This window comes from Pseudodonghicola xiamenensis DSM 18339 (assembly GCF_000429365.1).
Taxonomy (GTDB): Bacteria; Pseudomonadota; Alphaproteobacteria; order Rhodobacterales; family Rhodobacteraceae; genus Pseudodonghicola; species Pseudodonghicola xiamenensis.
The window spans coordinates 1-56,102 of the sequence record NZ_AUBS01000007.1; the positions used below are offsets into that span (position 1 = coordinate 1).

Here is a 56,102-nt window from a genome sequence, read left to right on the forward strand (position 1 = left end):
CCAGAAAAGATTGCTCACCACACCCTCCTATAGTTGGAGAGCGTGAATCACGCCGCCAGTGGCGCCGCAAGCCGATTAATGGGTCCTGAGCCTAAGGCGCGTGCCGCCGCCTTGTCGCAGAACAACGGCATCGCCGCGCGGATTATCGAGACTTGGACGGGCGCACTTGTCGGCAAGGGCTGGCAAGCGCAGGCACAGCACCCCGACCGGCAGATTGCCCGCGCTCTCAATGCCGAGCTTGAAAGCCTTGTTGGCCCTCTTCTGCCGCTGATCGCCCGCGCGGTGGTGCGGGACGGCGAGTGCTTCGTGCGGCTGATAGGCGGCGCGCAAGGCTTCCGCCTCTCCGTGCTGCCCGCCGATCAAGTTGACCCGGCCATGACCCGCGATTTGGGAAATGGTGGCCGCGTCGTCGCGGGCGTCGAATTCGACGCGTCGGAACAGATTGTTGCCTATCACGTCCTACCCGATGCGCCCGGCACCGCCTTTGCCTACTACAGCGAACCGCTGCGCATTCCCGCCGCCGAAATCCTCCACATCTTTGACCCGATTTTTCCCGGCCAGGTGCGCGGGGTGACATGGCTCGCACCGGTCCTCTTGAAGCTGGCCGACTATGACGCTGCGTCCGACGCGATGCTGATGAATCTCAAGACCCAAAGCCTGTTCGCGGGTTTCGTCACCGATCTTGAGGGCGGTGCAGCGGGCTTTGACGGGGACCAGGGCGGCGGCACGGTCAACGTGAGCTTGGAGCCCGGCGCAATGCGCATCTTGCCGCCAGGCAGTGACGTGAAGTTTGCCCAACCCGGCGGCGGCTTGACGGAACAGGTTGGCTTTCTCAAGGCGCAGCTGCGGGAAATCGCGGTGGGCACCGGCCTCATGTATGAGCAACTGAGTGGCGATCTGTCCGAAGCGAACTATTCCAGCGCGCGTTTCGGCCTCTTGGAATTCCGCCGCTTGGCCGAACAGCGCCAGCGCAGCCTTATCGAATGCCAGCTTCTTCGTCCGCTCTGGCGGCAGTGGATTAACTGGAAGGCGCTGGCCGGGGAAATCGCCGCCGATGACGCGGAAAGCCCCGACTATCGCGCCGTTCGCTTCGTCGCGCCGGGTTGGCAGTGGGTAGACCCCCAGAAAGAGGTCAATGCCGAGGTGCGCGCCATCGAAGCTGGGTTGAAATCCCGAGCCGAAGTCGTGGCGAGCCGAGGCCGCGACATTGATGAACTGGACGACGAGATTGCAGCCGACCGCCGCGCGGCCCGGCAGGAAGGTGACGCATGACCATTCATCTGCGCAGCGTGACGCCGCGCCCCTCGACCCTCGACACCGCGTCCCGAACCGTTGAAGCCATCGTTTCCACCGGGGCCGATACCCCCCGCGCAGGCTACGTCGAACGGCTCGACCTGTCCGGCGCTGATCTGTCGCGATTGGTGGGCGGCCCTGTTCTGGACGGGCACCGCTCGGAAACGACCCGCGACCAACTGGGGATCATCGAAGCCGCCGAGGTGCGGCCCGAGGGGCTTTGGGTCCGCATCAAATTCCGCAGCAATGAAGCCGCCAAAGCGGTGCTGTCCGACATTGCCGACGGTACGTTGCGCGGCCTGAGTGTCGGTTACACGGTCCAGCAATGGGCCGAAGCGCGCGAAAGCAATCGGCGGGTGCGCACCGCCGCCAAATGGACGCCGCTTGAAGTCAGCGTTGTCCCGATCCCTGCCGATCCTTCGGCGCACTTCCGCAATGGAGCAACCCAAATGGAAAACGAGACCATCGAAACCGCCTCCACGGCGGCAACCGCGACCCGTGCCGACATGAACCGGGAAATCCGGTCCATCGGTCAACTGGCGAACCTGTCTGCCGACTGGGTGGACTCGCAGATCGACGCCGAAGCCACCCCCGAGGCCGCACGCGCCGCCGCCTTCGCCGAAATGGCGCAGCGTCAGGAACAGACCCGCACCCGGTCTGCGCGCATCGAAATCACGGCAGATCATACCGACCCGCAGGTGATCGCGGAACGGGCCGGCGAAGCGCTCTTTGCACGATCGAACCCCGCTCATGACCTTTCGGCACCGGCCCGGCAGTATGCAGGCCTTACCATCCCCGAAGTCGCCCGCCAGTGCCTCACTCGGTCTGGCATCTCGACCACGGGGGCGGCGACGGAAAGCCTTGTCACGCGGGCGCTGCACTCCACGTCCGACTTTCCGCTGATCCTGGGCGATGCCGTCAACCGGGAACTGCGCCGCGCCTATCAGGCGGCACCGTCCGGCATTCGCCAGATCGCCCGCTAAACCACGGCCCGCGACTTCCGGGCAAAGCGTGCCGTCATGCTGGGCGAAGCGCCGGAACTGGAAAAGGTGCTGGAAGGTGGAGAATACACCTACGGCACGATTGCGGAAGGTGCGGAATCCTACCGCGTCGAAACCTTCGGAAAAATCTTCGCGATCACCCGGCAGGCGCTCATCAACGACGATCTGGGCGCATTCACCCGCGTCCCGGCCATGATGGGGCAGGCTGCTGCCGCGTTCGAGGCCAAGACGTTGGCCGGTCTGATCGACGGCAACCCCGTCATGTCGGACGGTGTGGCAGTGTTCCACGCCGATCATGCGAACCTCGACACGGCGTCGGTCATCGACACCGCCGGGCTTTCATCGTCCCGCCTGATGTTGCGCTCACAGACCGGCCTTGGCGGCGGCAAGATCAACTCCACGCCGCGCTTCCTGCTGGTATCGCCCGACCGCGAAACCGAAGCAGAACAGGCGCTGGCGGCGATTACCGCGACCAGGACTGATGATGCGAACCCGTTCAGCGGCCTGTCTCTGATCGTGGATGGATACCTGACCGATGCGTCGGCTTGGTACATGGCCGCTGACCCCGCCGCCTTGGACGGCATCGAATATGCGTACCTTGAGGGCGCACCGGGGCCGCAGATCGAAACGAAAGCGGGCTTCGAGGTGGACGGCATGTCCATCAAGGTCCGCCTCGATTTCGGCGCGGGCTGGGTGGACCATCGGTCGATGGTCAAGAACCCCGGCGCACCGGTGACGTAATGGCTATCGAGGTCAGCGAACTGGAAGGACTGCGGGACGAGCTCATTCGAGCTCGCGCCCGTGGCGTCCGCGTGACGGCCTATGAGGGCAAGCGGCTGGAATATGGCAGTGATGCCGAAATGGCCGCAGCAATCGCAGACCTCGACCGCCGCATTTCTCGCGCCAGCCGAACCCCTATCCGCACGGTGCGGGCTATATCTTCGAAAGGTGTCTAGCCATGCCGAAGCCGCAAGCCACTGTCCGCCGCACAATCGCGGAAATTCTTGATGCAGCGCGGCGCGCAGGATGGGCGTGGGCAAAGGTTGAATGGAAGCCTGATGGAAGCGTGACGGTGGACGCCGGTATGACCGAGGCCGACACCGACGATGACTTTCTATCCAGTGATCTGCGGATGGGGAAATGACCAGAAAACAGCTTCCAAAGTACGTGTATGAAGATCGCGGATATGTCCGTTTTATCCGACGCGCGCGCGGTCAGTCTGTCATGATGAAGGAAGAACCGGGCACGCCTGAGTTCTATGAGCACTACAACCGCCTTCTGAAGGGGCGCGGGCCGGTTTCATCCAAGCGCAACTTCGAAGCACTCATTCTGAGCTACTACGAAAGTGATGCGTACAAGAAACTGAAGCCCCGAACCAGGGCTGACTATCGCAAGTACATCGAGCACATTCGGACCATTTGGGGGAAGAAAGACCCGGCTAAGGTTGAAGCACATCACGTCTACGAATTGCACAGGGCCAATGCCGACCGCTGGCGTCAGGCAAACTACCTCGTGCAGGTGCTTGTGGTTCTGATGAATCATGCCCGTCTCACTGGCTTCCTGAAGAAGGAGCACGGCAATCCGGCAAAAGGCATCCCGCTTTTCAAGCAGCAAAGCGAAGGCTGGGAGCCTTGGCCTGACGATGTGCGCGCCGAATTCGAGCGTATCGCTACACCCCGCGCACGGCTTGTCTATGAGCTTTGCATCGGCACGGGGCAGCGCATCGGTGACGTGCTCAAGATCCGCTGGGGCCACTTGAAGGATGGAGCCTATGACTTCACCCAGGGCAAAACAGATAAAGAGCTTTGGATACCGCTGACGGAACGCCTCAAGGCCTATCTGGCGACAGTGGACAAGAAAGGCTTAACCGTTGTCACGGATGCGGCGGGGCGCCCCGTGCGATACCGGACAGTTGCGGATGAGATGCGCAAGGTAAAAGCCAACATGCAGCATCCCGACGCCGCGAAGTACGTCACGCATGGCCTGCGCAAGAACGCGACAATCGAGCTCTATCACGCCGGATGCAGTGATGAGATGGTCAAGGCCGTCACGGGCCATTCAAGCGTAGAGATGCTGAGAAGATATGGCGGCAAGGTGCGCCAACGTGAATTGGCAAGCCGTGCTCAAGAGGCGCGAAATCGCATGGAACAGAACAAGCCCGGAACGTGAATGTTTCAACGGCTATTTCAAACTTCAAACGAGAGGACACACAGGGTGACGCAAGTGCTTGAAAATATTGGAGGCGAGTACCGGAATCGAACCGGTGTACACGGATTTGCAATCCGCTGCGTCACCACTCCGCCAACTCGCCGCCGGTGGCAAAAATGCCATGTGGTTTGGGGCGATATAGCGGTCGCTTCGGGTGGCCGCAAGTATGATTTTCAGTGTTGCCACACAGCTTGCCAATCATTTGCATCTGTTCCTGCTCGCTTCTGCCGTGGGGCATGTGCTCTGAGGTAACGGAGAACATGCTGCGGAATGTCTTACGTCTCTGCGCTCGGCGGTGTCGACGCAAGCCGGCGGCTCCGTGGGCGTGGGGGCACTGTCGGACGGGATTGTCTGCTGCTGTGACGAGGATGCTGGTGGGCACCGTCCGGTGCTCGGGTTCAAGGTCGGAGGGGCGGGGCATCGCGTGGCAGGGTGGGAATGCCACGCGATCCGGGCAATCTCGTTGGTCTATCGCGAAGGTCTTGCCCTCCGGGCCGGTCCGGTTGGTGTTTCTCCGGCTGCCGGTGGCTCTGCCGATCCTGTCGGCAAGCGGGCGGCAGCGGCGCAGATCAGCCCCGCCGAGGTCGAAGAGGGGGATTCAGCAATCCACAGCCTGATGCCTTCCCGGTCTTTCAATGCCTTCCCGGCCTTGCTTGAATCCTCAGGGGGGCAAGGGGCGGTCTCGGAGCGAATTCGCTCCGTCTTGCGACGCGGTGAGCGTCAGGGCCGCAGGCTTATATCTGGTCATGTTTTCGTGCCTGTGGCGATCCGTGACATCGAGGTGACGCATAGGGGCAGGGGAGCTGATGGCCATACGGTTTCGAGGGGGCGAACCGCGTTCCGGTGCCGCCGTCGGGAGCCTACACTATATACACATGCAGAACGTGGGGGCGGAGGCGGAGCTGGGGCCTCTGCGGTGCGCAGGATGTGCGCTGATGGGCAGGCCGCGCCTCCGGTGATGCCGCAGCCGCAGGAAAACCGCTGTTTTCGCGCTCTGCCGGAGTGCTGTCGGGGGCTGTCGGGCGGGAAATTTCACGGTCACCGTTGCCGGGGCCGAAGGGATGTGGCAAAAGCCATGGCAGGGACTGAACAAAAGAGTTTAGCTATGACAGACTTCGCTGCCCGCCGTCGCATGATGGTCGATACCCAGGTCCGGCCCTCCGATGTGACGAAATATCCGATCATCGACGCGTTGCTGACGGTGCCGCGTGAAATCTTCGCCCCCGATGCGCTGCGTGATGTCGCTTATACCGGGGAAGACCTGGCATTCTCGCCCAATCGGGTAATGCTGGAGCCGCGGACCCTGGCCAAGATGCTCGACACGCTGGATATCCGTCAGGACGAGCTGGTGATGGATGTGGGCTGTGCCTCCGGCTATTCCGCTGCAGTGATCGCCACGCTGGCACAGGCCGTCGTGGCTGTCGAAGAGGATGAGACGCTGGCCGGAGAGGCTCCGGAGCTTCTGGCCGAGGCGGGGGCGGACAGCGCGATCCTTCATCAGGGGCCGTTGGCTGCCGGAGCGGCCGAGCATGGTCCCTATGACGTGATCATCGTCGAAGGCGGGGTCGAGGAGCTGCCGCAGGCTCTGATCGATCAGCTCAAGGAGGGTGGCCGGATGATCTGCATCTTTATCGAAGGTGCTCTGGGCGAGGTCCGGATCGGCTTTAAACGTGGCGGTCGCATGTCTTGGCGCTATGTATTCAATGCCGCTGCCCCGGTGCTGCCGGGGTTCGAAAAGCAAAGGGCGTTTTCGCTCTGAAGGCAAGAGAGGGCGCGATCGGACAAGATGGCGCCCTTCGACAATCTGGACCCCGAAGACGGGCAATCGGAGACGAGGATATGGGCAAGGCAGCAGGGATCAAGCGGCTTCTCAGGTCGGCGGTGATGGCCGGCGGGCTGGCCGCCGCGGTGATGGCGCCGCAACGGGCGAGCGCCGAGAATATCGTGGACGCGATGATCGGGGCGTATAACACCAGCGGTCTGCTGGAACAGCAGCGCGCGCTTCTGCGGGCGGCTGATGAAGATGTCGCAATTGCCTTGTCGGCCCTGCGTCCGGTGATCAACTGGACCACCCAATTGACCCGCACTTTGGCAAAGACTGAGAATAGCGGTGTCAAGATCAACAATTATCAGAGCGATTTCTTCACCGGTCTGACGTTGGAGCAACTGCTTTATGACGGTGGCGCCTCGCAGCTCAACCGACAGGCGGCACAGGAAACCGTTCTGGCCACGCGTCAGGCCTTGCTGAATATCGAACAGCAAATCCTGTTCCGCGCCGCATCGGCCTATCTGAACGTGGTGCTCTACAGCGAAAACGTTCGGCTGCGCGAAAACAACGTGCGTCTTCTGCAGGAAGAATTGCGCGCGGCCCAGGACCGTTTCGATGTGGGGGAGGTGACCCGGACCGATGTGGCCCTGGCCGAAGCACAGCTGGCCGCGGCCCGCTCCGGCCTGGCGTCGGCGCGCGGCACGCTGGTCAGTGCCCAGGCCGAATATTATAACGCAACCGGGCACCAGCCGGGGCCGCTGGCTGGTGAGCCACGCCTGCCCAAGGCTGCCGCATCGAAACAGGCGGCGACCGATATTGCCGTGCGCAATCACCCCAGCATCCTGTCGGCGCAGCATCAGGTCCGGGCGGCAGAGCTTGGTGCTCAGGCGGTTTCCAAGGCAATGGGCCCGACTGCTGGGCTGTCGGCCAGCTTGGGGTGGACCGAGGAAACCACCGGGTCGGATTACACCCACAGCGCCACCATCGGCGCGTCGGTGTCGCAACCGATCTATCAGGGCGGTGCCTTGTCCGCCCGCTACCGGTCGGCCCTGGCCAGCCGGGATGCCGCCAAGTCGGCGCTGCTGACGGCGCAGAATAATGTGGTGCAGGATGTGGCGGATGCCTATGTCCGGCTTCAGGTCTCGAAAGCCAACCTGATCTCCACCGCCGAACAGGTGCGTGCGGCGCAGGTGGCCTTTGACGGTATCCGCGAAGAGGCCAAGCTGGGCGCCCGTACCACGCTGGACGTGCTGTCGGCGGAACAGGATCTGCTGGACGCTCAGACCAACCGGATTTCGGCGCGCTCGGAAGAGGGGATCGCGACTTATCAGTTGCTGGTGGCCCAAGGGCTGCTGACGGCCGAAAGGTTGGGCCTGGCGGTTCAGATCTATGATCCGACCCTCTATTACAACCTGGTCAAGAATGCGCCGGCCAAGGTCAGCAAGCGCAGCCGTGATCTCGACCGTGTGCTCAAGGCTCTGGGGAAAGAGTGACAATCAGGGCGTGATTCGGCGATTTTCGCTTTCGGTTGTGTGAAGCCCGGCGAGGGTCTACACTGGCTAGCAAGGTGAGAGTGGAACCAACATATGCCCAACCCCGTCACGAATGCGCAGATCGAGGATGTCTTGTCCTCGATCCGTCGCTTGGTCAGCGAAGACTCCCAAAGCAGCCCCGGGCCTGACGCTGGGCGAAATGCCGCTGCGGTATCGCAGCCGCGGGGCGATGCACAGGCAGAGGCGTTGGCCTCCGGCGTGGATCGGCTGGTGTTGACGCCATCGTTGCGGATCGACGAGAAAGCTTCGGCTCCGGTTGCGCCCGTGTCCGGGACGATGGCCGAAGAGACGATGGCCGGAAGCGGGCAGCCCGAAGTAAGCCCCATAGAAAGCTATGAATTCGAGGCGGAGCCCCGCGCGTTCGACGCGGTTGAAGATAGCGACGATGCCATGCTTCAGGCCTCTGGTCATGAGTGGATGGAGCCGATCGAAGAGGCGACGACGGGCGACCTGACCGCCGCGCTAGGGCGAGTCGGCGCCCATCAGCCCGATGTTGCGATGTCTGCCGATCCGGAGGAAGAGGAGGCGCCCTTTGTCGAGCCCTCTTTCCAGTCGTCCCGATCCGACAGCCTGAGTTCCAAGATTGCCGCGCTTGAGGCCGCGATCGGGCGGACCCGCGATCAGTGGGAACCGGACGGCGATAGCGCCGATGCCTATGCGGGAACGCGCGGCGAGGCGATTAGCTGGCAGGATCATGTCGAGGGGCCGCGCCAGCAGGCCGGCGCCTCTGCCCCACAGAGCGAGGCCCCGACCGCCGAGGACGAAGCGGTGATGGATGAAGACGCCCTGCGCGAGCTGGTGGCCGAAATCGTCCGTCAGGAGCTTCAGGGCGCCCTGGGCGAACGGATCACCCGAAATGTGCGCAAGCTGGTGCGTCGCGAAATTCACCGGGCGATGGTGTCGCAAGACCTGGAATAGGCGGGCTCCGGGTTACGGTAACGTGCGGGAGCGGGCGACCTTCAGGATGCCGTCAATATCCATGTGGCGTTCCAGATGGTCTGCCAGCGCATCAAGCGTGGCCTCGACACCATCTTCATAACCTGTCTGAGAGCCATGGCCGAGCCCGGCCAGAAAGGCCGCTCTGAACGCGTCCGAGCTGAACATGCCGTGCAGATAGCTGCCGCGCACCCGTCCATCGGGGCTGGCGGCGCCTTCCGGATGGTCGTCGATCTCCAGCCAGCCGCGCTGGCAGTCGGGGCCCTCGGTCCGGCCAAGGTGAATTTCGTATCCTGTGATCGCCTCGCCGCCGGGCAGGGCGCGGCCGCGACGCTGGAGCACCGTCTTATTGCCGCTCATCACCGTTTCGACATCAAGCAGGCCGAGGCCCGGATCGGTGCCTGGCGCGCCCTCCAGCCCCTCTGGGTCGGCGATTGAGCGCCCCAACATCTGATAGCCGCCGCAGAGCCCCAGCACATGGCCACCGCGGCGCAGATGGGCCTGGATGTCGATGTCCCAGCCCTGGGCGCGCAGGAAGACCAGATCCGCACGGGTGGACTTGCTGCCGGGGATCAGCACCAGATCGGCATCGCCGGGCAGGGCGCGTCCGGGGGCCACGATCTCGACGGTGACCGCAGGCTCGGCGGCGAGGGGATCGAGATCGTCGAAATTCGCCATGCGCGGGAATTGCGGAACCACCACCTTGCAGCCCCCCCCCTTGTGAGAGGCGATATCCATCATGTCCTCGGCCGGCAGTCGCCAGGCCTCGGTGAACCAGGGGATCACGCCGAAGCTGGGCCAGCCGGTGCGGTCGGCGATATCGTCGCGCCCCTTGTCGAACAGCCTGAGATCGCCGCGAAAGCGGTTGATGGCAAAGCCCGCGATCCGGGCGCGGTCGGCATCGTCCAGAACAGCCTGAGTGCCGACAATCTGGGCGATGACGCCGCCCCGGTCGATATCCCCGACCAGGACCACCGGCATCCCGGTGGCCTGGGCAAAGCCCATGTTGGCGATGTCATTGGCGCGCAGATTGGTCTCTGCCGGGCTGCCAGCGCCCTCGACGATGACGATATCCGCCGTCTCTGCCAGCCGCTCGAAGCTTTCCAGCACCGCCTGCAGCAGTGCCCCCTTGTTGCGCTGGAAAAAGCCGGCCTCCTGGGTGCTGCGGCGACGGCCCTGCACCACAAGCTGGGCGCCGGTGTCGCTTTCGGGCTTCAGCAGTACCGGGTTCATGTCGCTAAGCGGGGCGCGGCGGCAGGCCCGCGCCTGCAGCGCCTGAGCGCGACCGATCTCGCCACCGTCGTCGGTAACGGCGGCATTGTTGGACATGTTCTGAGGCTTGAACGGGGCTACCGTCAGCCCCCGGCGCAGCAACGCGCGGCACAGGCCGGCGACGATCAGCGATTTGCCGACGTTCGATCCGGTGCCCTGTATCATCACGGCCGGGGTCATGCGGTGCGATCCTTTGGCTGTTCGGGCGCAAAAAAACGCGCCCTTTCAGGCGCGCTTTTTAGTGACGGGATAGGCGGAGATCAGGCCGCTTCGGCCTGCTCTGCGGCGTGGCGCCGCTCGCTTTCTTCGCGCGAGAGTGCGACCGAGGTCCGCACACCCTTGGAGACAAACTCCATCAGGCCCGACACAACGCGTTCGTTGGGGTCGATCCCGGCACAGCTCAGAACTTCACGGCCATCGCGCGACCGCGCCCAGCGGGCGATCTGCTCCGGACCGTTGCCATATTTCTTGTCATCGGCGATTGCATCGTCGAGGGCGGCCAGCACAACGGCCGCGAACAGTTTACGCGCACGATTGCCTTGCTCATTATTGAAGGCGGTGCCGTCAACGAAATCTTTCATCCCGTTTCCCTTGTTTTTCTTGCTCTTGCAATTTTCGGCGTGCTGCTGCTTATGACGGATTGCGCACGATTCGGGCACCCCGTTTCTGCATGGCAGCATTGCTTTTGGTGCATATCTGTTTGCGCGCGTGGTACTATATCTCGTCGGCTTGCCAGGCAACGCACTGCCAGATATAGGGGCGCAAAGCCATGCATCAACCTTGCGTACAAGGATTTACTCATGCCCAAGATCAACGGTAACGAAATCCGCCCCGGTAACGTGCTTGAACATAACGGCGGTTTGTGGGCGGCCGTCAAAGTCGATCACGTCAAGCCCGGCAAGGGCGGCGCCTTCGCTCAGGTGGAGCTGCGCAACCTGCGCAACGGTTCCAAGCTGAACGAACGTTTCCGCAGCGCCGACAAGGTCGAGCGCGTCCGTCTGGAACAGAAGGACATGCAATTTCTCTATGAAACCGATGGGATGCTGGTTTTCATGGATACCGAGACCTATGACCAGGTCGAGCTGCCGGCCGAGATCCTCGGTGATCGGCGCCCCTTCCTGCAGGATGGCATGACCATCCTGGTGGAGTTCTACGACGCCGAGGCCCTGAACGCGACGCTGCCGCAGAAGGTCACCTGCAAGATCACCGAGACCGAGCCGGTGGTGAAGGGGCAGACCGCGGCCAACAGCTTCAAGCCGGCGATTCTCGAAAATGGCGTGAAGGTCATGGTGCCGCCTTTCGTTGGCCCGGACGAGGACATCATCGTCAACACCGAGACGATGGAATACGCTGAGCGCGCCTGATCGGGATCGCGACAATCGGCAAGTTGGGAAAGGCGGGTGGTGATCACCCGCCTTTTTGCTTTCTTGCAATTTGTCAAAAGCTTTCCAAAATCGCCGCCCGCGCCCGAATCAGGCTGCGCTCGTCGACGAAGCGTGGGGTCGACTGCATGTAGTCGCGGAAGGCCTCGCCATAGCCCTGCAGCAGCCAGCGTTCTTCGTTCAGCACGAAGAGAAAGTAGAGCAGGAACAGCACGAAGGCGAAGCCCAGGGTGATGACAGAGCCCGAGGCGATCCCCAGCCCGACGGTGGCCAGCACCGAGGTGACATATTGCGGGTTGCGCGAATAGGCATACATGCCCCCGGTCACCAGCCCGTCGCTTTCGCAATAGGTGTTCTCGATCCCGAGAAACTTGTAGCCCCAGAGGGTGATGCCGAAGGCGATGACCATCAGCGGTACGCCGATGGCATAGCGGCCCCAGTGACCCCAGCCCTGGGTGCCGATTTCCATCAGGGCGAAGACGACGGTGCTGCCGCAGAAGATGCGGAACAGGCCGAAGGCGAGGTGGTGGCGGACCGGTGCCTCTTCTCCCGCCGGCCAGAAGCCGAAGGCGGGGCGATAGAGGTTCCAGGCCAGAAGTCCGCCCAGCAGCAGGGCCGAGACGATGGCGGCGATCAGGACGATGGAATGGATGGTAGGCAGAAGATCGGTCATTGGTCAGTCCGGTTTGCGGTGGCTCCAGAAACGTGACGTTTGCAAGACCACGAGGATGCAACACTGACGCAACAGTCCGGTGACATTCCCGTGGCCACCGCGCGCCGGACCGGTATGTCGGCTCTCAAAGCCGGCGCAGCGTCGCTCCTCCGGCCTGCATCGTGCCTTGCGCACGGTCGAAGCGCAGATAGGCGATGGCCTCTGCACCCGCGCGGGTGAAGAGCATACCGACCGGTTTGCCGTCTGCGGTGATCTCGGTTCCGGCTGGGGCCTCGCCTTCGATCGCGACGCGGGTCAGCCCCTTGCGCAGCTCGGTCTTGTGCTTCATTCGCGCCGTGACCTCCTGGCCGACATAGCAGCCCTTGCGGAAATCGACACCGTTCAACCGTTCGAACCCGGCCTCGAGGATATAGGTCTCGGGCGTCAGTTCGATACCGGTCTCGGGGATGCAATGGGCGACGCGGATCGCGTCCCAGTCGCTGCCGTCGTCGGCCTCGGGCGCGGGAGTATAGGCGCGCCAGCCCATCGCCGGGTCGCGCGGGTCGGTCAGCGCGCCGTCGGGGGCAGGGCCGGTGCCGCGTTGAAGGTTGAGCCCGGCGGGTTCGATCGTCACCTTGGCGCGCAGCTTGTACATCGTCAGTCGCCGCTGCAAATCGTCGGCAAGCGGTTCGGCCACGTCCAGCAGCACGTCTTCGCCCTGACGGGCAAGAAAGAAATCGGCGATGAACTTGCCCTGTGGCGTCAGCAGCGCGGCGTAGACGAGCCCCTGATCCAGCTTGCGGATGTCGTTGCTGATCAGCCCTTGCAGGAAATCCTGGGTCTCCGGCCCGCTCAGGCGCAGGATGCGACGCGTGGTCATAGTCTTGGTCCCGTGATGGTTTCTTGTCTTTCGTGCTTCGTGATATAGGAGGGCGCCGGGGCTTGAACAGGGTGCCCTTGACGATGACAGGAGTTGCCTTTGACCGCACCGATCAGCCTGGTGATCCCGACATTCAACGCCGAGGCCGAGTTGCCGCAATGTCTCGCCGTGCTGGCGGAGGGGCTGACGCTCGGGTTGATCCGGGAGTTGGTGATCACCGATGGTGGATCGGGGGATGCCACCTGCGAGATCGCCGATGCGGTGGGGGCGGAAGTGGTCGAGGGGCCGGCTTCGCGCGGTGGTCAGCTCAGGCGCGGTGTGGCGGCGACACGCGGTGAATGGGTGATGATCCTGCATGCCGATACCGTGCTGGAACCGGGCTGGACGTCTGCGGTGGCGGCGCATGTGGCGCGCGCCGATGCGCCGCCGGCCTATTTTCGGCTGGGTTTCCGGGACGGTGGTTGGCGGGGCCGGCTGGTGGCCGGCTGGGCCAATCTGCGCGCCAGGCTTTTCGCGCTGCCCTATGGCGATCAGGGGCTGCTGATCCGGCGGCGCGAGTATGAGGCGGCGGGGGGCTATCCCGATCAGCCGCTGATGGAGGATGTGGCGCTGGTGCGCAACCTGGACCGTCGGGCGATCGCGCTGCCGGTGACGGCGCAGACCAGCGCGGCGCGCTATGCTGCCGGTGGGTGGCTGCGGCGGGGAGCCGGAAATCTCTGGATCCTCATGCGGTATTTCACCGGGGCCGACCCGGAGCTGCTGGCGGCCAGGTATCACCGCTGAGTGGCGGCCCGGTGGCCGCGCAGGCGGGGGGCTCTGCCCCCCACGGCCTTCGGCCTCCCCCCGGGATATTTACAGCCAGAAAAACGGGGAGGTGAGCGGTGCAGGGACAAACAGTCCAGCGGACTGTTTTCAGCCGCGACCGGGTGGCTTCTCGGCCTGACGGCGACCGGCAAGCCCACCGGTCGTTGCCTTATGGTCTGATCTTGTTCAGCCGAAGAGTTTTTGCAGCTTGCGCCTGAGCCAGCCCGGTTGCGGCTGATCCAGGTCGGGGGCATGCGGGGTGAGGGCGGCGGTGCCCTCCGGGTCGATCACCGTCTTGCCGTCCTGGAATTGCAGCCGGTAGAGATCGGCATAGGTGCCGCCCCGGGCCAGAAGCTCTTCGTGCGTGCCCTGGTCGATGACCTGGCCGCGATCCATCACCACGATCTTGTCGGCGTTGCGGATGGTGGCGAGCCGGTGCGCGATCACCAAGGTGGTGCGCCCTCCTGACAGCTTGTCGAGCGCTGCTTGCACCACCTTCTCGGATTGCGCATCGAGCGCGCTGGTGGCCTCGTCCAGCAGCAGGATCGGGGTGTTGCGCAAAAGCGCCCGGGCGATCACCACCCGTTGCCGTTGCCCACCCGAGAGCGCTGAGCCGCGAGGGCCGACCAGCGTTTCCAGCCCGTCGGGCAGCTTGTCCAGGAAATCGCTGACATGGGCGGCGTCGAGCACGCGCTGCAGTTCCGCGTCGCTGACATCGGTGCGCCCGAGCAGGATGTTTTCCTTCAGAGTCTCGTCGAAGAGGAGCGCCTCCTGGCTGACCACAGAGAAGAGGCCGCGCAGATCGGCCAGGGTCATTTCGGTGACGGGAACGCCGCCGACGGTGATCCGGCCCTGTTGCGGGTCGACCAGACGGGTGAGCAGATTGAAGACGGTGGATTTGCCCGCGCCCGAGGCACCGACCAGGGCGGTGGTCTTGCCGGGTTCGGCCCTGAGGTTGAGGCCGCGCAGCACTTCGGCGGTGCCATAGCGCAGGGTGACATCCGTCAAGGCGATGTCTGGCAGGCCTTTGGGGGCGGGTTTGGGATTGGTCGGGGACTGCAGCAGGATTGGCGCGTCCATCAGTTCTTTCAGCCGTTCCAGCGCAGCGGCGGCGACCTGCCAGGCAGCGCTCATGTTGGCGAGGCGCCGCATTGGATCGAAGGCCAGGCCGATGGCGGTGAAAAAGCTCATGAACTGGCCGACGGTCTTTTCTCCGTCGATGATCTCGGCGCCGCCATAGAGCAGGACCCCCATGAAGCCGAGGCCGGCCATGATGTCGATCATGCCGGAAATGGTGGCGCTGCCCACCGAGGATTTGACCTCGGCCCGGACGAAGCCGTCCATATGGCCGCTGAAGCGGTTGGCTTGATAGCGTTCGAGGCTGTTCAGCTTGATCGGGACGATACCATGGAAAATCTCGTCCAGCCGGGTCGAGAGATCGGCGCCCAGATCGCGCGCCTGGGAGGCTTTCTTGCGAACATAGCGTTGTGCGATCCCGACCGGGATCAGGCACAGAGGCACCCCGAAGAGCATGACGGCGGTCCAGCGCCAGTCGACGTTGATCGCCACGCCCAGGAGCACCACGAGCGAGACCAGATCACGACCGGCGCCGGTCAGCACTATCTGCCAGACCTGGTTGATCGAACTGACGTCCGATTGCACCCGTTGGATCAGGAAGCCGGGCGGATGGGTCTGGTGAAAGGCGCTGTCCTGGCGCACCAGGCGGGCCAGAAGATCGCGACGCAGATTTGCGGCCGAGGCCTGGGAGATGTAGGTCAGCAGCACCTTTTGCACGCCGCCGGCGATGCCGCGCATCGAGAACAGCGCCAGAAAGGCGAGACTGACCCAGACCAGCGCGCCGGAATTGCCCTGAACGAAGATATCGTCGAACATCGGCTGCATCATGTAGCTGACGGCGCCGACGGTCGAGCCTTCGACCAGCATGAAGAACACCGCCAGGGCGATCAGCCAGATATAGGGGCGCAGATAGTCGGACCAGAGCCATCCCAACAGCTCACGCGAAGAGGTGGGGCGGTTGCTCATGCGCGGGAACTCCGGGATCGGTCGGGACGGGATGCATATCTCATGGGCGGGGACTTATGCTGACTGGGGCCTTGGCGCAAGCGGCGCGGGGCTTTGCGATTGACCGCAGATTGGCCGGGGTTACTGTGGCCGGGTGATCTTGAAGACAGGCATCCGAACAATGAGTAACACTTTCAGTCTCGCCCAAGGGCGTGAATATCTGGCGATTCCGGGGCCCTCGGTGATGCCTGATGCGGTGCTGCAGGCGATGCAGCGGCCGGCCCCGAATATCTATGAAGGGCCGCTGGTCGATATGGTGGCGGGGTTGATCCCGGATCTCAAGAGGGTCGCGCGGACCGCGCATAATGCCGCCATCTACATATGTAACGGGCATGGGGCCTGGGAGGCGGCGCTTTCGAACACGGTGGCTCCGGGCGAAACGGTGTTGGTGCCCGCGACCGGACGGTTCGGCATGGGCTGGGCAGATATGGCGCAGGGCCTGGGGATCGAGACGCAGATTCTCGATTTCGGCCGTTCGGTGCCCTGGGATCTGGACCGGATTGCCGAGGCGCTGCGCGCCGATACGGGCCATAAGATTAAGGCGGTGCTGGCGGTGCATGTGGATACCTCGAGCTCGGTCCGCAACGATGTGCCGGGGGTGCGCCGGGTGCTGGACGATCTGGGCCATCCGGCGCTGCTGATGGTCGACTGCATCGCCTCGATGGGCTGCGACCGCTTCGAGATGGACGCCTGGGGCGCCGATGTGGCGCTGACCGGCAGTCAGAAAGGGATGATGGTGCCGCCCGGTTTGGCCTTTGTCTTCTTCAATGACCGTGCCGCGGCGGTCCGGGCGAAGATGCCGCGCGTCAGCCGTTACTGGGACTGGTTACCGCGGGCCGAACCTGAGGCGTTCTTCCAGTATTTCGGGGGCACCGCGCCGACCCATCATCTTTATGCGCTGCGGGTCGCGCTCGACATGATCCATGCGGAGGGGATGGAACATGTCTGGGGGCGGCATGCGCGGCTGGCACAGGCGGTCTGGGCTGCCTGCGAGGCCTGGGGGCAGGGCGGGCCGCTGCGCCTGAATGTCGCCGATCCGGCGCAGCGGTCCCATGCTGTCACGGCACTTCGGATCGGGGCGCCGCATGGAACCGAGCTGCGCCGCTGGGTGCAGGACAATATCGGCCTGACCCTCGGTATCGGTCTTGGCATGTCGGAACCCGACGATCCCAATGGCGACGGATTCTTCCGGTTGGGTCATATGGGCCATGTCAACGGCCAGATGATCCTGGGTCTTCTGGGCGGCATGGAGGCCGGGATGTGCGCGCTTGATATTCCGCATGGGAGCGGGGCGATTGAAGCGGCGGCGAAGGTGATCGCCGGGCACTGTCGGGATTGATAGGGGGAGGGGGCTTTGCCCCCTCGGGCCCCGGGGGCCCTCACCCCCAGGATATTTTCAGCCAGAAAAAGACGATCGGCCCCGCGCCGTAGCGAGCGCCCCGGGCAGGGCTTCGGCGAAGGCGTCGAGATCGGCGGGCGTACCGCAACTGACCCGGATGCAGCGGTTCTGCGGCGCGGCGAAGGGCATGCGGACGAAGATGCCGCGTTGCACCAGGGCTTCGACCACCGACTTGGCAAAGGCGCCGTCGCGGCCGCAGTCGATGGTAACGAAATTGGTGGCCGAGGGCAGGGCGGTCAGCCCGTTGGCGGCGGCAATCTGGGTGATGCGGTCGCGTGCGGTGGCGATTTCCGCCTGCACATGGGCCAGCCAGTCGCCGTCGGCCAGGGCGGCCAGGGCACCGGCCTGGGCGGCGCGGTTCATGCCGAAGTGATTGCGCACCTTGTTGAAGGCATTGATCAGCTCGGGTGCGCCGATGGCATAGCCGACCCGGGCGCCCGCCATGCCGTAGATCTTGGAGAAGGTCCGCATCCGGATCACCCGGGGGTCATCCGCGTCAATCGCTGCCGCAGTGCCTTCGGGGGCGCATTCGACATAGGCCTCGTCCAGCACCAGAAGGCTGCGCTCGGGCAGGGTGTCCAGGGCCTCGACGATCTCGGCCCCCGGGCGCCAGCTGCCCATCGGGTTGTCGGGGTTGCAGAGATAAACCAGCTTGGCGTCGACCTCTGCCGCCTTGACGAAGAGGCTGGCGGGATCCTGGCGGTCGTCGATATAGGGCACCGTATGCAGCACCCCGCCGAAGCCCGCGACGTGATAGTTGAAGGTGGGGTAGGCGCCGACGGAGGTGACCACCGGATCGCCGTCGCCGATCAGCAGCCGCACCAGATAGCCCAAAAGCCCGTCGATGCCTTCGCCCACCATGATGTTCTCGGGGCGCACGCCGTGATGCGCGGCCAGCGCGGCGCGCAGATCATGGCTTTCGGGATCGCCGTATTTCCAGATCTCGGCGGCCTCGGCCTGCATCGCGGCGATGGCGCGGGGCGGGGGGCCGAAGACATTCTCGTTGGCGCCGAGGCGCGCGGTGAAGGGGGTGCCGCGCAGACGCTCCTGCGTTTCCGGGCCGACGAAGGGCACGGTGGCGGGCAGCGCGCGGACAAGCGGGGTGTAGCGAGGCTCAGTCATGGCGGGCAGATAAGCCCGGAAATGGGGCGTGGGCAAGCGATTTGAATGCCCTAACGTCTGACTGGATTTCGCGAGGCCTCGCGGGGCAGAGTGGCGCCCGAGAATAGAGGAGGGGACGCCATGGCGCGCGTATCGGTCGACTATCAGGATCACATTGCCCGGGTGACGTTGACCCGGGGGGACAAGATGAATGCGTTGGACGACGCGATGGTCGACGCCATCCTTGCCGCGGGCGAGGACGTGGCGGCCTCGGACGCGCGGGTCGTGGTGCTGTCGGGTGAGGGCAAGAGCTTTTGCGCCGGGCTCGACATGGCGAGCTTTGCCAAGATGGGGCAGATGCCCGATATCGAAAGCTGGCTGATGGATCGTACCCATCACGACGCCAACAAGATGCAGGAGGTGGCGATGATCTGGCGCCGCCTGCCGATGCCGGTGATCGCCGCCATCCGGGGCGCGGCCTTCGGCGGTGGGCTGCAACTGGCGCTGGGGGCGGATATCCGCATCGCGGCGCCCGATGCGAAATTCGCGGTGATGGAGATGAAATGGGGCCTGGTGCCCGACATGGGGGGCATGGCGCTATTGCCGAGGCTGGTGCGGTCCGATGTGCTGCGGCTTCTGACCTATACCGCCACGCCGATCGGGGCGGCGCAGGCCGAAGGCTGGGGGATGGTCACCGAACTGGCCGATGATCCGCTGGCCCGCGCGCTGGAGATCGCGAGCCATATCGCAGGCCAGAGTCCGGCGGCAATCCGCGCCGCCAAACGGCTGATCGAGGTTGCCGAAAGCGCCGGTCAGTCCGAGGTGCTGTTGGCGGAATCCCGTGAACAGGTCAGCGTCATCGGAAAGCCCGAGCAGATGGAGGTGGTGATGGCACAGATGCAGGGGCGCAAGCCGGAGTTCAAGTAGGGCCGGCTCCCTTCTTGGTCAGGCCGTCCCCGGGGACGGTTGGGGCTGCTATCGCGAGATGCAGCGCTGCAGGACCGAAGACAGCGCTTCGGCCCCGGTCCAGTGGACGGCCTGCCAGTCCGCCTGGCGGGCCGTTTCCACATTGTCCTGGGTATCGTCGACCAGCAGCAGATCTCGCGGAGCAAATCCGCGGGCCTCGGCGGCATGGGCGAAGAATTCGGGTTGGTGTTTCCTGCACCCGGCCTGCGCCGAATAGACGATACCGTCGACCTCCTGGTCGAGCTTCATGGTCTGCATCAGATAGCGTGCCCGCATATGCTCCTGATTTATTGCCAGATATATCGCGAGCCCCTGGCGTGGCGCGGCGCGACAATCCGCCAGGACGGCCTGTTCGACACAGGAAGCCATGTCGAACCAGTAGTGGGCAAGGTCCTCCGCGTTGACCTGAGACCCAATTGCCCGAAGGGCATCCGAAAGGGGGGGCAGAAGAGCTTTCCTGCCGGTGACGATATCGTCCAAGTCGCGCGCGAAGAGCTGCCGGCCGAGGCTGTCGGGCGCCACTCTGGTGTCTTCGAACTGCTGGTGGTCCCTGCGCAGCCCGTCTGCGGGGCGCCCCGTCACCAGGACGCCGTCCACATCGAGTATAGGCCGGATCTCCTTGGGGGACATGCGGCGACTATCTCTGATTGTCGCGGGGTGGGGAAGGGGATCTGGCGCCGCTGTTGCGCCATCCTTGGGGGCTTGGTTTGGCCCGGGGCAAAGGAACGGGGCCGGAAAATGGCATCCGGCCCCGAAACGCTGTTTCATTCGATTTTCAGCCGCGCGGCAGCGTCTATTCCAGCTCGGCGAGACGGGCCAGAGCTTCGGTGATCCGGGCCTCTTCCTCCTCGCGGGCGGCGAGGTTGGCGCGGGTTTCCTCGACCACCTCTTCCGGCGCTGAGTCGGCGAATTTGGGGTTGTTCAACCGACCGCGCAGACCGCCGAGCTCCTTGGCGAGCTTTTGCAGCGCCTTTTCCAACCGCGTCTTTTCTTCGGCGATGTCGATGATGCCGGCCAGCGGCAGGCCGAAGGTGGCGCCTTCGGCCGGGATCGTCACCGTGCCCTTGGGCAGGCTGTCGGCGCGGGACAGCCCCTCGATCCGGGCAAGCCGCTTGATCAGCGTCTCGTTTCGGTCCCAGGCGTCCTGGCCGCGGGTGTCGATCTCGGTCACCAGCATCGGCACATAGAGACCCACCGGCACATGCATCTGCGCCCGGGCAGAGCGCACCGCCTCGATCAGCCCGATCACCCAGTTCATTTCGTGATCGGCCTGGGCGTCGACCAGATCGGCCGCCGAATATTCCGGCCAATCTCCATGGATCAGCATCTTGGCGCGGCTGCCGGAGAGTTGCCACAGCTCTTCGGTGATGAAGGGCATGATCGGGTGCAGCAGGATCAGGCATTGATCCAGCACCCATTTCATCGTTAGTCGGGTTTCCGCCTGAACCTCGGTATCCTCGCCCTGCAGCAGCGGCTTGGCGAATTCGACGTACCAGTCGCAGACCTTGCCCCAGACGAAGGCATAAAGCGCGTTGGCCGCATCGTTGAAACGGAAGGTCTCCAGCGCCTCGTCGACTTCAGCGCGAACCTTGGCGGTTTCGCCGATGATCCACTTGTTCACCGTCTGTGCCGGGGTCGGGATGCTGTCCGCAGTGACTTCGAACACGCCGTTCATCTCGGCGAAGCGCATGGCGTTCCACAGCTTGGTGCCGAAGTTGCGATAGCCGGCGATCCGCTGCATGTCGAGCTTCAGCACCCCGCCGATCGAGGCCATGGCGGCATTGGTGAAGCGCAGCGCATCGGCGCCGTATTCGTCGATGATCTCCAGCGGGTCGACCACGTTGCCGACTGATTTGGACATCTTCTTGCCCTTGGCATCGCGCACCAGCCCGTGCAGATAGACCGTCTTGAACGGAATCTGATCCACCACGGCAAGCTGCATCATGATCATCCTGGCGACCCAGAAGAACAGGATGTCCTGCCCGGTGACCAGAACGTCGGTCGGGAAATAGCGTTGCAGTTCCGGCGTCTGCTCCGGCCAGCCCAGCGTGCCGATCGGCCACAGACCCGAGCTGAACCAGGTGTCCAGAACATCGGGATCACGCCAGACCGGATAGACCAGCTTGGTCGGGTCCTGATCCATCTCGTATTGCGCAAAGCTTGCGGCCAGCAGTTCCACCGCCGCCGCCTTGTCGGCGACTTCGACGATGCGGGCGTCGGCGATCGGGGTGGGGGTATCGGCCAGCTCCTGACGGAAGGCGTCGATCACCCCGTCGAAGTCGGCGGCGCAGTGATGCACCGAACCCATGTGGACAAGCCCGTTCAGCAGCAGCCGGCCCATTTCCACTACGTCGAGCGCGCCGTCGCCCTCGTCATCGCGGAAGCCCGGCGCCGAGAGGTCGAGCCCGTACCACACCGGGATCTGATGGCCCCACCAGAGCTGGCGCGAGATGCACCAGGGTTCGATATTCTCGAGCCAGTGGTAATAGGTCTTCTCGCCGCTTTCCGGCAGGATGGTGATATCGCCGCCACGCACTGCGTCGAGCGCGGGGCCGACGATCTGGGCGGTGTCGACGAACCATTGATCGGTCAGCATCGGTTCGATCACCACCTTGGAGCGGTCGCCGAAGGGCTGCATGATCGGCTTGTTCTCGACCAGCGGCTCCAGTTCGCCATCCTCGGCGGGGATCATCACCGCCAGGCCTTCTTCGGTGATCTGTTCGACCACGCGCTTGCGCGCCTCGAACCGGTCGAGACCGCGCAGCTCGTCCGGCACCAGGTTCAGCGTGTCGACTTCCAGCTCGGTGAATTCGGCCCCGTTGGAGATTTCCTGTGCCCGGGTGGCACATTCGGCATAGGACAGCCCGTCGGCGCGCAGATGCGCCTTGGTGTCCAGCAGCCGATACATCGGAATGCCGCCCCGCTTGGCGACCTGATAGTCGTTGAAATCATGCGCACCGGTGATCTTCACCGCGCCCGAACCGAAGGTCGGATCGGGGTATTCGTCAGTGATGATCGGGATCAGCCGGCGGTGTTCCTTCGGGCCCACCGGGATTTCGCAGAGCTTGCCGACGATGGGCGCATAGCGTTCGTCCGACGGATGCACCGCCACCGCGCCGTCACCCAGCATGGTCTCGGGGCGGGTGGTGGCGATCGAGATGTAATCGCGCTCTTCCTCCAGCACGATGTTCCCGTCCTCGTCCTTCTCGACATAGGTATAGGTCTCGCCGCCCGCCAGCGGGTATTTGAAGTGCCACATGTGGCCGGCGACTTCGATGTTCTCGACCTCGAGGTCGGAAATCGCGGTCTCGAAATGCGGATCCCAGTTCACCAGTCGCTTGCCGCGATAGATCAGCCCCTTGTCGTACATGTCGACAAAGACCTTGATCACCGCGTCGTGGAAGTTGCCCTCCTCGCCCGCAGGCGCGCCGGGGGCTCCGGACATGGTGAAGGCGTTGCGGCTCCAGTCGCAGGAAGCGCCGAGGCGTTTCAACTGGTTGATGATGGTGCCGCCGGACTGTTGCTTCCAGTCCCAGACCTTGGCGGTAAAGGCTTCGCGGCCCAGTTCGCGGCGCGACGGCTGTTGTTGCTTGGCCAGTTCGCGTTCCACCACCATCTGGGTGGCGATGCCGGCGTGGTCCTGTCCGGGCTGCCACAGGGTATCGAACCCGCGCATCCGGTGCCAGCGGATCAGGATATCCTGCAAGGTGTTGTTGAAGGCATGCCCCATGTGCAGGCTGCCGGTGACGTTCGGCGGCGGGATCATGATGCAGAAGGTTTCGGCCCGGCTGGCATTGGCGCCGGCGCGGAAACAGCCCGCGTCCTCCCAAGCCTTGTACAAACGTTCTTCGGCTTCCGCCGCGTTGAAGGTCTTTTCCATCGCCATGCGGGGGATCCCCTCGTCAAAATCTCTTGTTTCGGGGCAAACTCCTAGCGAAAGGCTGGGGCAAGGGAAAGGTGGAAGCGATAAGTTATTTGCCGCATCGGCGTGGCCGAAAGCGGGTGACACGCCTGACCGGGCGGGGCAAACATGGGGCAGGAACGGCGACAGGGGGCAGGCACGGCATGGGCACCGGGCGATCGGCTGAGATTCGGATCTATGGCTTCGACTGCGAAGGCAAGGCCTGGTCCATGCACCCCGATCCCTTGCAGGTCTGCACGTCCAAGGTGCCAGATCATGGGTTTGTCTGGGCGCATGTGGATGGCTGGACGCCCGAGGGGCGCAAATGGTTGCAGTCCGCTGGGATGGAACCCTTCGTGTTGGAGGCGATGCTGGCCGAGGAAACCCGACCGCGTTGCACCGTTCATGGCGATATCGCCCTGATGAACCTGCGGGGTGTCAACCTGACTCCCGGGGCGGAGCCCGAGGATATGATCTCGCTCAGGCTCTATGTGTCCGAGCATATCGTGATCTCGACCCAGATCCGCGATCTGCAGGCGGTCGACGATCTGATGGATTCCCTCGACCGTGGCGCCGGGCCGGCCTCGCCCGGGGATCTGATCGCCCGGCTGGCGCTCCGGCTTGCTGACCGGGCCGAGCCGGTGGTGGCGGCGCTGAACGAACGGGCCGACAATCTTGAGGACGCGGTCGACGCGCCGGAGGGGCCGGGCAGGGCGGAACGCGCCGAACTGGCCGATATTCGCCGCGAGTCGATCCTGCTGCGCCGCTATATGTTCCCGCAACGCGATGCGCTATCCACCCTGGAGATCGAGGATCTGACCTGGCTCAGCCAGCGCGACCGCAGTCGGCTGCGCGAGGCGACCGAACGGGTGACGCGGCTGGCGGAGGAGCTCGATGCGATCCGCGACCGGGCGCAGGTGGTGCAGGATCAGATCACCGATCTGCGGGCCGAGACGATGAACCGGCAGATGTTGATCCTGTCGGTGGTTGCGGCGATCTTCCTGCCGATGAGCCTTCTGACCGGGCTTCTGGGCATCAACGTCGGGGGCATCCCCGGGGCCGGATCGCCCACGGCCTTCTGGCTGGTTTGCCTGCTTCTGGTGGTCATCGGGGTCTTGCTGGGCTGGCTGTTCCGGCGTCTGGGGCTGTTGGGGAAATAGCGCCCGCTGCCCGTGACGGATCAGGCGGCGGCGCGGGCAACGCTTTCGTGCAGCCGCTCTGACGGGTCATGCCCAACCACGCGACGTTTGCGCAGCAGGAACAGCTTGCCCCAGCCGCGCCAGGTCCCCACGGAGGGGGCGGCGGCATCGGTGTAGAACCGCAGTTTCCAACCTGCCGGCAGCGGCAGGCCACAGGCCTCGGCCTGTTCCAGCATCCAGATCAGCGAAATATTCGCCAGCGGTCGCGCCGGTTCATAGCCGCCGAGCTGGCCGCCGATATCGCCATGGGTGCCGCGGAACCAGACCTGTTCGATATGACCATCCCAGCCTTGGGGGCAGTCCCACATCACCGGTTCGAAGACTTCGCGTGTTTCATCGAGGGCCAGTGCATGAAAGCCGTTGCGGATCGACGGGCCGAGGTGATGGCTGTGAAAGGCATGTCGTTCCTCGGTCAGCATCCACAACAGAGGCAGCCGCAGCCCCAGCGCCTTGACCGTGTCCCAGACGCCGACCATCTCGATCCCCACCTCGGGATGGCAATGGACACTGGCAAAGTCGTGCAGCGCCCGGCTGCCGTCCCCGTCCTGATAGAGGCGATAGGCGGTCCGGATATTGCGCTCGGTCGCGCAATCGGCGCGCAGCAGTCCGACCCGGTCGATCACACCGGCGAGCGAGCGCACCGCATAGGCGCCACGGGAATAGCCGATCAGATAAATCCGGTCGCCTGGGCGATAGCGCGACGCGAGATAGCCGTAGGCACGGCGGATCTGCCGGTTGATGCCGCGCCCCATCACCACATCTGCGGTGGCGCGCCAGTTGGGCCATTGCACTCCGGCCTCGTAATAGACCGAAACCCGCGCCCCCATCTCGCGGCAGAGCCGATAGGTCATGCCGGCGTGGGTCTCATACCCCGGTTCCAGCGTCGACAGGGTGCCATCCAGGATGATGACATGCGCCTGCAGCCCGCGGTGGAGGGTTTCGGCAGAGTGTTCAGACCGGAACGGCCGGGCGAACCAGCCGAGAACCCGGCTACGCAGCCGTTGCAGCACCATCGCGGATCAGCTCCCAGAGTTTCAGGGGCGTGAACGGCATGTCGGCCTGCCGCACGCCGGCGGACCAAAGCGCATCCTGCACCGCATTGGCCGCCGCGGCCATCGACCCGACCGTGCCGGCCTCGCCACAGCCCTTCATTCCCATCAGGTTGGCGGTGGAGGGAACCGGTTCCGAGGTGAAGCCGATCATCGGCACATCCCCGGCCCGGGGCAGGGCGTAGTCCATGAAGCTGGCGGTCAGGAGCTGGCCGTCCTCGTCATAGACCACATGTTCGGCAAAGACCTGGCCCAGCCCCTGGACGACACCGCCATGCACCTGACCTTCGGCCAGCAGCGGGTTGATCAGATTGCCGAAGTCATCGACCACGGTATAGCGGTCGATAATCGCCTTGCCGGTCTCGGGGTCGATCACCACCTCGGCCACATGGCAGCCGTTGGGATAGGACCGGCCGGGCAGGGTCGCGCGGGCCTCATGGGTCAGCAGATCGGCGCGGCCGTCCGCCCGCACCATCTGCGCCGCCTCCAGGATCGTGGGCGTCAGGTTTGACCCCGGCGCACGAAAGCGTTCGTCATCGAAGCTGATCGCCTCGGGCTCGACCCCCATCTTGTCGGCGAGATAGGGGGTGAAGGCCGCGATCATCGTATCGACGGTGGCGAGCGTCGCCGTGCTCTGGGTGGTGACGGATCGCGATCCGCCGGTGCCGCCGCCCTTGGCGATGCGGTCGCTGTCGCCCTGCACCACATGGATCAGATGTGCCGGGATGCCGGTCTGATCCGACAGGAACTGGGCATAGACCGTCTCGTGCCCCTGGCCGTTCGACTGGGTGCCGACATAGAGGTTCACAGTGCCATCGTCGCAGAATTCGACCTTGGCGCCTTCGCTCGGATCGCCGAGGATGCTTTCGATGTAATAGCAGATGCCCTGGCCGCGCAGCAGCCCGCGTGCCGCGTCCGCAGCCCGGCGCGCCGCGAAACCGTCGGCATCGGCTTCGGCATGGGCGCGGCCCAATACCTTGTCGAAATCGCCGACGTCATAGGTTTCCCCGGTGGCGGAGGTATAGGGAAAGCTTTCGGGGCGGATGAAGTTCTTGCGTCGCAGCTCCCAAGGAACTGCGCCCAATTCGCGCGCGGCCCGGTCCATCACCCGCTCCAGCACATAGATCGCCTCGGGCCGGCCAGCGCCGCGATAGGCGTCGACCTGGGTGGTGTTGGTGTAATATCCTTCCACCTGCAACCAGGTGGTCTGCACGTCATAGACCCCCATCAGCACGCGTGAGAACAGCCGCGTCTGGATCGCCTGCCCGAAGTTGGAGTTATAGGCGCCAAGGTTGCAGCGGGTCCTGACCCGATAGGCGGTGATCTTGTGATCCTTGTCGAAGGCCAGTTCGGCGACCGAGACCAGATCGCGACCGCCGTGGTCCGACAGCATGCTCTCGGTCCGGTCGGCCATCCAGCGCACCGGGCGGCCCAGCATACGCGCCGCCTGGGCCACGGCGAAATATTCGGGGTAGGGCGCGGCCTTCATGCCGAAACCACCGCCGACATCGGGGGTGGTGACCCGCACCGCCTCCTTGTCGAGGTTCAGCAGCCGCGCCAGTTCGCCCTTCATGCCCCAGACCCCCTGGCCGCCAAAGGCCAGATGCAGCCGCTCCCCGTCCCATTCGGCATAACAGCCGCGCGGCTCCATCGGGTTGACGATGATCCGGTTGTCGCCGACTTCGAGGCTGACCACATGGGCGGCGGTGGCAAAGGCCGCCTCGGTCGCGGCCTCGTCCCCCAGTCCCCAGTCGAAGGCCAGATTATCGGGGGCTTCGGGGTGGATCGTCTCGCCCCCGCGGGCAAGGTCGAGCTTGGCGGGCAGATCGTCGATATCGAATTCGATCATCTCCGAGGCGTCGCGCGCCTGGGTCAGCGTCTCGGCCACGATCAGCACCATGGGCTCACCCACATGGGTGACCTTGTCCCCGGCCAGCACCGGGCGGTGCGGATCGGCGCCTTTCGACCCGTCGCGATTGTCCACCAGCACGCCGGCCATGCTGGCGGTGATGCCGGCGGTCTCGAGATCCGCGCCCGTCAGGACCAGATGCACGCCGTCGGCCTCGCGCGCGTCGGCGACATCGAGATGGCGGATCACCCCATGCGCCACCGGTGAGCGCAACAGATGGGCGTAAAGCGCGCCTTCGGGCACGATATCGTCGATATACCGACCATACCCGGTCAGCAGGCGAATATCTTCGACCCGCGTGACAGGCTGGCTTTTCCCGAATTTTTCCATGGCGCGCCCCCTGCTTTGACAGCTTTTGGGGGGAAGCCTAATCTCCCTCGCGGGAATGTCCAGCCAGCCCCAGCACGGTCACGACATTGCGCACGCCATATCCGTTGAAACCGGTCGACAGGGCGATCGAATAGGCCCCCATCGCGTCGAAGAGGATGTAATCCCCCGGGGCGGTGTCCGATGGCAGGGGTAGCCCGTCGGGCAGCCGGTCGAGACTGTCGCAGGTGGGCCCGAAGACCCGACGGGCGACCCGGCGGCCACTGCGCGGCTTGCCATCGGGGCTGATCGCCCGAACCCGCCCCGGCAGTCCGATGTCGCGCAGATCTACCAGCCCGCCATATATCCCGTCGTTCAGGTAGATGGTGCGTCCGTCGTCGCGCTGCGACTTGACCCGGGTCGCCAGGGTGAAGGCCTCGGACACCATGGCGCGACCGGGTTCGCAGACCAGTTGCGGGCGCGTGTTGGAGAAGGCTCGCGCCGCGGTGGTTCCGATGGTCTGGAAAATACCGGTCAGGTCGGGGGCTTCTCCGGCGCGATGGGCCGGAAAGCCGCCGCCCACGTTCAGCCGCCCGATCCGCACCTCGGCCCGGCCGGCGATGCGGGCGGCTTCGGTGATATAGGCGGCCCAGGCCTGCGGATCCTCGCATTGGGTGCCGGGATGGAACCCGAGCGCGGGCTTCCAACCCGCCGCGGCCACTTCCTTCAGCAAGGTCACGGCCTGATCGGGGGGCGCGCCGAATTTCTCGCCGAAATCATAGGCCGCACCGGCAACAGGCAGGGCAAAGCGCACTGTCACTTCGGCGCTGCGTGGTACCTTGTCCAGCTTCTTCAACTCGCTTGGATGATCGACGGCCCAGCTTTCGACGCCGATGTCGACGCCGGTGGCGATCTCGGCCGGGCTGCGGACCGGGTTGTTGTAATGCAGCACCGCCGCCGCATTGATTGCCCGCACAGCCCGCATCTCGGCGGGGGAGGCGACATCGAAGGCGGCCAGCCCGGCGGCATCGAGATTGGCCAGAACCTCGGCCCGTTCGTTAGCCTTGACCGCATAGCTGACCAGCCCGGGAAAGCCTGTCTGGAACCGTCGCGCGGTGCCCTGCAGGACGGCAGGTGACAGAAACAGCACCGGGTGATCGGGCTGCATGCGCTTCAGATAGGTTTCGGGATCCGCCCAAGGGGTGGCCAGGTGCTTCATCGGGATGCCTCGCATGTGTTTTTCCCAGGCTGGCCTTGTCTTCGGCAGAATTCATGCGTCATTCTGACAAAATGACCAATAGTTTTTGGCGGATTGTCGTAATGATTGATCAGATTGACCAGATGGACCGCAGGTTGCTTGGGCTGTTGCGCGAAAATGCGCGGATGTCGGTGACCGATCTGGCCCGGCAATTGGGGTTGGCGCGCACCACGGTGCAGGCGCGGATCGACCGGTTGGAGCGTGCCGATGTCATTGCCGGCTATACGTTGCGCGCCTCACCTGTCTGCCGGCCGCCGCTGCGGGCGACGGTGCTGATCTCGATCGAGCCGCGCAATGGCCCGGCGGTGCTGGCGCGGTTGCGCAGCCTGCCGGCTGTCGAAACCGTGCATACGACCTCGGGGCGGTTCGATTTCATGGTTCAGATCGCCGCCGAGACCACTGTGGCGCTGGATCAGACGCTGGATCGAATTGGCGAGGCGAAAGGAGTGAGGAGCCTGGAAAGCCTCATTCACCTGAGCACCAAGATCGACCGCGCCCTGTGATCCGGGGCGCAGCTCTTGGGGTGTCGGGCGTGGGCTCAGCCGGGCAGGCGCATCACGATGCAGGTCGTTGATCCGGTGGCGTAAAGCTTGCCATCGGTAACGCCGCGGATTTCCCCATGCGCCACCCCGGTGGATCGGCCGACGTGATCGGCGATGCCGATGCAATCGACTTCGGTGCCCAGCGGGATCGAGCGCAGGATGTTGATCTTGTATTCCAGCGTCGTGTAGGTGGCGCCGCGCTCCACCATCGTCTGCACCGCGCAGGCCATCGAACTGTCCAGCAGCGTGCCGTACCAGCCGCCATGCACAGTGCCGAGCGGGTTGGTAAAGGCGAATTTCGGGGTGCCGCGAAACACCACGCGGCCCTTTTCGATCTCGTGCAGGGTATAGCCCAGTGTTCTCGAGATCGGCGGGGCTGGCAGGCGACCGTCTCGCATGCCTTCCATGAACTCCAGCCCCGACATCTTCGAGAGCTCCTCGGGGCTGAGCAGATCATCCAGACTTTCGGCAAATGCCATGCGTGCGTCCTCCTCTTGACGCCGGGACGCTAGCAGCCCGGCGTCAAGGGGCAAGCCGTTACGCCACGTTCTGCAGGCCGGTTTTCGGCGCGACCCCGAGCGCGTGGCAGACATCGCGAGTCAGTTCGGGGCGGTTCAACGTATAAAAGTGCAGCCGGTCGACGCCGCCGGCCAGCAGATCGCTGCACAGCTCGGTGCACAGGGCGGTGGCCAGCAGATCCTCGCGCCCGTCGCGAACGGCTTTGTCGAAGGCCTCTTCGACCCACTGCGGGATATTGGTGCCGCAGCGGCGGGCGAAGTTGCGCGCGCCCTTCCAGTTCTCGATCGGCAGGATCCCAGGGGTCAGCTTGGCGCCGTCGATGCCGGCCTTCTCGCAGGCATCGCGGAAGCGGAAGAAGGTTTCCGCCTCGAAGAAGAACTGGCTCAGCGCCTCGTCCGCGCCGGCGTCAAGCTTGCGCTTCAGCCAGTCGACATCGGCAGCCGCACTGGCGGCCTCGGGGTGGGTATCCGGATAGCAGCCGACGCGGATGCTGAACTGGCCGGTGGCGGCGAGCGCTTCGATCAGTTCCACCGAATTGGCGAACCCGCCGGGATAGGGGGTGAACTTGCCTTCTCCCTTGGGCGGATCGCCACGCAGGGCGACAATCTCGGTCACGCCGGCTTTGGCGAAATCCTCGGCGATGGTCAGGGTTTCTTCCTTGGTGGCGTTCACGCAGGTCAGATGCGCAGCCACTTTCAGGCCGGAGGACTTGTGCAGGGCGGCCACGGCCTCGCGGGTGAGATCGCGGGTGGTGCCGCCGGCGCCATAGGTCACCGACACGAACCGCGGGCCCAGGGGCGCCAGCGTTTGCATGGTATCCCACAGGCGGAACGAAGCCTCCAGCGTTTGCGGCGGGAAGAATTCGAAAGAAACTTCGGGCACTTTCTGAGTGGCGGCGGACATCTGTGGGGTTCCTTTTGTCTTTTCGATCTTGTCGCATGTTCGGCATTGTGAGACAAACTCATAATTCTCAACAACAATATGAGCTGAACTGTGGGTTTGCATCTGGAGTTCCGTCATCTGCGGACGATCAAGGCCATCCATGAATATGGCGGTTTGGCGCGGGCCGCCGACCAACTCAACATTACGCAAAGTGCTTTAAGCCATCAAATCAAAGGCTTGGAGGATCAGGCCGGGGTCGAGCTCTTTGTGCGCCGCTCCAGGCCGATGCGATTGTCGGCGGCGGGGCTGCGGCTTTTGCGCCTGGCCGAGCAGGTCCTGCCTCAGGTCGAGGCGATGGAGGCCGAGTTCTCGGCGCTGAAGACCGGGAGGGCCGGGCGGCTGCATATCGCCATCGAATGCCACGCCTGTTTCGAGTGGCTGTTCCCGGTGCTGGAGGCGTTCCGGAAAAGTTGGCCCGAGGTTGATGTCGACATCCGCCCAGGGTTGGCCTTCGACGCCCTGCCGGCGCTGATCAAGGAAGAGGTCGATCTTGTCGTTTCCTCGGATCCGGAAGAGTTGCCCGGGGTCGAGTTCATAGAACTGTTCGACTATGCAGCGGTCTTTGTCGCGGCCTCCAGTCACCCGCTGGCCGAGAAAGCGTTTATCGAACCGGAGGATTTTCGCGATCAGACGCTGATCACCTATCCGGTGGAGCGGTCGCGCCTGGATATCTTCAGCCAGCTTCTGATCCCTGCCAAGGTTGAGCCCGCCGCAGTGCGGCAAGTCGAATTGACGGCGATGATCCTGTTGCTGGTGGCGTCGAACCGCGGTGTGTCGGTCCTGCCCGACTGGGTGGTGCGCGAGGTGAAGTACAGCAGCGATTACGTAACCCGTCCGCTGACCAGAGAGGGTGTGACCCGCAGTCTTTATGCCGCCGTGCGCAGCGACGACCGTGACAAGCCCTTCATGCGCGAGCTGATCGCCCTGGCCCGAACCGAAGCGCACCGGCTGCAGGGGCTTTAGCGCCGACGCTGGGCTGGTTAAAGCCGGTGCGGTCACCGGTCGCGTTCACATTTCGCATTTAACACGATAAAATGGATCGTCGATATAGTTTATATCTGTATGGATAGATGAGGGTGTGACGCGAAAGGATACCCGATGACGCTTGAACAGATTTTGGTCCTGCTGCTGGTGGGGGCCGTCTTTCTGAGCTTTTTTCGGGAAATCTATCCGCCCGAGGTAACGGCGCTGGGCGCCTCGGCGGTGCTGCTGGCGACCGGTATCATCGAAACCAAGAGCTTTCTTCAGGTCTTCAGCTCCAGCGCGCCGATCACCATCGCGATGATGTTCATCATCTCTGCCGCGCTGGAGCGGACCGGGGTGTTGGCGGTCTTGGGCGATCTGTTGCGCCGCCAGGCGCGCGGGTCCTACCTCAGGGCGATCCTGATCATGATGGTCGGCACGGTGGTGGCCTCGGCGTTGATGAACAACACGCCGGTGGTCGTGCTGTTGACGCCGGTGATGATCTCGGTCGCCTCCAGTGTCGGGGTGGCCCCCTCGCGGCTTCTGATCCCCTTGTCCTTCTCGGCGATCTTCGGTGGCACACTGACGCTGGTCGGCACCTCGACCAACATTCTGATGAGCGGGGTCGCCCGTGACGCCAGCCAGCCGCCGATCGGTATGTTCGAAATGACCGGTGCGGGGGCGATCTTTGCCACGGTCGGGATGATCTACATGCTGTTCGCTGGGCGATATCTGCTGCCTGATCGCGCCTCGCTCGCCTCGTTGCTGGGTCAGGGGGGACGGCGGCGCTTTGTGGCGCGGCTGCTGATCCCGGCCGATTCCAGATATATCGGCAAGCGGCTGGAGGAACTGCCGTTCAATACGGCGGAAACCCGGGTTCTGGATGTGATCCGGGGCGAGCGGTCGCTGCGGCGGGAGTTGTCCGGTCTGGTGCTGGAAGCTGGCGACAGGCTGGTGTTGAAAACCGGCACCGGCGAAATCCTTGGGCTGAAGGAAAACGGCCAGGTCGAATTCCGCGATATCTCCGATCAGGGGGTGGAGCCGGTCACGGCCGATGCCATGGTGACGATGGAGGCCAGCGTCGGCCCCAATTCCCACCTGCGCGGTCGCGCGCTGGGTGAACTGAAGCTGAGGCGGAAATACGGGATCTATGTGGTGGCCGTGCATCGCAACGATACCCGACTGTCAGAAAGCATTGACGATGTGCGCCTGCAATTCGCCGATACGTTGCTGCTGGAGGGCCCGCCCGAGGGGTTGGCGCGGCTGGTCGAGGATGGCGGTATCGTCAACCTTTCGGCCCTGAACGAACGACCGGTGCGCCGGGCCAAGGCGCCGATCGCCATTCTGACGATCCTTGGGGTGATGTTGCTCGCGGCCTTCGGGGTGATGCCCATCGCGGGGCTGGCGATCATCGGTGCCGTGGTCGTCATGGTGACCCGCTGCATCGACCCCGAGGATGCCTTCGACGCCATCGACTGGCGCATCCTGTTCCTGATCTTCGGCATGCTGGGCCTGTCCCAGGGGATGGAGCAGACCGGCGCCGCCCGGCTGATCGTCGAACAGGTGGTCAGGCTGGTCGAAGGCGTCGGGCCGGTGGCGATCCTGGCGGCGGTCTATGTGCTGACCTCGGCGCTGACCGAGATGGTCAGCAACAACGCCGTGGCAGTGTTGATCGGGCCTATCGTGATCGCGCTGGCACATCAGTTGGGGTTGGACCCGCGGCCCTTCATCATGGCGGTGATGTTCGCGGCTTCGGCCAGTTTCGCCACGCCGATCGGCTATCAGACCAACACCTTCGTCTATGGTGCCGGCGGCTATAAGTTCCGCGATTTTCTGGTGGTCGGTCTGCCGCTGAACCTGATCTTTGCAGTGGTGGCGGTGGTGATCCTTCCGCTGTTCTTCCCGTTTTGATCTGGTGCCCCGGTCGAAAGGGGTCGGCGCCGGGGGCTCAGACCTCCGGCGTCTCAGGGGGCAGGTTTTGCAGGGCGAAACGTTCCAGCGGCTCGGCGTTCTTTTGCAGATCGGCGAGCGTCAGGGATTCGATCATCACCAGATAGCTCCAATAGAACCCGCCGAAGACGGCACGGACGCGACAATTCTCTTCGTCGGCGCAATCCTCGCAGCGCTGATAGGCCTTGCGCGACAGGCAGGGCAGCGGCGCCAGCGGGCCGTCGATCAGCCGCAGCACCTCGGCCAGGGAGACGCTGCGCGCTTCCTTGATCAGCTCGTAACCGCCATTGCGACCGCGCCGGCTGCCGATCAGCCCGGCGCGCTTGAGGTCAAGCAGGATATGCTCCAGAAACCGCTTCGGTGCCCCGGATCGCAGGGCGATGGTCTCGATCCTCAGGGCTTCGCCGTCCTGGGCCTTCTCGTCGGCCAGCACCATCAGGGCCTTCAGCGCGTATTTGGTCTTCTGCGTGATCATCCGTATTCGCCTGCCTACTTGTCCGACAGACTTTAGCAGGATTTCGGGCGATGGCGAGCCGCAGAAAGGGGCGGACGACCTGCGCCCGCCCTTGTGGCGATCAAATCACCTTGACGATCTGCTTGCCGTGGTTGCCACCCTTCAGCATCGACATGAAGGTCGCGGGCGCGTTTTCCAGCCCTTCGGCGACATCCTCGACATATTTGATCTCGCCGCTGGCGACCTTCGGCGCGATCTCGTTGAGGAAGGTGGGGAAGCGGTTCCAGTGGTTCGAGATGATGAAGCCGTTCACCGAGAGGAACTTCACCAGGATATTGCGCCAGAGCGCCGGGGCGCTCAGCCCCTCGGCCGCAGCCCCGGCGCCGAGCCCGCCGGCATCGTACCAGGCGATCATGCCGCAGATCGGAATGCGGCCGAAGTTGTTCATCAGCGGGATCACCGCCTCAAGCACCTTGCCGCCGACGTTTTCGAAATAGATGTCGATGCCGTCCGGGCAGGCATCGGACAGGGCGGCGCGCAGATCCTTCGCAGTGGCATAGGCGCGGTGGTCGAGGCAGTCGTCGAAGCCGAAGGTCTCGGTCGCCATTCTGCACTTGTCGGCACCGCCGGCGATGCCCACGGTCCTGAGCCCCATCAGCCGGGCCACCTGGCCCACCATCGAGCCCACCGGCCCGGTGGCTGCCGCCACCACCAGGGTTTCGCCGGCCTTGGGACGGCCGTATTCCATCAGCCCCTGCCAGCCGGTGAAGCCCGGCATTCCCAGCACGCCCAGCGATGTGGTGATCGGCGCCTGATCCGGGTCGATCTTGCGCAGCATCTTGGCCGGCAGGCAGCCATGGGTGGCCCAGCCGAACATGCCGAAGGCGAAATCGCCGGGCTTGAAGGCAGGCGAGTTCGAGGCGATCACCTCGCCTACCGCGCCGGCCTCCATGGTGCCGCCGATCGGCACCGGGGCGGCATAGGACTTGGCATCGTCCATCCGGCCCCGCATGTAGGGGTCGAGCGACATGTAATGAACCCGTACCAGCACCTCGCCCTCGGCCGGTTCCGGCATCGGGACGGGTTCATAGCGGAAGTTTTCTGTGGTGGGGGCGCCGCTGGGGCGGCTGGCCAGCGCCACACGGTACATCTGGTCTGTCATTGCTGCGTCTCCTCTTCGCGCGAATGTGGCGGCACGGTGCCGGGCATGTCCGGGCTTGGCAAGCAGAGCCGGGGCCGGACCGGGGCAGCTGGGGGGCTGACGTTGCGGAAGAGGGGCCAGCCGATGCGCTTGCTCCGCTGTGTTTTGCGGTTGGCAAGCCGCTTTCACGCGCGTATACGCGCGATCTGATCCCCAGATGCCGCGCGCGAGGCAATGCGCGACCCGACCGATACAGGAGCCGGAACCATGATTGGCAGCGCCAACCTCAACATCATGATCAAAGCCGCACGCAAGGCGGGGCGGTCGCTGGTCAAGGACTTCCGCGAGGTGGAGAACCTCCAGGTCTCGATGAAGGGGGCGGGCGACTTCGTGTCCAAGGCCGATATCGCTGCTGAGGCGATCCTCAAGCAGGAACTTCTGGGCGCGCGCCCGACCTACGGCTGGCTGGCCGAGGAGGAGGGCGAAATCCCGGGTGAGGATCCGACCCGGCGCTGGATCGTCGATCCGCTGGACGGTACCACCAACTTCCTGCACGGGTTGCCGCATTGGGCGGTTTCGATCGCGCTGGAACACAAGGGCAAGATCGTGGCGGGGGTCATCTATGATGCCGCCAAGGACGAGATGTTCTTTGCCGAGAAGGGCGCCGGTGCCTGGATGAACGAAAGCCGTCTGCGGGTTTCCGGGCGGAACCGGATGATCGAGTCGATCTTTGCCACCGGTCTGCCCTTCGGCGGCCGGTCCGATCTGCCGGCGACGCTGCAGGATTTGGCGCGCCTGTTGCCGACCTGTGCCGGCGTGCGCCGCTGGGGCGCCGCTGCGCTGGATATGGCCTATGTTGCCGCCGGTCGTTACGATGGTTTCTGGGAACGCCGTCTGAATGCCTGGGACATGGCTGCCGGTGTCATCTTGGTGCGCGAGGCTGGCGGGCTGGTGCAGCCGATCGACCCGGATGGCGATATCCTGGAAGATCGCGAGGTGATCTGCGCCAACGAGCCGATCTTCAACGCGTTCTCGAAAGTGATCCGGGGCTGAGCCTTACCTGCGTGGCGGTGGCGGGGATCAATCCGGCCCATCCAGCCGGTAGTTCACCCCGTCGGTCCAGGGAATATCACTGAAATCGCGCGGGTCGATGCCATCGAGACACCCGATGTTGATGCCGCATTCCGCCGGGTTCGACCGGCGTTGATGATGTGTGTAAATCCCGCAGGTCTTGCAGAAATAATGGCGCGCCCGATGGGTGCCCCAGGTGTAGAGACCAAGGTTGTCCTGCCCCTGCAGCACCCTGAGCCGTGCGGTCAGCGCGGTGACGGCGCCGGGGCCACGCCTGCGGCAGAGCGAACAGTCGCAGCGTCGGGCCGAGGCGAGCCCCTCGGGCAGAAAGGCCTCGATCACGACGGCGCCGCAATGGCAACGGGCAAGGCGGATCTCGGGGATCGCGGACAGCCCGGTCATTTTCGCCTCGGGACGCGGGGAATGTGGCTCTGACCATAGCGGAACTGCCCCTGCGGATAGGGGGGGCGGCCGCTGTGGCGGGACCAGTAGCCATGCGCGCCGCGCCGCAGCCAGATCGGCAGGGTCAGCAACAGCCCGACCGCGAAACCGCCGGTATGGGCCCAATAGGCGACGCCGCCCTGATTGGGATCGGCGCCGATCCCGCCAAGAAATTGCATCCCCGCCCAGAACCCCAGCATCAGCCAGGCCGGCACGGTGAAGATGCGGAAGAAGATCACCAGGATGATCAGGATATCGACCCGCGCCCGGGGATAGAGCAGCAGATACCCGCCCATCACCCCGGCAATGGCCCCCGAGGCGCCGACGGTGGGGACCATCGACCCCGATGCTGTCATCACATGCACCAGCCCGGCCCCGATCCCGCAGGCGAGATAGAACAGCAGAAAGCCGACATGGCCCATCACGTCTTCGAGGTTGTCACCGAAGATCCACAAGAACAGCATGTTGCCGAAGATATGCATGACGCCGCCATGCAGGAATAACGAGGTGACCAGCGTGGCATATCCTTCCCCCTGGTCCAGTCGCGCCGGGATCAGCGCATAGGGGGCATAGACCCGGTGCAGGATGTCCTGCTCGGGTAGCGACCAATAGCTGAGAAAGATCGCGACGTTGAGCGCGATCAGGGCGTAGACGACATAGGGTGTGCGCCCGGAGGGGTTGTGATCTCGGATCGGAAACATGGGCCGAAGCTGAGGCCTGCGCACCCGGTCGTCAAGAGCGCCCGACCTACAGGGGAGGGCTATGGCCTGGAAGATACATTCAGATCGATATGTTTATTTGTGGTTTTTTGGAAATGGGATGTTGAGATTGATTTGATGTTTTGATTATCTTGAATAAATGTCTGAGGAATCTGTATTTAATAAATCTGGGCGGCGTATGGTTTTCTCTTTGCGGATTTGGATTTGGATTTCGGGTTTTCCGTTTTTAATCGAAGATTCAGCGGGGTCTATGATCGTGGGGAGGAAAGAGATATGCGTTTGAAATTCGTGTGTTCAGCGGTTTGAGGTTTGTTCACATTATCTCTTCGCCTGCACGGCTTGGCTGATGATGTGATCAGTATGCGAATCTGAGCTGAAAGCTGGAGGGTTTTCGAGGAATTCGGAGGGGGTACCTCGAAGATTGCATCGGTAGTGGTTTCAGCTTGGTCGGGCGGAGGCATTTCTGGTTTTGCCTCCGCCCATTTTATTTTCCGGTGTCCGGACCTCAGCTCATCCCGCCCAGAAGCGCGGCATTGCCGCCGGCGGCGGTGGTGTCGACACAGACATGGCGTTCGCCCATCGCCCGGGCCAGATCGGGCTGGCCGGGGATCAACGCCACGATGGGGCCGGGCCGTTTCGACAGGGCCTGTTCATAGGTCCGCGCCGTCGCCTCGTCGCCCCACCAGATCACACCGCCCAGCGTGCCGTAGTCGGTCAGCCGTGCGGGATCGACCCGGCCTGTGGCGCGGATTGCCTGACCGCCGAGGGCCAGCACCGCCTTGGCTTGCGCCTCTGCCGCCGCTTCGCCCGGTCCCAGGCAGAGGACCGGCGGGCGCTGCACCAGCATCAGCCGGTTCGATTCCCCGGTCGGCCCGGGCAGGGTGGTGGGGGATAGTCCATCGCTGGCGCCTTCCGGCGCCGGCAGCGTCGTCATCTCGGCGGCCCAGGCGGCGGTTACCTCCTGCCGGTCGGCGGCAGCGAAGCGGGGCAGATAATTCGGTCCGCCGGCCTTGGGGCCGGTGCCGCTCAACCCCTCGCCACCGAAGGGCTGGCTGCCGACGATAGCGCCGATCTGGTTGCGGTTGACGTAGATATTGCCGGCATGAACCCGTTCGGTCACATGTTGGACACGATCGTCGATCCGGGTTTGCAGCCCGAAGGTCAGCCCATATCCGGTGGTGTTGATTTCGTCGATGACGCGGTCCAGATCGCCGGCACGGAAGCGGGCGACATGCAGGACCGGGCCAAAGATCTCCTTTTCCAGGTCGGTGATGCTGTCGATCTTGATCAACGTCGGCGATACGAAGGTGCCGCCCTGCGGCACCGGCAGTTCCTTCAGCACCCGGCCCTCGGCACGGGCACGGTCGATATGGTTGGTGATATCAGTCAGCGCCTCCAAGTCGATCACCGGGCCGACATCGGTCGTCAATTGCCAGGGATCGCCCAGCCGCAGAACCTCCATCGCGCCTTTCAGCATGGTCAGCAGGTCGTCGGCGATATCCTCCTGCACATAGAGGCAGCGCAGGGCGGAGCAGCGTTGCCCGGCAGATTGGAAGGCGCTTTCGACGATGGCCTGCACTGCCTGTTCCGGCAGGGCGGTGGAATCGACGATCATCGCATTCAGCCCACCGGTCTCGGCGATCAGCGGCGCGCCGGGGCGCAGGTTGTCGGCCATGGCGGCACGGATTTTCAGCGCCGTTTCGGTCGATCCGGTGAAGGCCACGCCGCCCACCCGCGGATCCGAGGTCAGCGCGGCGCCGACATTGCCGAAGCCCGGCAGCAGTTGCAGCGCGGTGCGCGGCACACCGGCTTCATGCAGAAGTTGAACCGCGCGATGGGCGATCAGCGGAGTTTGCTCTGCCGGTTTCGCCAGGACCGCATTGCCGGTGGCGAGCGCTGCGGCGATCTGGCCGGTGAAGATCGCCAGCGGGAAATTCCACGGGCTGATGCAGGTGAAGAGGCCGGTCGGTGCCGCATCGGGGATATGCGCAGAATAGTAGCGCAGGAAATCCACCGCTTCGCGCAGTTCGGCCACTGCGTCGGGCAGGCTCTTGCCGGCCTCGCGGGAGAGGAGCGCGAAGATCTCGCCGAACTGCCTCTCATAAAGGTCGGCGGCACGGTTCAGAGTGGCGGCACGTTCTTCGGCGGGTGCGTCCCAGGGCTGCGCCAGGGACAGCGCGGTTTCGACATCCTGCGCGCTGGCGCAAGCGACGGTGCCAGGAGCATCACCGGGCAGGGCGGGGTTGGCAACCGGTTGCGGCGCCTCTGGCGCTGCTTCACCCGCCAGAAGGGGGGCGGACTGCCACTGATAGGTGGCGAAGGGTGTCCGCGCCATCTCGATCCGGTCGAGCGTTGGTAGGTCGCGCAAATCGAAGCCGATGGAATTACGCCGCTCCGGAAGGAACAGCTCCGTCCCGGTGGGGAGCGGCTTTGCCGGTTGCTTTACCGCCTCGAAGGGATCGGCGGCCACCACCTCGGGCGGCACGCTCTCGTCGACGATCTGATTGACGAAGGAGGAGTTCGCACCGTTTTCCAGCAGACGCCGCACCAGATAGGCCAGCAGATCGCGATGCGCCCCTACCGGCGCATAGATGCGGCAACGGCGGCCGTGCCGTTCCTTGACCAGATTGTGCAGCGTCTCGCCCATGCCGTGCAGGCGCTGGAATTCGAACGGCTTGTCGCCTGCCATGTGCAGGATCGCGCTGACCGTATGGGCGTTGTGGCCGGCGAATTGCGGATAGATGCGGTCAGTCATCCCCAGAAGCTTGCGGGCATTGCCCATATAGGACACGTCGGTCGCCGCCTTTTGGGTGAAGACCGGGAACCCCTCCATCCCCATCACCTGGGCGCGCTTGACCTCGGTATCCCAATAGGCACCCTTGACCAGGCGCACCATGATCTTGCGGTCATAGCGCTCGGCCATCTCATAGAGCGCGTCGATGGCGAAAGAGGTGCGCGGCCCGTAGGCCTGTACCACGATGCCGAAGCCGTCCCAGCCGGCCAGTGCCGGATCGGACATCACGCGGTCGATCACCTCAAGCGACAAGGATAGCCGGTCTGCCTCTTCGGCATCGACATTCAGCCCCATGTTGGCGGCCTTGGCCAGCAGCGACAGCGCCTTGAGCCGGGGCACCAGGGTCTCCATCACATTCTCTTCCTGCGCCACCTCATAGCGCGGATGCAGCGCCGAGAGCTTGACCGAAATACCCGGGTTGTCGCGGATATCGTCATGGGTGCAGGCTTCGGCGATTGCGGTGATCGCGCGGGAATAGGACAGGTGGTAATGCGCTGCGTCCGCCTCGGTCCGTGCCGCTTCGCCCAGCATGTCGTAGGAATAGGTGAAGCCCTTGGCCTGCATGATCTCGGCCCGTTTCAGGGCACCGCCGATGGTCTCGCCCAACACGAATTGGCGGCCCATCTCCTTCATCGCGCGGCCCACGGCGCTGCGGATGACCGGTTCGCCCAGCCGTTTGATCGCCCCTTTCAACGCACGGACGGGCGAGGGGCGGCGATCGTCCAGCACCCGGCCGGTCAGCATCAGAGCCCAGGTCGAGGCATTGACCAGCGAGGAGGAGGATTGCCCCAGATGCCGGCCCCAGTCGCTGGGGGCGATCTTGTCCTCGATCAGCGCGTCGATGGTTTCGGCGTCGGGCACCCGCAGCAGCGCTTCGGCCAGACACATCAGCGCGATACCCTCATCGGTGGACAGGCCATATTCGGCCAGGAACACCTCCATCAACCCAGGCGCGGTCGAGGCGCGGATATCGCGAACCAGTTGGGCGGCCGCTTGGCAAATGGCGGCGCGATCGGCTTCGGTCAGGGCAGCTTGGGCGGTCAGACGCTCAAGCGCGGCTTGCGGGTCGGCATAGGTTTGGGCGTCGATGGCGCGGCGCATGTCGGCATAGGCGAGAGGCATGGGGAAACTCCGATGGATTTCCGCCTTCATACCTGCGATTATGAAGGTCATTCGCCTAATGATATGGATATTACAGGCGGATGGACCGAATATATGGGTTATTTTGATGCAAATGGACTTTCTTGATCTCGACCGTTTCGACCGCGCGATTCTGAGCGTTCTGGCCGAAGAGGGGCGGCTGTCCATCGCCGATCTGGCCCGTCGGATTGGCTTGTCGAAATCTCCGACCCAGGCGCGTCTCAGGCGGCTCGAGGCCGAGGGGGTGATTACCGGCTATCGCGCGCTGATTGATCCGATCCGCCTGGGGCTGGATCATGTCGCCTTTGTCGAGGTGCGGCTGACCGACACGCGCGAAGTCGCGCTCGCCGCCTTCAACGCCGCCGTGGCGAAGATAGGCGAGATCGAACAGGTGCATCTGATCGCCGGCAATTTCGACTATCTGATGAAGGTTAGGACCCATTCGATGTCGGAATATCGCCGGGTTCTGGCCGAGAAGATCTCGACCCTGCCGTATGTCGCCAGCACCTCGACCTACGTGGCGATGCAGGCGGTGAAGGAAAGCGGCGCGCTCAACCCGATGGAGTAGGCAGGGCAAGGTCGAAAACCACATTGTACCCGCCAGAGCGGAAGGCTAAACCAGACGGGCTTTCCCTCGCGGGCGTGATGGAATGGTAGACATATCGGACTTAAAATCCGAAGGGCTTTGTCCCGTGTGGGTTCGAGTCCCACCGCCCGTACCATCATCTCTCTGTCACGGTCTTTCGCCCGCATCTTTGGTGCTTTCGTGACCGGAGTGGTATGATAGCTTGGCGAGACCGGAGATCTTCAACCCTATTCCGATCAGAACGGAGACCCGAAATGGCCCTGACCTTGCAGGATTTGATGGATGCCGCAAATGCCGTGGTGCCGCGCATCGACGGCACCCGCGCGCAGGCGCTGGTGGCCGATGGTGCGTTGCTGCTGGATGTGCGTGATGCGCCTGAACTGCAGAAGGCCGGTCATGCGCTTGGGGCGCATCACATTCCCCGCGGCATGCTGGAGTTTCGCGCTGATCCTGCCAGCCCGTTCCACGATCCCGAACTTAGCCCGGAACGCCCCGTGGTGGTCCATTGCGCCTCGGGCGGGCGTGCGGCCCTTGCTGGCAAGCTTTTGAAAGAGATGGGCTATAGTGAGGTCTATAACATGGGCGGACTGGAGGCGTGGAAAGCCGCCGCTGGCCCGATGGTCGAACCGGTCGATCCAGGCATGTGACTGCCGCCGGGGCGGCGGCAGTGCCTTCTGCCCGACGGCGGCTCAGCCCAGAAACGACTCCGCCTTCATCGTCTCGGCAATCGGCGCGCCCAGGCGGGACAGGATGGTGGGGGCCAGTTGTAACTGGTCGATAACCTGGTCTCCCGCCGGCCCCTCGGCCGGGCCGAAGTAATAGAGCGCCGCTTCCTGCTGCAGGGGGCTGCGGCCACCGTGATGGCCGCGTTCGTCCTGGCCGTGATCGGCGGTCACGATGATCTCGTATCCCATGGCGCGCCATTGATGGATGAAGGGGGCCAGCATCTCGTCCATCATGGCGCAGGCATGATCCATCTCCTGACAGTCGTGAAAGAACCGGTGCCCCATGCTGTCGAGCGTGCAGGTATGCAGCAGGCCGTAATTCAGATCGAACCGCTGGCAGAGGTTGGTCAGCGTGGCGAAAAGATCCACGTCCGAGGGTGTCATCTGGTTGACCAGCCCGTAGCCGGTCATGGTGTGGAACCGCCCGTGGTTGATCGTCTCGCTCTCCGGTTCGTCATATTCGATGTCCCGGACCAGATCGAAGGGATGGCGGTTGAAGAAGCTCGACCAGAAGGAATGCGCCACCGCCCCGGTCACGCCGCCCGCCTGGCGCACCTGGGAAAACACATCCCCGTGGCGCAGCCGAAACACATTGCCATTGCCGGTACAGCCGTGTTCCGCCGGGGCCACGCCGGTGTGGATCGAGGCATAGCAGGAGGCCGAGATCGAGGGCAGCACCGAGCGCAGTTTCCATACCCGGGCCTCGCCGCTGTCGACCCAACCTTCCAGATTGCCGAACAGCCGGCGCCAATTGCGCCACGGCACCCCGTCGAGAATGATGAGAAGAAGTTTGCGCTGCATCTGTCGGCCCCGGTTTGGTTTTCGGCCCCACTTAACCCATGGGGCCGGGCAAGATGCAATGCCGTCGCTGCGGATTGGGCAAGGGGCCGAGGGGTCAAAGCCCGGTTATCAGGACATAGCCGCCGACACCGGTCATAAGACTGCCTGTGATCGCTGCGAAAGCCCGCGCATGCGGCAGCAATTTCTCTGCCAGGACGATCAGTGCCAACCCGACGATCCAATAGAGGTTCATGACACCTCCGACGAAGAGGAGGATCATCAGCGCCCAGCAGCATCCCAGGCAATAGGCGCCATGATGCAGCCCCATCGTCAGCGCGCCCAGAGCGCCGCTGCGCTTGTGGCGGGTCAGGAAATTGGCCGGCGATCGGCAATGGCTGAGACAGGCCTGTTTCAGTGGCGTCACCTGATAAAGGCCTGCGGCGATCAGCATGCCGCCGGCCAGCGCGCGCGAGCTGACCGTCATCATTGGCCCGTTCGACAGGCCGACCAGCTCCAGTTCCCATTGCAATGCGGTTGCCAGCGCGGAAAACAGGCACCAGGCCAGAAGATATCCGCAGAGGAACAGGAAGTTGTCGCGATGGGCCTGTCGGGTATCGGCCCCCGCCTTTTTTACTGCGGTGAACAGCAGCAGCATCGGGGCGGCGCTGGGCACCATCATCGCGATCATCATGATCCACCACATCAGGAAGATCAGCAGGGCATAGGCAGGCGTCCAGGGCTGAGCGCCGCCCATCGCCATTGGCTGCCCGATCGGGCGCGCCATGCGGGTCATGTCCAGGGCGGTCATCTGCATGCCCGCGCCATAGATCGTATAGAGACCTGCCAGCAGGACAATCAGGCAGATCGCTCCCAGAACGATCAGGCGATCGTTCCGGGCCAGGTGTTCGACCGCGCCTGTTCGCGGGGCCGTATCGGACATGGATCAGGCCGCCCGTTCGATACCGTTGCCGGTCATATGCAGATCGGCGATATGGGCGTGGGTGCCGGTGTTCTTCTCCAGCCGGATCGCGGTGTCCTGGGTGATGGTGGAGCCGCAGGCCATCGTCGCCTCGGCGAATTCAAAGCCGTCCGGCAGGGAGATTTTCACCACATGTGGTTCCCCCGAGACGATATTGGGGATCGGCTTGACCGAGGTTTGCGCCAGATCGCCGACTCGGGCGGTGCCGATGCCGGTGTCGGCGTCGTAATCCAGAGAGATATCCGCGGTCAGCGTCTCGTGCCGGGTGGGGCTCATCAGGCTGAAGACATAGAACATGGTGCCGAACTCCACCGTGTCCTCTCCGGTCATGATCGCCTCGAGCGCCGCGCGTTGCTCTGCCGTGGCGCTTTCGTCGATGATCATTTGCATCTGGCCGTTGCCCTCATGCACCGGGCCTGGCCATTTGTAGAGACAGGCGGCATGTAACCCGTCGAGCTTGACGTCGCCATAATGTCCGGTGTCGATGCGAAAGGTCAGCAGTGCCTCGCAGGAACCGCCGGTTGGCAATTGCGAGAACTGACAGGGGCAACCGGGATTGCAATTGCAATTGCCGATTTCCTGTCCGTGAATGGCCCAGTCCTTCATAGTTGTCCCTCCCTGAAAATCGTGCGGAATTATACCGGCCCGATAGGGATGGAATGCCTGTGCTCTGCCTTGTGACTTGAAGACTGGTGCGCCTTGCCCCGGGATCGGTGGATGGCGCCCTCACTAGGGCATAAATATCATTATCTATGATTTGGTTCAATTCTTACCCTAATAGCGAGAGGGCCCCGCAAGGCCACAATCTTGGGCGGAACCTTCGGTTGCCCCGGGCCGTAACAAACCGGCCCGGGGCAGGGGATCAGTTGCCTGCACTTTCCATCTTGCGATGGGCGATCACCTCCTCCAGCCAGCCGAGCTTCATCTCGGGTACGGAGCTGAGAAGCAGGTCGGTGTAATCGTCGAAAGGCGGGCTGAGCACTTCGGTCTTCGAGCCGTAGCGCACGACTTCGCCGCGATACATCACCGCGATGGAATCGGCGATCGCCCGCACCGTGGCCAGATCGTGGGTGATGAACAGATAGGCTACGCCTTCGCGTTTCTGCAGGTTCAGCAACAGCCGCAGGATCCCGTCCGCCACCAGCGGATCGAGCGCCGAGGTAACCTCGTCGCAGATGATCAGCTTGGGTTTGGCCGCCAGCGCCCGGGCGATGCAGACCCGTTGCTTCTGGCCGCCAGACAGCTCTGCGGGATAGCGGTCGATGAAACCGTCGCTCATCTCGATCTCTTCCAGCAGTTCCTTGACGCGCTGGCGCTTCTCGGCCCCGCGCATGCCGAAATAGAACTCCAGCGGTCGGCCGATGATCGTGCCCACGGTCTGGCGCGGGTTCATTGCCACATCGGCCATCTGATAGATCATCTGAAGTTCGCGCAGATCCTCGCGGCTTCGCCCGGACAGCGTGGGCGACAGCCGGCGACCGTCGAAGGTAATGCTGCCCTCTCCCGGTGGCAGCAGTCCGGTGATGGCGCGGGCCAGGGTCGATTTTCCTGATCCGCTTTCACCCACCACCGCCAGGGTCTGGCCAGGGTGCAGCTCGACCGAGATATCCTTCAACACGTTGAAGGCGGTCCCGGCATAGCGCGCGGTGACCCTGTCGACCTTGAGCACCGCATCCGGTGTCGGCGCCTTTTCTTCGTGCCGGATCGACCGGACCGTGACCAATTCGCGGGTATACTCCTCTTGCGGCGCGTTGATGATCTGATCGGTGGCGCCATATTCCACCTTGTCGCCATAGCGCAGCACCATGATGTCATCTGCCACCTGCGCGACAACTGCCAGGTCGTGGGTGATGTAGAGCGCCGCGACGCCGGTGTCGTGGATCGCTTCCTTGATGGCCGCCAGCACGTCGATCTGGGTGGTGACGTCCAGCGCCGTGGTGGGTTCGTCGAAGACCACAAGATCGGGTTCGGGGCACAGCGCCAGCGCGGTCATCGCCCGCTGCAACTGCCCGCCCGAGACCTGGTGGGGATAGCGGTCGCCGAAGGTTTCGGGATTTGGCAGGCCAAGCTTGCGGAACAGCTCCACCGCCCGGGCCTCGGCCTCCGCCTTGGAGAATTTCTTGTGCAGGATGGCGGCTTCGGTCACCTGCTCCATCAGCTTCTTGGCCGGGTTGAAGGCGGCGGCGGCAGATTGCGCCACATAGGTCACCTCCGCGCCGCGCAGTGCCCGCAGGCCCCGCATCCCGCCTTTCAGGATATCGCGGCCGTTTATCCAGACCTCGCCGCCGGTAATCTCGACCCCGCCGCGGCCATAGCCGAGCGCGGCAAGCCCGATGGTGGATTTCCCGGCGCCGGATTCACCGATCAGCCCCAGTACCTTGCCCTTTTCCAGCGTGAAAGAGACGCCATGGACGATCTCGATCTCCTGCGGCGGCTCGCCGGGGGGATAGGCGGTGGCACCGATCTTCAGATTGCGCACGTCAAGCAATGCATTCGTCATCAGCCGCGCCCTCCTTTCAGCGAGGTGGTTCGGTTCAGCACCCAGTCGGCCACCAGGTTGACCGAGATGGCGAGCGTCGCGATGGCCACCGCTGGCAGCAGCGCCGCGGGGATGCCATAGACGATACCGTCCTTGTTTTCCTTCACGATGCCGCCCCAGTCGGCGGCGGGCGGCTGCACGCCGAGGCCCAGGAAGGAAAGGGTGGAAACAAAGAGCACCATGAAGATGAAGCGCATTCCCATCTCGGCGATCAGCGGCGACAGGGCGTTGGGCAGGATCTCGCGGAAGATGATCCAGACGCGCCCCTCGCCGCGCAGCTTGGCCGCCTCGACATAGTCCATGACGTTGATGTCCACCGCCACGGCGCGGGCCAGCCGATAGACGCGGGTGCTGTCGAGCAGCCCCATGACAAGGATCAGCATCGGCACGGTGACCGGCATCACCGACAGGACGACCAGGGCGAAGATCAGCGTCGGGATCGACATCAGAAGGTCGATGGCGCGCGACATCAGTTGATCGGCCCAGCCGCCGAGAACGGCCGCCAGAAAGCCCAGGATCGCCCCGGTGGTAAAGCTCAGCACCGTGGCGGCGGTGGCGATGAAGATGGTGGTGCGCCCGCCATAGATCAGTCGGGTCAATAGATCGCGACCGATATTGTCGGTGCCCAGCCAATGGGCGGCGCTGGACGGCTCCCATACATCGCCGACCACCTCGGCCATGCCATAGGGCGCGATGAGCGGCGCGAAGAGCGCCACGATGAAATAGATTGCGGTGATGCTCAGGCCGACCGCGGCGGCGAACGGAATCCTCATGCTCATTTCGGATGCCTCAGGCGCGGGTTGGTCAGGATCGAGACGATATCGGCCAGCATGTTCAGGCCGATGTAGACGGCGGCGAAGATCAGCCCGCAGGCCTGCACCACCGGTACATCGCGTTTGGAGACGTGATCGACTAGGTATTGGCCCATTCCGGGATAGGTGAAGACCACCTCGATCACCACGACGCCGACCACCAGATAGGCCAGGTTCAGCATCACCACGTTGACGATCGGCGCGATCGAATTCGGAAAGGCGTGGCGGAAGATCACCTGAAACCGGTTCAACCCCTTCAGGTCGGCGGTTTCGATATAGGGGGACTGCATCACGTTCAGGATTGCCGCCCGGGTCATCCGCATCATATGCGCTAGCACCACCAGCGTCAGCACCATCACCGGCATGGCGATGGCAGAAAGTTTCTCGCCCAGGCTCATGCTGTCATTGATCATCGCCACCGAGGGAAACCAGCGCAGTTTGACCGCGATGAAATACATGATCAGATAGCCCAGCAGGAATTCCGGCACCGAAATCGACGCCAACGTCGCCGCCGAAATCAGTTTGTCGGGCCAGCGGTCGCGAAAGCGCACCGCGACGAGGCCAAGAAAGATTGCCAGCGGTACCGCGATCACCGCCGCCCAGAAGGCCAGGAACAGCGTATTCTTCATCCGGTGGGAAATTGCCTGGGCGATATCCTGACCATTGGTCAGCGCCGTGCCCAGATCGCCCTGCAGGGCGCCGGCAAGCCAGTTGAAGTAGCGGGTCAGCGCAGGCTCGTTCAGGCCCAGATCGCGGCGCAGGTTGGCCAATGCCTCGGGCGTGGCGGACTGGCCGAGGATGGACTGGGCGACATCGCCCGGCAGCATATTGGTCCCAGCGAAGATCAGGGCGGAGACCAGCAACAGCAGAAGGAGGCCCAGCGCGACGCGCTGGACCACCAGTTTCAGAGCAGGCCCCATATCAGGCGGCCACCCACATCTTGACCGGAGCATAGAAATTCATCAGCCCAAAGCCGTTCTGCGCCTCTTCCCAACCGGCGACGCGGTCGCTGGTGGCATCGACGAAGTCGTTGAACATCGGGCAAATCAGCCCGCCCTCGTCGCGCAGGATGGTCGACATATCGGCATACATCTGGGTGCGCTTGGCCTGATCCAGCTCGGCCCGGGCGGCGAACAGAAGCTGGTCGAATTTCTCGTTCTTGAACCTTGTGTCGTTCCAGTCCGAGGTCGACAGATAGGCGGTCGAGAACATCGAATCCTGGGTCGGTCGGCCGCCCCAGTAGCTGGTGCAGAACGGTTTGGCGTTCCAGACTTCGGACCAATAACCATCGTTCGGTTCGCGCTTGATCTCAAGATTGATGCCGGCCGCGCCGCAGGACTGCTGGAACAGAGCTGTCGCATCCGGCGCCCCGGGGAAGGAGTTGTCAGAGGTGCGCAGCAGGATGGGCCCGTCATAGCCTGATTTCTTCATATGGAACTGGGCCTTGTCGGGGTCGTATTCCCGCTGCTCCAATTCGGTATAAAGCGGGTAGGAAGAGTTGATCGGGGTGTCATTCCCGACCGAGCCATAGCCGAACAGGATCTTGTCGACCATTTCCTGCCGGTTGATGGCATATTTCAGCGCCATGCGAACATCGCTGTTGTCGAAGGGGGCGGTGTCGCAATGCATGATGAAAACGTAATGGCCCGGTCCGGCGGTCCGGCGCACGGTGATATTGGGCGCCCGGCTGATCAGCCCGGCGGTGCGCGGCGGCACCCGGTGCACCATGTCCACCTGGCCCGATTGCAGCGCCGCCATCCGGGCGGTGTCGTCATTGATCACGATCAGCTCGATGGTGGCGGCATGGCCCTGGCTGTCGTCCCAGTGCCCGGGGTTCTTTTCGAACACGAAACGCACGCCGGTTTCGGCCGATTTCAGCACATAGGGGCCGGTGCCGATGCAGGCGGTTGCATCGTCCTTGCCGCCGTCCGGCTGGATCACCAGGTGATAATCCGTCAGCAGATAGGGCAGGTCGGCGTTCGGCTGGTCCAGCTCGACGACGAAGACATCGCCATCGGCCTTCATCGACTTGATGCCGCGCATGATCCCCAGCGCACCGGATTTGGTGTCTTCGCCGGAATGGCGTTCCATCGTCGCCAGGACGTCTTCGGCGGTGACGGTCTTGCCGTTCGAGAAGGTAATGTCGGGGCGGATCTTGAAGCTCCACACCCGCGCGTCGGGGGAACTGCTGACGCTTTCGGCGACACGCATCTGCAATCCGCCTTTCGGGTCGAGCTCGACCAGCGGTTCGCCCCACATGCGGATGATGGTTGTCATGGTGGAATTGGCGGCCAGCGCCGGATCCAGGCTGTCGGAAGACCCGCCGCCTTCTATGCCGACCTTGATGGTGCCGCCCTTCTGCGGACCGGCGGCCAGGGCGGCGCTGCCGACCAGGCTTTGCGCCGCGGTCGCGGTCACGCCCAGGGCGGCGGCCCGGCCAAAGAATTCACGACGTGACATCATGCCGGTAACCACGCGACCGGCGAAAAATTTCAATTTGTCGTTCATGGAGATCTCCCGTTTGAAAAAATTATGCGCTCTGCATCTTGCGTGCAGGTTGATTGACTGGTGAGTCAAAGGGTCGCGCATTTGCCCTTTGCCCGCAACATTTATTGAGGGCGTGGTTAGAGCCCGTCGCGCGGAATGCTGTCCGCGACCTCCCGGTGGTGAATTTTTTTGCCGCCCTCGAAGGCCTCGATCCGGGCGTGCAGGTGGAAATGGGTCGCATCCGACCACATTTCACACTGGGTTTCGGTCCTGAGCTGCCAGTCGCCGCGTTCGCGTTCGTCGGTCCAGTGGCACCAGCCCCGCGCCGATAGCGGATCGTCGGGGTGGATGGACCAGCGTTCACGCGCCACCGAGGCGCCGATCAGCCTATGATCAAGGTCTTCGACCTTGCCGAAATCGTCTTCGATCACCAGCGTGGTGACGCCACTGACCAGATCGGTTTCGATCCGGCGGGTGTGATTGTCCTCGCGCAGGGTGCGGATTTGCCAGGGCTCTTCGGCCTCAGGCGGGGGAAAGCTGCATTCCTCACCCTGCGCGGTGGCGCGCACTGGCAGCTCCAGCCGCGCTTCCGTCAGCGTCAGGGTGGCCGCCTCCGGTGTGGGCCAGAGCAGCGGCCAATAGGCCGAGGACACCGCCACCCGCAGCCGGTGACCGGCGGGCAGCCGATAAGCGATGTGATCCATCGGCACGGCGATGTCATAGACCCGACCGGGCTCGAGCGGGGTCACTTTGTCGTGGCCGTCGCGATGGGTCAGGTTCAGCACGCCATAGGTGATACGCGCCGAGCTGCCATCGGGCAGCAGATGGTTCAGCCGCACCGCGATTTGGGCCACCGGCTTGTCGGCGCTAAGCTTCAGATGCAGCACCGGGGCGCCGACGATATCGGTGGGCGCCGTCGTGGGGGCACCGTCGAAGCACAGCGACAGCGCATCATCGACGCGTTGATCCCCCGGCATCTCGGGCCCCAGCCAGATGGCGCAGAATTCGCCAGAGGCCTGGCCGCAGGTCTGGGGCGAACGGATGCTGGCCTCGAGCGGGCCGAGGGTGTCGGAGAGGCCGGCGTCGGTCAGATAAAGGTTTTGCGCCGGGATGTGACCGGTGGCGCCGTGATCTTCGGCGATCCAGCGGCCGGGCCGTTCAGCGTACCAGGGGGCGGGCTTCAGCCCATCCATCAGATAGGCGCGATAGTCGGGCTCGTCCTCCACCCCGTTGGGCGTATCCTTCAGCCAGCGATCCCACCAGCGCAGCGCCTCTTGCAGAAAGCCGATGCGCGGTTCGGGCACCGCGAAATGCGGGTATTTGTGCACCCAGGGTCCGACGATCCCCTTGGCGCCCGGCAGCGCCTCGACAAGCTGAGGCACCGCGTTCTTGTAGCTGTCGCCCCAGCCGCCGACCGCCAGCACCTTGGCCTTGATCGCCGAATAGTCCTCGCAGACCGAGCCGTGCTGCCAATAGGCGTCGCGCCGCTGGTGGCGCAGCCAGGTGGAGGGCAGGAAGGGCTCGGCCTCAAGCCGCTTCAGCCACATCTCGCGCCAGGCCTCGCCCACCAGCGCGGGATCAGGCGCGCGGCTGGAGTAGGACCACATCGTCGCCCCCCAGCCGAGATTTTCATTCAGCAGGCAGCCGCCCTTGTAATGAATGTCGTCGGCATAGCGGTCCACGGTGGAACACAGCGTGATGATCGCCTTCAGCGGTTCCGGCGCCAGTGCCGCCACTTGCAGCGAATTGAACCCGCCCCAGCTGATCCCCATCATGCCGACGGTGCCGCTGCACCAGTCCTGACGGGCGAGCCAGTCGATCACCTCCAACGCATCCGCTTGTTCCTGGGCGGTATATTCGTCCTCCATCAACCCCTGGCTGTCGCCATTTCCGCGCATGTCGACACGGACGCAGGCATAGCCGCGCTTGGCGAACCATGGATGGGTCAGCGCATCACGGGCGGTGGTGCCATCGCGTTTGCGGTAGGGAAGGTATTCCAGAATAACCGGGACGGGGTCCATCACCGCATCCACCGGCCGCCAGACCCGTGCCGAAAGACGGCACCCGTCTGACAGGGTGATACCCAGGTCGGGCAGCTCTTCGATCTCGCGCAGGGCGTTGGATAGAAGTGTCATGCGGGCCTTGTCGCGTGTGCGGCGACTGGATGTCAAGCGCGTAGGGCGACAAGAAGGTCCATTACGTTGGTTCCGGTGGGACCGGTTGTCAATAAATTGTCTTTTTGGAACAGATAGGTGCCGCTATCGGCCGCGTGCAGCGCCTCGGCGGCGCCAGGCCCCCAGGTGGTGCCATCGACGATCCCGCCGGCGGCCTCGGTCGGCCCGTCGGTGCCATCGGTGCCGCCGACCAGCAGGGTGATCCCGACAGAGCCGGCGATTTCTTGCGCCAGCGCCAGGGCGAGCGCCTGATTGCGGCCCCCGCGTCCGGGGGGTTCGGGGAGTTGCACGGTGGGTTCGCCCCCCAATACGATCACGCCCGGTGCCATGGTCCGCAGACGGGGCCCCCAGCGCCGCGCCAGCGCCTCAAGGTCGTCATGCAGCGCCTCTTCCTCGGCCAGGACCACCAGCCCGAATGCCCGCGCCCGATCCGCCGCCGCCGCCCGGGCGATGGCATTGGAGGCAATGATCTCGGCGTCATAGTCGAACCCGGGAGCAGGCGGGGCTGCCCCGATGCCCGAACCGATCACCCCAATATCGTCGCCGGGCACATCCGAGATCGCCAGCACCCGCGCCCGCGCGCCGCGAAAGTGGGACAAAAGCCCGCCGCCCTTGATCCGCGACAGTCTGCGGCGTTCGGCATTCATCGCCGTGATGTCGAGCCCGGCCGCCAGCAGCCGCCGGTTCAGCGCGGCGAGGTCGTCAAGATCATAGCCTTCGACCAGATCCTCGGCCAGCGAAGAGGCGCCGCCAGACACCAGAAGGAGGAGAGAGGAGCCCGCGTCCATCGCCTCCACCGCCTTGCGCAGGGCGCGGCCGGCGTGCAGGCTGCGGGCGTCGGGAACCGGATGGGCGGCCTCGATCAACTCGGCCTCCGCCGGCAGATCGGCGCCATGGCCGTCCTTGGTGACGATCAGCGTGGGCACGCCGGGGAATCGCTCCATCGCGGCGCGGGCCATGGCGGCGGCAGCCTTGCCGACGGCAAGGATGCGATCGGGCGCCTCGGCCCCCTCAAGCCTGCGCCGCGTCGCGGTGTCGCCATCGACTGCGGCCACCCCGGCGCGCCAGATGGCCAGCGCCTGCTCCTTCGGGGTCATTCAGACATCCATCCAGATGGTGATTGGCCCGTCGTTGATCAGCCCGACTTTCATGTCGGCGCCAAAGCGGCCCCGGGCGACGGTGATCCCCTGTGCCGCCATCTGGTCGGCAAAATAGGTATAGAGTCGCTCGCCCTCGGCCGGGGGCGCGGCGGTGGAAAAGCCGGGCCGGTTCCCGCGCGAGGTATCGGCAGCCAGGGTGAACTGGCTGACCACCAGCGCAGCGCCGCCCACGTCCAGCAGCGACCGGTTCATCTTGCCGGCCTCGTCCTGAAAAATCCGCAGCTTGGCGATCTTGGCGGCCAGTTTGTCGGCATTGGCCTCGGTATCGCCCTGCATGGCACAGATCAGGATCAGCAGGCCCTGTTCGATTTCTTCCAGTGTTTCGCCGTCGACTTTGACCCGGGCTTCCGAGACCCGCTGAATTAATGCGCGCATTCTTCTGTTTCCTTCCAGGTGGGGGCGTCGGCACCGGGGCGCTGGACGCTGAGGCTGGCCGCCGCCAGCCCATGGGCCACCGCATGGCGCAGCGCCTCTTCCGGTGGGGTGAGCGGTTTGGCCAGATGGCCGGCGCGGGCCAGATGCGCCAGCGTGCCGGCGGCAAAGATATCGCCAGCGCCGACGGTATCGACGATCTTGGCCACCTTCGGGGCCGGCATAACGAAAACCTCGCGCCCACGCCAGCAGATGGCGCCGGCGGCGCCCCGCGTATGCAGCAGCATCGGGGCCGTCGCGCGCAGCTCGTCCAGCGCATCGGGACCGAGCCAGTCCAGATCCTCGTCGGACACCTTGACCACATCGGCCAGCGCGACCATGCGTTTCAGCCGCGCCCGATAGTCATCGGCATCGCGCACCAGCCCGGGCCGGATATTGAGGTCGAGCCAGATCAACCGGTTCGCCGCCTCGCGCCGGGCGAAGTCTTCAAAGGCTTCGGCCGCTGGCGGGGCGATCAGGCTGATGCCGCCGAAGACCAGCGCCAGAGTGGATTTCGGCAGGCGTTCGGGAAGATCGGCAGGGGCATAGAGCGCGCCGGCGGTGCCGATGTCGTAAAGGTCGAACCGGGTGCCGGTGCCCACGGGCTGCGCCAGCGCCAGCGGGCAGGGGCGATCGAACCGGCTGGCATGGGACAGATCCACCTGCGCTGCCGCCATCGCCTGTGCCAATCGCTCGCCCGCCGGATCGGTGGACAGCGCGCCGACAAACCCGGCGCTCACGCCCTGACGGGCCAATGCCATGGCGGTGTTGAGCGCGGCGCCTCCTGCAACCGGGCGAAAGCCCTGGCCGTTGTCGTCCAGAACGGCGGGCACCAGGTCGAGCACCGCCTCGCCGCAGCAGAGGATCACCGGACCGCTCATCCCCGCCACTCCACGATCTCGTCGACCGGGGCGCGCGTGGTGCGGAACCCGTTGGCGGGATCCCCCATGTCGGCATAGCCGAAGGAAATCGCGCAGAGGATCAGCCGGTCTTCGGGAATGTTGAAGTAACTGTGCAGGAAGGGGGCGAAGCTTGCCACCGCCGCCTGCGGGATGGTGGCCACCCCGGCCGCCTCCGCCGCCAGACAGAATGCGGTGACGAAACCGCCGCAGTCGAGCGCGCCGTAAGCGCCCAGCTCTGCCGGCGAGGAGACGATGGCGCAATGGGGGGCGTCGAACAGGTCGAAGTTCCGCATCGCCTGCCGGTTAGAAGCCTCCCGGTCGCCCTTGGTCACCCCGACCGCGTCGTAAAGCTGCCAGCCGCAGGTGCGGCGGCGGTCGCCATAGACGCCGGGATAGCTGGCCGGAAAGGCCAGGTCGGGGTCATGCGCCCCGGACATCGCCTGTTGCCGCAGCGCGCTGCGGAAGGCCTCCGTCTCCTTCCCTGAGGTGATGGTCAGCTGCCAGGGCTGGGCGTTGCACCACGATGGCACCCGCCGGGCGGTGTCGACGATCGCCTCGATCGTCTGGCGCGGCACCGGGTCGGAGCGATAGGCGCGGCAGGAAAAACGCGCCATCATCAGCGCGTCGAGGTCGTCCAAGGTCATGCGTCACTTTTCCCGGGGATCTTTGCGGTTCTGTCGGTCAGAATGGATCCGCCCCGGAGTGGGTGCAAGGGGCGGTCTCGTCCCCTTGCCGGGTTCACTGGTTCTGCGAGGCGATATAGCCGACGACGGCCGCGACGATCAGCCCGAGGATCACCGCGATGGCGATCTTGATCGCCGACCAGGGCCGTTCCCCCTGCACCCGGCCGGTGCGCGCGTTGACGACAAAGCGATAAGTCTCGCCCCGGTACTTATAGGCCGCCAGCCAGACCGGTAGCAGCACATGTTTGAAGGTCACGTCCGAAATCCGG

At 64.3% G+C, this 56,102-nt stretch carries 50 protein-coding genes, 2 tRNA genes and 1 pseudogene (1 of these 53 running past the window's edge); 21 read left to right on the plus strand and 32 right to left on the minus strand.

Features of this window, described 5'->3' with window-relative positions:
- Positions 1–78: 78 nt before the first annotated feature.
- The 6 genes and pseudogenes from G455_RS23715 (at position 79) to G455_RS0109560 (ending at position 4,463) form a co-directional block, all read left to right on the plus strand.
- Complete coding sequence (locus G455_RS23715; protein WP_051312331.1) at positions 79–1,272, plus strand: phage portal protein; 1,194 nt, start codon at positions 79–81, stop codon at positions 1,270–1,272.
- Entirely contained in the window at positions 1,269–2,276 is a 1,008-nt protein-coding gene (locus tag G455_RS27170) for an HK97 family phage prohead protease (RefSeq protein WP_308434074.1), read from the plus strand. The genes G455_RS23715 and G455_RS27170 overlap by 4 nt, the downstream gene beginning before the upstream one ends.
- 15 nt (positions 2,277–2,291) lie before the next feature.
- Positions 2,292–3,035 (plus strand): annotated as a pseudogene (locus G455_RS27175) (phage major capsid protein); the annotation flags it as partial.
- Positions 3,035–3,250: a phage head-tail joining protein gene (locus G455_RS0109550; protein ID WP_035366530.1), complete on the plus strand. Its 216-nt coding sequence runs from the start codon at positions 3,035–3,037 to the stop codon at positions 3,248–3,250. The pseudogene G455_RS27175 and the gene G455_RS0109550, both read left to right, overlap by 1 nt.
- A 2-nt stretch (positions 3,251–3,252) precedes the next feature.
- The gene (locus tag G455_RS0109555; RefSeq protein ID WP_028093503.1) at positions 3,253–3,438 is read left to right on the plus strand and encodes a hypothetical protein; all 186 of its coding nucleotides are present in this window, start codon (positions 3,253–3,255) and stop codon (positions 3,436–3,438) included.
- On the plus strand, positions 3,435–4,463 hold the full coding sequence (locus tag G455_RS0109560) for a site-specific integrase (protein ID WP_028093504.1): 1,029 nt from the start codon (positions 3,435–3,437) through the stop codon (positions 4,461–4,463). The genes G455_RS0109555 and G455_RS0109560 overlap by 4 nt, the downstream gene beginning before the upstream one ends.
- A gap of 68 nt (positions 4,464–4,531) precedes the next feature.
- Here the strand turns inward: G455_RS0109560 and G455_RS0109565 are convergent.
- Positions 4,532–4,605: transfer RNA gene (locus G455_RS0109565), tRNA-Cys, on the minus strand.
- 1,002 nt (positions 4,606–5,607) lie between these two features.
- Between G455_RS0109565 and G455_RS0109570 the strand changes: the two genes are divergently transcribed.
- The 3 genes from G455_RS0109570 (at position 5,608) to G455_RS0109580 (ending at position 8,741) form a co-directional block, all read left to right on the plus strand.
- Positions 5,608–6,261, plus strand: coding sequence for a protein-L-isoaspartate O-methyltransferase family protein (locus G455_RS0109570; RefSeq protein WP_028093505.1), 654 nt, complete (start codon positions 5,608–5,610; stop codon positions 6,259–6,261).
- Positions 6,262–6,341: 80 nt separating this feature from the next.
- Positions 6,342–7,763 (plus strand): TolC family outer membrane protein, encoded by a 1,422-nt coding sequence (locus G455_RS0109575; RefSeq protein ID WP_028093506.1) that lies wholly within the window; start codon positions 6,342–6,344, stop codon positions 7,761–7,763.
- A gap of 93 nt (positions 7,764–7,856) precedes the next feature.
- A complete protein-coding gene (locus G455_RS0109580) occupies positions 7,857–8,741 on the plus strand; it encodes a hypothetical protein (RefSeq protein WP_028093507.1) in 885 nt (294 codons plus the stop codon).
- Positions 8,742–8,753: 12 nt separating this feature from the next.
- On the opposite strand, the gene G455_RS0109585 is transcribed toward G455_RS0109580, so the two are convergent.
- Both G455_RS0109585 and G455_RS0109590 read right to left on the minus strand, forming a co-directional pair.
- Positions 8,754–10,211 carry a cobyric acid synthase gene (locus tag G455_RS0109585; RefSeq protein ID WP_028093508.1) on the minus strand — a complete coding sequence of 486 codons (1,458 nt, stop codon included), beginning with the start codon at positions 10,209–10,211 and terminating at the stop codon, positions 8,754–8,756.
- Positions 10,212–10,291: 80 nt separating this feature from the next.
- Positions 10,292–10,612: a DUF6280 family protein gene (locus G455_RS0109590; protein ID WP_028093509.1), complete on the minus strand. Its 321-nt coding sequence runs from the start codon at positions 10,610–10,612 to the stop codon at positions 10,292–10,294.
- Between the two features lie 219 nt (positions 10,613–10,831).
- Here G455_RS0109590 and efp point away from each other — a divergent pair, with 219 nt between their 5' ends.
- A complete protein-coding gene (gene efp, locus G455_RS0109595; protein ID WP_028093510.1) occupies positions 10,832–11,395 on the plus strand; it encodes an elongation factor P in 564 nt (187 codons plus the stop codon).
- A gap of 73 nt (positions 11,396–11,468) precedes the next feature.
- On the opposite strand, the gene G455_RS0109600 is transcribed toward efp, so the two are convergent.
- Entirely contained in the window at positions 11,469–12,086 is a 618-nt protein-coding gene (locus G455_RS0109600) for a methyltransferase family protein (protein WP_028093511.1), read from the minus strand.
- A 124-nt stretch (positions 12,087–12,210) separates the two neighbouring features.
- Positions 12,211–13,104 carry a CAF17-like 4Fe-4S cluster assembly/insertion protein YgfZ gene (ygfZ, locus tag G455_RS0109605; protein WP_268246075.1) on the minus strand — a complete coding sequence of 298 codons (894 nt, stop codon included), beginning with the start codon at positions 13,102–13,104 and terminating at the stop codon, positions 12,211–12,213.
- Here ygfZ and G455_RS0109610 point away from each other — a divergent pair.
- Entirely contained in the window at positions 13,045–13,728 is a 684-nt protein-coding gene (locus G455_RS0109610) for a TIGR04283 family arsenosugar biosynthesis glycosyltransferase (RefSeq protein ID WP_028093513.1), read from the plus strand. The genes ygfZ and G455_RS0109610 overlap by 60 nt on opposite strands.
- Positions 13,729–13,935: 207 nt before the next feature.
- On the opposite strand, the gene G455_RS0109615 is transcribed toward G455_RS0109610, so the two are convergent.
- The gene (locus tag G455_RS0109615; protein ID WP_028093514.1) at positions 13,936–15,792 is read right to left on the minus strand and encodes an ABC transporter ATP-binding protein; all 1,857 of its coding nucleotides are present in this window, start codon (positions 15,790–15,792) and stop codon (positions 13,936–13,938) included.
- A 160-nt stretch (positions 15,793–15,952) separates the two neighbouring features.
- Between G455_RS0109615 and G455_RS0109620 the strand changes: the two genes are divergently transcribed.
- The gene (locus G455_RS0109620) at positions 15,953–17,170 is read left to right on the plus strand and encodes a pyridoxal-phosphate-dependent aminotransferase family protein (RefSeq protein WP_028093515.1); all 1,218 of its coding nucleotides are present in this window, start codon (positions 15,953–15,955) and stop codon (positions 17,168–17,170) included.
- Between the two features lie 57 nt (positions 17,171–17,227).
- On the opposite strand, the gene G455_RS0109625 is transcribed toward G455_RS0109620, so the two are convergent.
- Positions 17,228–18,352: a pyridoxal phosphate-dependent aminotransferase gene (locus G455_RS0109625; RefSeq protein ID WP_028093516.1), complete on the minus strand. Its 1,125-nt coding sequence runs from the start codon at positions 18,350–18,352 to the stop codon at positions 17,228–17,230.
- A 120-nt stretch (positions 18,353–18,472) separates the two neighbouring features.
- On the opposite strand from G455_RS0109625, the gene G455_RS0109630 reads away from it, so the two are divergent.
- Positions 18,473–19,258: a crotonase/enoyl-CoA hydratase family protein gene (locus G455_RS0109630; protein WP_028093517.1), complete on the plus strand. Its 786-nt coding sequence runs from the start codon at positions 18,473–18,475 to the stop codon at positions 19,256–19,258.
- 48 nt (positions 19,259–19,306) lie between these two features.
- Here the strand turns inward: G455_RS0109630 and G455_RS0109635 are convergent, their stop codons facing one another.
- Positions 19,307–19,927 (minus strand): HAD-IA family hydrolase, encoded by a 621-nt coding sequence (locus G455_RS0109635; RefSeq protein ID WP_051312333.1) that lies wholly within the window; start codon positions 19,925–19,927, stop codon positions 19,307–19,309.
- A 163-nt stretch (positions 19,928–20,090) separates the two neighbouring features.
- The gene (locus G455_RS0109640; protein WP_028093519.1) at positions 20,091–23,183 is read right to left on the minus strand and encodes a valine--tRNA ligase; all 3,093 of its coding nucleotides are present in this window, start codon (positions 23,181–23,183) and stop codon (positions 20,091–20,093) included.
- A gap of 179 nt (positions 23,184–23,362) precedes the next feature.
- Between G455_RS0109640 and G455_RS0109645 the strand changes: the two genes are divergently transcribed.
- Entirely contained in the window at positions 23,363–24,358 is a 996-nt protein-coding gene (locus tag G455_RS0109645) for a zinc transporter ZntB (RefSeq protein ID WP_028093520.1), read from the plus strand.
- Positions 24,359–24,378: 20 nt separating this feature from the next.
- On the opposite strand, the gene G455_RS23725 is transcribed toward G455_RS0109645, so the two are convergent.
- The 3 genes from G455_RS23725 to G455_RS0109660 are packed head-to-tail and all read right to left on the minus strand — an operon-like array spanning position 24,379 to position 28,880.
- On the minus strand, positions 24,379–25,410 hold the full coding sequence (locus tag G455_RS23725) for a DUF2235 domain-containing protein (RefSeq protein WP_051312335.1): 1,032 nt from the start codon (positions 25,408–25,410) through the stop codon (positions 24,379–24,381).
- On the minus strand, positions 25,388–27,685 hold the full coding sequence (locus G455_RS0109655) for a xanthine dehydrogenase family protein molybdopterin-binding subunit (protein WP_028093521.1): 2,298 nt from the start codon (positions 27,683–27,685) through the stop codon (positions 25,388–25,390). Before G455_RS0109655 ends, G455_RS23725 begins: the two co-directional genes overlap by 23 nt.
- Positions 27,686–27,722: 37 nt before the next feature.
- The gene (locus G455_RS0109660) at positions 27,723–28,880 is read right to left on the minus strand and encodes a type III PLP-dependent enzyme (protein ID WP_028093522.1); all 1,158 of its coding nucleotides are present in this window, start codon (positions 28,878–28,880) and stop codon (positions 27,723–27,725) included.
- A gap of 101 nt (positions 28,881–28,981) precedes the next feature.
- Between G455_RS0109660 and G455_RS0109665 the strand changes: the two genes are divergently transcribed.
- The gene (locus G455_RS0109665) at positions 28,982–29,422 is read left to right on the plus strand and encodes an Lrp/AsnC family transcriptional regulator (RefSeq protein ID WP_035366535.1); all 441 of its coding nucleotides are present in this window, start codon (positions 28,982–28,984) and stop codon (positions 29,420–29,422) included.
- Between the two features lie 35 nt (positions 29,423–29,457).
- Here G455_RS0109665 and G455_RS0109670 read toward each other — a convergent pair whose 3' ends face one another.
- Positions 29,458–29,940 carry a PaaI family thioesterase gene (locus G455_RS0109670; protein WP_028093524.1) on the minus strand — a complete coding sequence of 161 codons (483 nt, stop codon included), beginning with the start codon at positions 29,938–29,940 and terminating at the stop codon, positions 29,458–29,460.
- Between the two features lie 58 nt (positions 29,941–29,998).
- Positions 29,999–30,883, minus strand: a complete 885-nt coding sequence (gene metF / locus G455_RS0109675) for a methylenetetrahydrofolate reductase [NAD(P)H] (protein WP_028093525.1) — start codon at positions 30,881–30,883, stop codon at positions 29,999–30,001.
- Positions 30,884–30,979: 96 nt separating this feature from the next.
- On the opposite strand from metF, the gene G455_RS0109680 reads away from it, so the two are divergent.
- Together G455_RS0109680 and G455_RS0109685 are read left to right on the plus strand one after the other, a co-directional pair.
- Positions 30,980–31,885, plus strand: coding sequence for a LysR family transcriptional regulator (locus G455_RS0109680; RefSeq protein ID WP_028093526.1), 906 nt, complete (start codon positions 30,980–30,982; stop codon positions 31,883–31,885).
- 135 nt (positions 31,886–32,020) lie between these two features.
- Positions 32,021–33,796, plus strand: coding sequence for an SLC13 family permease (locus G455_RS0109685; protein WP_028093527.1), 1,776 nt, complete (start codon positions 32,021–32,023; stop codon positions 33,794–33,796).
- A gap of 37 nt (positions 33,797–33,833) precedes the next feature.
- Here G455_RS0109685 and G455_RS23730 read toward each other — a convergent pair whose 3' ends face one another.
- Entirely contained in the window at positions 33,834–34,310 is a 477-nt protein-coding gene (locus G455_RS23730) for an RrF2 family transcriptional regulator (RefSeq protein ID WP_035366539.1), read from the minus strand.
- A gap of 100 nt (positions 34,311–34,410) precedes the next feature.
- Entirely contained in the window at positions 34,411–35,451 is a 1,041-nt protein-coding gene (locus tag G455_RS0109695) for an NADP-dependent oxidoreductase (RefSeq protein WP_028093528.1), read from the minus strand.
- A gap of 246 nt (positions 35,452–35,697) precedes the next feature.
- Here G455_RS0109695 and G455_RS0109700 point away from each other — a divergent pair, with 246 nt between their 5' ends.
- Positions 35,698–36,483: an inositol monophosphatase family protein gene (locus G455_RS0109700; protein ID WP_028093529.1), complete on the plus strand. Its 786-nt coding sequence runs from the start codon at positions 35,698–35,700 to the stop codon at positions 36,481–36,483.
- A gap of 27 nt (positions 36,484–36,510) precedes the next feature.
- On the opposite strand, the gene G455_RS0109705 is transcribed toward G455_RS0109700, so the two are convergent.
- The 3 genes from G455_RS0109705 to putA all read right to left on the minus strand — a co-directional run bounded on the left by G455_RS0109705 (position 36,511) and on the right by putA (position 41,577).
- On the minus strand, positions 36,511–36,903 hold the full coding sequence (locus tag G455_RS0109705; RefSeq protein WP_051312337.1) for a GFA family protein: 393 nt from the start codon (positions 36,901–36,903) through the stop codon (positions 36,511–36,513).
- Positions 36,900–37,643: a rhomboid family intramembrane serine protease gene (locus G455_RS0109710; RefSeq protein ID WP_028093531.1), complete on the minus strand. Its 744-nt coding sequence runs from the start codon at positions 37,641–37,643 to the stop codon at positions 36,900–36,902. The genes G455_RS0109705 and G455_RS0109710 overlap by 4 nt, the downstream gene beginning before the upstream one ends.
- 523 nt (positions 37,644–38,166) lie before the next feature.
- Positions 38,167–41,577 (minus strand): bifunctional proline dehydrogenase/L-glutamate gamma-semialdehyde dehydrogenase PutA, encoded by a 3,411-nt coding sequence (gene putA / locus G455_RS0109715; RefSeq protein ID WP_028093532.1) that lies wholly within the window; start codon positions 41,575–41,577, stop codon positions 38,167–38,169.
- A 106-nt stretch (positions 41,578–41,683) separates the two neighbouring features.
- Here putA and G455_RS0109720 point away from each other — a divergent pair, with 106 nt between their 5' ends.
- The 3 genes from G455_RS0109720 to G455_RS0109730 all read left to right on the plus strand — a co-directional run bounded on the left by G455_RS0109720 (position 41,684) and on the right by G455_RS0109730 (position 42,828).
- Positions 41,684–42,163, plus strand: a complete 480-nt coding sequence (locus G455_RS0109720) for an Lrp/AsnC family transcriptional regulator (RefSeq protein ID WP_028093533.1) — start codon at positions 41,684–41,686, stop codon at positions 42,161–42,163.
- A 68-nt stretch (positions 42,164–42,231) separates the two neighbouring features.
- Positions 42,232–42,317, plus strand: a tRNA-Leu gene (locus tag G455_RS0109725).
- Between the two features lie 118 nt (positions 42,318–42,435).
- Entirely contained in the window at positions 42,436–42,828 is a 393-nt protein-coding gene (locus tag G455_RS0109730; protein WP_028093534.1) for a rhodanese-like domain-containing protein, read from the plus strand.
- Positions 42,829–42,870: 42 nt separating this feature from the next.
- Here the strand turns inward: G455_RS0109730 and G455_RS0109735 are convergent, their stop codons facing one another.
- The 13 genes from G455_RS0109735 to G455_RS23735 form a co-directional block, all read right to left on the minus strand.
- The gene (locus tag G455_RS0109735) at positions 42,871–43,707 is read right to left on the minus strand and encodes an alkaline phosphatase family protein (protein ID WP_028093535.1); all 837 of its coding nucleotides are present in this window, start codon (positions 43,705–43,707) and stop codon (positions 42,871–42,873) included.
- Positions 43,708–43,801: 94 nt separating this feature from the next.
- Entirely contained in the window at positions 43,802–44,626 is an 825-nt protein-coding gene (locus G455_RS0109740; protein ID WP_028093536.1) for a DUF2182 domain-containing protein, read from the minus strand.
- Between the two features lie 3 nt (positions 44,627–44,629).
- Entirely contained in the window at positions 44,630–45,271 is a 642-nt protein-coding gene (locus G455_RS0109745; RefSeq protein ID WP_028093537.1) for a DUF1326 domain-containing protein, read from the minus strand.
- Between the two features lie 256 nt (positions 45,272–45,527).
- The gene (locus tag G455_RS0109750; RefSeq protein ID WP_028093538.1) at positions 45,528–47,165 is read right to left on the minus strand and encodes an ABC transporter ATP-binding protein; all 1,638 of its coding nucleotides are present in this window, start codon (positions 47,163–47,165) and stop codon (positions 45,528–45,530) included.
- A complete protein-coding gene (locus G455_RS0109755) occupies positions 47,165–47,977 on the minus strand; it encodes an ABC transporter permease (RefSeq protein WP_035366542.1) in 813 nt (270 codons plus the stop codon). Before G455_RS0109755 ends, G455_RS0109750 begins: the two co-directional genes overlap by 1 nt.
- Positions 47,978–47,979: 2 nt before the next feature.
- Entirely contained in the window at positions 47,980–48,936 is a 957-nt protein-coding gene (locus G455_RS0109760; protein ID WP_028093540.1) for an ABC transporter permease, read from the minus strand.
- 1 nt (position 48,937) lies between these two features.
- On the minus strand, positions 48,938–50,524 hold the full coding sequence (locus tag G455_RS0109765; protein WP_028093541.1) for an ABC transporter substrate-binding protein: 1,587 nt from the start codon (positions 50,522–50,524) through the stop codon (positions 48,938–48,940).
- A gap of 116 nt (positions 50,525–50,640) precedes the next feature.
- Positions 50,641–52,638, minus strand: a complete 1,998-nt coding sequence (locus G455_RS0109770) for a CocE/NonD family hydrolase (protein ID WP_028093542.1) — start codon at positions 52,636–52,638, stop codon at positions 50,641–50,643.
- A 32-nt stretch (positions 52,639–52,670) separates the two neighbouring features.
- Positions 52,671–53,774 (minus strand): DUF4147 domain-containing protein, encoded by a 1,104-nt coding sequence (locus G455_RS0109775; RefSeq protein WP_035366545.1) that lies wholly within the window; start codon positions 53,772–53,774, stop codon positions 52,671–52,673.
- The gene (gene dtd / locus G455_RS0109780; RefSeq protein WP_028093544.1) at positions 53,775–54,212 is read right to left on the minus strand and encodes a D-aminoacyl-tRNA deacylase; all 438 of its coding nucleotides are present in this window, start codon (positions 54,210–54,212) and stop codon (positions 53,775–53,777) included.
- The gene (locus G455_RS0109785) at positions 54,200–55,129 is read right to left on the minus strand and encodes a carbohydrate kinase family protein (protein ID WP_051312339.1); all 930 of its coding nucleotides are present in this window, start codon (positions 55,127–55,129) and stop codon (positions 54,200–54,202) included. The genes dtd and G455_RS0109785 overlap by 13 nt, the downstream gene beginning before the upstream one ends.
- A complete protein-coding gene (locus G455_RS0109790) occupies positions 55,126–55,794 on the minus strand; it encodes a nitroreductase (protein WP_028093546.1) in 669 nt (222 codons plus the stop codon). Before G455_RS0109790 ends, G455_RS0109785 begins: the two co-directional genes overlap by 4 nt.
- 94 nt (positions 55,795–55,888) lie before the next feature.
- Positions 55,889–56,102: the final stretch of a TFIIB-type zinc finger domain-containing protein gene (locus tag G455_RS23735; RefSeq protein WP_035366546.1), read on the minus strand. It continues 968 nt past the right edge of the window; only the last 214 of its 1,182 coding nucleotides appear in the window; its start codon lies beyond the right edge, outside the window; its stop codon occupies positions 55,889–55,891.

Excerpts from the sequence above, each read along its gene's own strand:
- G455_RS23715 (WP_051312331.1), top strand. The coding sequence starts at position 79 with ATGGGTCCTGAGCCTAAGGCGCGTGCCGCCGCCTTGTCGCAGAACAAC.
- G455_RS27170 (WP_308434074.1), top strand. The coding sequence starts at position 1,269 with ATGACCATTCATCTGCGCAGCGTGACGCCGCGCCCCTCGACCCTCGAC.
- G455_RS0109550 (WP_035366530.1), top strand. The coding sequence starts at position 3,035 with ATGGCTATCGAGGTCAGCGAACTGGAAGGACTGCGGGACGAGCTCATT.
- G455_RS0109555 (WP_028093503.1), top strand. The coding sequence starts at position 3,253 with ATGCCGAAGCCGCAAGCCACTGTCCGCCGCACAATCGCGGAAATTCTT.
- G455_RS0109560 (WP_028093504.1), top strand. The coding sequence starts at position 3,435 with ATGACCAGAAAACAGCTTCCAAAGTACGTGTATGAAGATCGCGGATAT.
- G455_RS0109570 (WP_028093505.1), top strand. The coding sequence starts at position 5,608 with ATGACAGACTTCGCTGCCCGCCGTCGCATGATGGTCGATACCCAGGTC.
- G455_RS0109575 (WP_028093506.1), top strand. The coding sequence starts at position 6,342 with ATGGGCAAGGCAGCAGGGATCAAGCGGCTTCTCAGGTCGGCGGTGATG.
- G455_RS0109580 (WP_028093507.1), top strand. The coding sequence starts at position 7,857 with ATGCCCAACCCCGTCACGAATGCGCAGATCGAGGATGTCTTGTCCTCG.
- G455_RS0109585 (WP_028093508.1), bottom strand. The coding sequence starts at position 10,211 with ATGACCCCGGCCGTGATGATACAGGGCACCGGATCGAACGTCGGCAAA.
- G455_RS0109590 (WP_028093509.1), bottom strand. The coding sequence starts at position 10,612 with ATGAAAGATTTCGTTGACGGCACCGCCTTCAATAATGAGCAAGGCAAT.
- efp (WP_028093510.1), top strand. The coding sequence starts at position 10,832 with ATGCCCAAGATCAACGGTAACGAAATCCGCCCCGGTAACGTGCTTGAA.
- G455_RS0109600 (WP_028093511.1), bottom strand. The coding sequence starts at position 12,086 with ATGACCGATCTTCTGCCTACCATCCATTCCATCGTCCTGATCGCCGCC.
- G455_RS0109615 (WP_028093514.1), bottom strand. The coding sequence starts at position 15,792 with ATGAGCAACCGCCCCACCTCTTCGCGTGAGCTGTTGGGATGGCTCTGG.
- G455_RS0109620 (WP_028093515.1), top strand. The coding sequence starts at position 15,953 with ATGAGTAACACTTTCAGTCTCGCCCAAGGGCGTGAATATCTGGCGATT.
- G455_RS0109625 (WP_028093516.1), bottom strand. The coding sequence starts at position 18,352 with ATGACTGAGCCTCGCTACACCCCGCTTGTCCGCGCGCTGCCCGCCACC.
- G455_RS0109630 (WP_028093517.1), top strand. The coding sequence starts at position 18,473 with ATGGCGCGCGTATCGGTCGACTATCAGGATCACATTGCCCGGGTGACG.
- G455_RS0109635 (WP_051312333.1), bottom strand. The coding sequence starts at position 19,927 with ATGTCCCCCAAGGAGATCCGGCCTATACTCGATGTGGACGGCGTCCTG.
- G455_RS0109640 (WP_028093519.1), bottom strand. The coding sequence starts at position 23,183 with ATGGCGATGGAAAAGACCTTCAACGCGGCGGAAGCCGAAGAACGTTTG.
- G455_RS0109645 (WP_028093520.1), top strand. The coding sequence starts at position 23,363 with ATGGGCACCGGGCGATCGGCTGAGATTCGGATCTATGGCTTCGACTGC.
- G455_RS23725 (WP_051312335.1), bottom strand. The coding sequence starts at position 25,410 with ATGGTGCTGCAACGGCTGCGTAGCCGGGTTCTCGGCTGGTTCGCCCGG.
- G455_RS0109655 (WP_028093521.1), bottom strand. The coding sequence starts at position 27,685 with ATGGAAAAATTCGGGAAAAGCCAGCCTGTCACGCGGGTCGAAGATATT.
- G455_RS0109660 (WP_028093522.1), bottom strand. The coding sequence starts at position 28,880 with ATGAAGCACCTGGCCACCCCTTGGGCGGATCCCGAAACCTATCTGAAG.
- G455_RS0109665 (WP_035366535.1), top strand. The coding sequence starts at position 28,982 with ATGATTGATCAGATTGACCAGATGGACCGCAGGTTGCTTGGGCTGTTG.
- G455_RS0109670 (WP_028093524.1), bottom strand. The coding sequence starts at position 29,940 with ATGGCATTTGCCGAAAGTCTGGATGATCTGCTCAGCCCCGAGGAGCTC.
- metF (WP_028093525.1), bottom strand. The coding sequence starts at position 30,883 with ATGTCCGCCGCCACTCAGAAAGTGCCCGAAGTTTCTTTCGAATTCTTC.
- G455_RS0109685 (WP_028093527.1), top strand. The coding sequence starts at position 32,021 with ATGACGCTTGAACAGATTTTGGTCCTGCTGCTGGTGGGGGCCGTCTTT.
- G455_RS23730 (WP_035366539.1), bottom strand. The coding sequence starts at position 34,310 with ATGATCACGCAGAAGACCAAATACGCGCTGAAGGCCCTGATGGTGCTG.
- G455_RS0109695 (WP_028093528.1), bottom strand. The coding sequence starts at position 35,451 with ATGACAGACCAGATGTACCGTGTGGCGCTGGCCAGCCGCCCCAGCGGC.
- G455_RS0109700 (WP_028093529.1), top strand. The coding sequence starts at position 35,698 with ATGATTGGCAGCGCCAACCTCAACATCATGATCAAAGCCGCACGCAAG.
- G455_RS0109705 (WP_051312337.1), bottom strand. The coding sequence starts at position 36,903 with ATGACCGGGCTGTCCGCGATCCCCGAGATCCGCCTTGCCCGTTGCCAT.
- G455_RS0109710 (WP_028093531.1), bottom strand. The coding sequence starts at position 37,643 with ATGTTTCCGATCCGAGATCACAACCCCTCCGGGCGCACACCCTATGTC.
- putA (WP_028093532.1), bottom strand. The coding sequence starts at position 41,577 with ATGCCTCTCGCCTATGCCGACATGCGCCGCGCCATCGACGCCCAAACC.
- G455_RS0109720 (WP_028093533.1), top strand. The coding sequence starts at position 41,684 with ATGCAAATGGACTTTCTTGATCTCGACCGTTTCGACCGCGCGATTCTG.
- G455_RS0109730 (WP_028093534.1), top strand. The coding sequence starts at position 42,436 with ATGGCCCTGACCTTGCAGGATTTGATGGATGCCGCAAATGCCGTGGTG.
- G455_RS0109735 (WP_028093535.1), bottom strand. The coding sequence starts at position 43,707 with ATGCAGCGCAAACTTCTTCTCATCATTCTCGACGGGGTGCCGTGGCGC.
- G455_RS0109740 (WP_028093536.1), bottom strand. The coding sequence starts at position 44,626 with ATGTCCGATACGGCCCCGCGAACAGGCGCGGTCGAACACCTGGCCCGG.
- G455_RS0109745 (WP_028093537.1), bottom strand. The coding sequence starts at position 45,271 with ATGAAGGACTGGGCCATTCACGGACAGGAAATCGGCAATTGCAATTGC.
- G455_RS0109750 (WP_028093538.1), bottom strand. The coding sequence starts at position 47,165 with ATGACGAATGCATTGCTTGACGTGCGCAATCTGAAGATCGGTGCCACC.
- G455_RS0109755 (WP_035366542.1), bottom strand. The coding sequence starts at position 47,977 with ATGAGGATTCCGTTCGCCGCCGCGGTCGGCCTGAGCATCACCGCAATC.
- G455_RS0109760 (WP_028093540.1), bottom strand. The coding sequence starts at position 48,936 with ATGGGGCCTGCTCTGAAACTGGTGGTCCAGCGCGTCGCGCTGGGCCTC.
- G455_RS0109765 (WP_028093541.1), bottom strand. The coding sequence starts at position 50,524 with ATGAACGACAAATTGAAATTTTTCGCCGGTCGCGTGGTTACCGGCATG.
- G455_RS0109770 (WP_028093542.1), bottom strand. The coding sequence starts at position 52,638 with ATGACACTTCTATCCAACGCCCTGCGCGAGATCGAAGAGCTGCCCGAC.
- G455_RS0109775 (WP_035366545.1), bottom strand. The coding sequence starts at position 53,774 with ATGACCCCGAAGGAGCAGGCGCTGGCCATCTGGCGCGCCGGGGTGGCC.
- dtd (WP_028093544.1), bottom strand. The coding sequence starts at position 54,212 with ATGCGCGCATTAATTCAGCGGGTCTCGGAAGCCCGGGTCAAAGTCGAC.
- G455_RS0109785 (WP_051312339.1), bottom strand. The coding sequence starts at position 55,129 with ATGAGCGGTCCGGTGATCCTCTGCTGCGGCGAGGCGGTGCTCGACCTG.
- G455_RS0109790 (WP_028093546.1), bottom strand. The coding sequence starts at position 55,794 with ATGACCTTGGACGACCTCGACGCGCTGATGATGGCGCGTTTTTCCTGC.